General features: G+C 64.4%; 55 protein-coding genes and 1 pseudogene (1 of these 56 only partly in view). 20 read left to right on the top strand and 36 right to left on the bottom strand.

The window, feature by feature from the left end:
• The first annotated feature begins 143 nt into the window (after positions 1-143).
• Positions 144-1,532 carry an aspartate aminotransferase family protein gene (locus tag ACN6KF_RS18150; protein ID WP_434958190.1) on the top strand — a complete coding sequence of 463 codons (1,389 nt, stop codon included), beginning with the start codon at positions 144-146 and terminating at the stop codon, positions 1,530-1,532.
• Positions 1,533-1,549: 17 nt separating this feature from the next.
• On the opposite strand, the gene ACN6KF_RS18155 is transcribed toward ACN6KF_RS18150, so the two are convergent.
• From ACN6KF_RS18155 to ACN6KF_RS18175, 5 genes are all read right to left on the bottom strand, one after another.
• On the bottom strand, positions 1,550-2,446 hold the full coding sequence (locus ACN6KF_RS18155) for a carbohydrate kinase family protein (protein ID WP_434958191.1): 897 nt from the start codon (positions 2,444-2,446) through the stop codon (positions 1,550-1,552).
• Positions 2,443-3,459, bottom strand: coding sequence for an SIS domain-containing protein (locus tag ACN6KF_RS18160; RefSeq protein ID WP_434958192.1), 1,017 nt, complete (start codon positions 3,457-3,459; stop codon positions 2,443-2,445). The genes ACN6KF_RS18155 and ACN6KF_RS18160 overlap by 4 nt, the downstream gene beginning before the upstream one ends.
• 4 nt (positions 3,460-3,463) lie before the next feature.
• A complete protein-coding gene (locus ACN6KF_RS18165) occupies positions 3,464-4,315 on the bottom strand; it encodes a carbohydrate ABC transporter permease (protein ID WP_434959699.1) in 852 nt (283 codons plus the stop codon).
• Positions 4,315-5,196, bottom strand: coding sequence for a carbohydrate ABC transporter permease (locus ACN6KF_RS18170; protein WP_434959700.1), 882 nt, complete (start codon positions 5,194-5,196; stop codon positions 4,315-4,317). The genes ACN6KF_RS18165 and ACN6KF_RS18170 overlap by 1 nt, the downstream gene beginning before the upstream one ends.
• Before the next feature lie 350 nt (positions 5,197-5,546).
• Positions 5,547-6,791 (bottom strand): extracellular solute-binding protein, encoded by a 1,245-nt coding sequence (locus ACN6KF_RS18175; RefSeq protein WP_475422025.1) that lies wholly within the window; start codon positions 6,789-6,791, stop codon positions 5,547-5,549.
• Between the two features lie 284 nt (positions 6,792-7,075).
• Between ACN6KF_RS18175 and ACN6KF_RS18180 the strand changes: the two genes are divergently transcribed.
• Positions 7,076-8,290, top strand: coding sequence for an ROK family transcriptional regulator (locus ACN6KF_RS18180; RefSeq protein ID WP_434958194.1), 1,215 nt, complete (start codon positions 7,076-7,078; stop codon positions 8,288-8,290).
• Positions 8,291-8,428: 138 nt separating this feature from the next.
• Here ACN6KF_RS18180 and recF read toward each other — a convergent pair whose 3' ends face one another.
• From recF to trpS, 6 genes are all read right to left on the bottom strand, one after another.
• Complete coding sequence (gene recF / locus ACN6KF_RS18185) at positions 8,429-9,553, bottom strand: DNA replication/repair protein RecF (protein WP_434958195.1); 1,125 nt, start codon at positions 9,551-9,553, stop codon at positions 8,429-8,431.
• Between the two features lie 224 nt (positions 9,554-9,777).
• Complete coding sequence (gene dnaN / locus ACN6KF_RS18190) at positions 9,778-10,896, bottom strand: DNA polymerase III subunit beta (RefSeq protein ID WP_434958196.1); 1,119 nt, start codon at positions 10,894-10,896, stop codon at positions 9,778-9,780.
• An 82-nt stretch (positions 10,897-10,978) separates the two neighbouring features.
• The gene (locus ACN6KF_RS18195; RefSeq protein ID WP_434958197.1) at positions 10,979-11,110 is read right to left on the bottom strand and encodes a hypothetical protein; all 132 of its coding nucleotides are present in this window, start codon (positions 11,108-11,110) and stop codon (positions 10,979-10,981) included.
• An 11-nt stretch (positions 11,111-11,121) separates the two neighbouring features.
• Positions 11,122-11,319, bottom strand: coding sequence for a hypothetical protein (locus ACN6KF_RS18200; protein ID WP_434958198.1), 198 nt, complete (start codon positions 11,317-11,319; stop codon positions 11,122-11,124).
• Positions 11,320-11,395: 76 nt separating this feature from the next.
• The gene (locus ACN6KF_RS18205; protein ID WP_434958199.1) at positions 11,396-12,016 is read right to left on the bottom strand and encodes a glutathione S-transferase family protein; all 621 of its coding nucleotides are present in this window, start codon (positions 12,014-12,016) and stop codon (positions 11,396-11,398) included.
• 134 nt (positions 12,017-12,150) lie between these two features.
• The gene (gene trpS, locus ACN6KF_RS18210) at positions 12,151-13,191 is read right to left on the bottom strand and encodes a tryptophan--tRNA ligase (RefSeq protein ID WP_434958200.1); all 1,041 of its coding nucleotides are present in this window, start codon (positions 13,189-13,191) and stop codon (positions 12,151-12,153) included.
• A gap of 267 nt (positions 13,192-13,458) precedes the next feature.
• On the opposite strand from trpS, the gene ACN6KF_RS18215 reads away from it, so the two are divergent.
• Entirely contained in the window at positions 13,459-15,159 is a 1,701-nt protein-coding gene (locus ACN6KF_RS18215; RefSeq protein ID WP_434958201.1) for a saccharopine dehydrogenase family protein, read from the top strand.
• A 31-nt stretch (positions 15,160-15,190) separates the two neighbouring features.
• On the opposite strand, the gene ACN6KF_RS18220 is transcribed toward ACN6KF_RS18215, so the two are convergent.
• The gene (locus tag ACN6KF_RS18220; RefSeq protein ID WP_434958202.1) at positions 15,191-15,469 is read right to left on the bottom strand and encodes a hypothetical protein; all 279 of its coding nucleotides are present in this window, start codon (positions 15,467-15,469) and stop codon (positions 15,191-15,193) included.
• 90 nt (positions 15,470-15,559) lie between these two features.
• Entirely contained in the window at positions 15,560-16,291 is a 732-nt protein-coding gene (locus tag ACN6KF_RS18225; protein WP_434958203.1) for a DUF1223 domain-containing protein, read from the bottom strand.
• Positions 16,292-16,649: 358 nt separating this feature from the next.
• Between ACN6KF_RS18225 and efp the strand changes: the two genes are divergently transcribed.
• Positions 16,650-17,219 carry an elongation factor P gene (gene efp / locus ACN6KF_RS18230; RefSeq protein ID WP_434959701.1) on the top strand — a complete coding sequence of 190 codons (570 nt, stop codon included), beginning with the start codon at positions 16,650-16,652 and terminating at the stop codon, positions 17,217-17,219.
• 164 nt (positions 17,220-17,383) lie between these two features.
• On the opposite strand, the gene pyrF is transcribed toward efp, so the two are convergent.
• The 4 genes from pyrF to ACN6KF_RS18250 all read right to left on the bottom strand — a co-directional run bounded on the left by pyrF (position 17,384) and on the right by ACN6KF_RS18250 (position 21,008).
• Positions 17,384-18,076: an orotidine-5'-phosphate decarboxylase gene (gene pyrF, locus ACN6KF_RS18235; RefSeq protein ID WP_434958204.1), complete on the bottom strand. Its 693-nt coding sequence runs from the start codon at positions 18,074-18,076 to the stop codon at positions 17,384-17,386.
• 1 nt (position 18,077) lies between these two features.
• The gene (locus tag ACN6KF_RS18240) at positions 18,078-18,695 is read right to left on the bottom strand and encodes a class I SAM-dependent methyltransferase (protein WP_434958205.1); all 618 of its coding nucleotides are present in this window, start codon (positions 18,693-18,695) and stop codon (positions 18,078-18,080) included.
• A 186-nt stretch (positions 18,696-18,881) separates the two neighbouring features.
• Positions 18,882-20,051 (bottom strand): tRNA epoxyqueuosine(34) reductase QueG, encoded by a 1,170-nt coding sequence (gene queG, locus ACN6KF_RS18245; protein WP_434958206.1) that lies wholly within the window; start codon positions 20,049-20,051, stop codon positions 18,882-18,884.
• Between the two features lie 264 nt (positions 20,052-20,315).
• Positions 20,316-21,008 (bottom strand): glutathione S-transferase family protein, encoded by a 693-nt coding sequence (locus ACN6KF_RS18250; protein WP_434958207.1) that lies wholly within the window; start codon positions 21,006-21,008, stop codon positions 20,316-20,318.
• Between the two features lie 476 nt (positions 21,009-21,484).
• Here ACN6KF_RS18250 and ACN6KF_RS18255 point away from each other — a divergent pair, with 476 nt between their 5' ends.
• Together ACN6KF_RS18255 and ACN6KF_RS18260 are read left to right on the top strand one after the other, a co-directional pair.
• Positions 21,485-22,960 carry an MFS transporter gene (locus tag ACN6KF_RS18255; protein WP_434958208.1) on the top strand — a complete coding sequence of 492 codons (1,476 nt, stop codon included), beginning with the start codon at positions 21,485-21,487 and terminating at the stop codon, positions 22,958-22,960.
• Between the two features lie 227 nt (positions 22,961-23,187).
• Positions 23,188-24,633 carry an amidase gene (locus ACN6KF_RS18260; protein WP_434958209.1) on the top strand — a complete coding sequence of 482 codons (1,446 nt, stop codon included), beginning with the start codon at positions 23,188-23,190 and terminating at the stop codon, positions 24,631-24,633.
• Between the two features lie 170 nt (positions 24,634-24,803).
• On the opposite strand, the gene pheS is transcribed toward ACN6KF_RS18260, so the two are convergent.
• Positions 24,804-25,886, bottom strand: coding sequence for a phenylalanine--tRNA ligase subunit alpha (gene pheS / locus ACN6KF_RS18265; RefSeq protein ID WP_434958210.1), 1,083 nt, complete (start codon positions 25,884-25,886; stop codon positions 24,804-24,806).
• A 344-nt stretch (positions 25,887-26,230) separates the two neighbouring features.
• Here pheS and ACN6KF_RS18270 point away from each other — a divergent pair, with 344 nt between their 5' ends.
• Entirely contained in the window at positions 26,231-26,572 is a 342-nt protein-coding gene (locus ACN6KF_RS18270) for an ArsR/SmtB family transcription factor (RefSeq protein WP_434958211.1), read from the top strand.
• 281 nt (positions 26,573-26,853) lie between these two features.
• Positions 26,854-27,681: an LOG family protein gene (locus ACN6KF_RS18275; RefSeq protein ID WP_434958212.1), complete on the top strand. Its 828-nt coding sequence runs from the start codon at positions 26,854-26,856 to the stop codon at positions 27,679-27,681.
• A gap of 6 nt (positions 27,682-27,687) precedes the next feature.
• Here ACN6KF_RS18275 and ACN6KF_RS18280 read toward each other — a convergent pair whose 3' ends face one another.
• From ACN6KF_RS18280 to ACN6KF_RS18305, 6 genes and pseudogenes are all read right to left on the bottom strand, one after another.
• Positions 27,688-28,326: a hypothetical protein gene (locus ACN6KF_RS18280; protein WP_434958213.1), complete on the bottom strand. Its 639-nt coding sequence runs from the start codon at positions 28,324-28,326 to the stop codon at positions 27,688-27,690.
• A 117-nt stretch (positions 28,327-28,443) separates the two neighbouring features.
• Positions 28,444-29,886 (bottom strand): annotated as a pseudogene (locus tag ACN6KF_RS18285) (DUF6880 family protein).
• A 127-nt stretch (positions 29,887-30,013) separates the two neighbouring features.
• Positions 30,014-30,367 (bottom strand): 50S ribosomal protein L20, encoded by a 354-nt coding sequence (gene rplT / locus ACN6KF_RS18290; protein ID WP_068297422.1) that lies wholly within the window; start codon positions 30,365-30,367, stop codon positions 30,014-30,016.
• A gap of 37 nt (positions 30,368-30,404) precedes the next feature.
• On the bottom strand, positions 30,405-30,605 hold the full coding sequence (gene rpmI / locus ACN6KF_RS18295) for a 50S ribosomal protein L35 (protein WP_434958214.1): 201 nt from the start codon (positions 30,603-30,605) through the stop codon (positions 30,405-30,407).
• 253 nt (positions 30,606-30,858) lie between these two features.
• Positions 30,859-31,272, bottom strand: a complete 414-nt coding sequence (locus tag ACN6KF_RS18300) for a hypothetical protein (protein ID WP_434958215.1) — start codon at positions 31,270-31,272, stop codon at positions 30,859-30,861.
• Positions 31,273-31,432: 160 nt separating this feature from the next.
• The gene (locus ACN6KF_RS18305; protein ID WP_434958216.1) at positions 31,433-32,380 is read right to left on the bottom strand and encodes a GlxA family transcriptional regulator; all 948 of its coding nucleotides are present in this window, start codon (positions 32,378-32,380) and stop codon (positions 31,433-31,435) included.
• A gap of 100 nt (positions 32,381-32,480) precedes the next feature.
• Here ACN6KF_RS18305 and ACN6KF_RS18310 point away from each other — a divergent pair, with 100 nt between their 5' ends.
• The gene (locus ACN6KF_RS18310; protein ID WP_434958217.1) at positions 32,481-33,311 is read left to right on the top strand and encodes an SDR family NAD(P)-dependent oxidoreductase; all 831 of its coding nucleotides are present in this window, start codon (positions 32,481-32,483) and stop codon (positions 33,309-33,311) included.
• Between the two features lie 73 nt (positions 33,312-33,384).
• Here ACN6KF_RS18310 and pnp read toward each other — a convergent pair whose 3' ends face one another.
• Both pnp and rpsO read right to left on the bottom strand, forming a co-directional pair.
• Positions 33,385-35,532: a polyribonucleotide nucleotidyltransferase gene (gene pnp, locus ACN6KF_RS18315; protein ID WP_434958218.1), complete on the bottom strand. Its 2,148-nt coding sequence runs from the start codon at positions 35,530-35,532 to the stop codon at positions 33,385-33,387.
• Positions 35,533-35,785: 253 nt separating this feature from the next.
• A complete protein-coding gene (gene rpsO, locus ACN6KF_RS18320; RefSeq protein WP_434958219.1) occupies positions 35,786-36,055 on the bottom strand; it encodes a 30S ribosomal protein S15 in 270 nt (89 codons plus the stop codon).
• A gap of 388 nt (positions 36,056-36,443) precedes the next feature.
• Between rpsO and ACN6KF_RS18325 the strand changes: the two genes are divergently transcribed.
• The 5 genes from ACN6KF_RS18325 (at position 36,444) to dapB (ending at position 41,172) form a co-directional block, all read left to right on the top strand.
• The gene (locus ACN6KF_RS18325; RefSeq protein ID WP_434958220.1) at positions 36,444-37,889 is read left to right on the top strand and encodes a sensor histidine kinase; all 1,446 of its coding nucleotides are present in this window, start codon (positions 36,444-36,446) and stop codon (positions 37,887-37,889) included.
• Positions 37,890-38,038: 149 nt separating this feature from the next.
• Positions 38,039-38,692 carry a methyltransferase family protein gene (locus ACN6KF_RS18330; protein WP_434958221.1) on the top strand — a complete coding sequence of 218 codons (654 nt, stop codon included), beginning with the start codon at positions 38,039-38,041 and terminating at the stop codon, positions 38,690-38,692.
• 253 nt (positions 38,693-38,945) lie between these two features.
• Positions 38,946-39,623 (top strand): tRNA (adenosine(37)-N6)-threonylcarbamoyltransferase complex dimerization subunit type 1 TsaB, encoded by a 678-nt coding sequence (tsaB, locus tag ACN6KF_RS18335; protein WP_434958222.1) that lies wholly within the window; start codon positions 38,946-38,948, stop codon positions 39,621-39,623.
• Positions 39,624-39,648: 25 nt separating this feature from the next.
• A complete protein-coding gene (gene rimI, locus ACN6KF_RS18340) occupies positions 39,649-40,128 on the top strand; it encodes a ribosomal protein S18-alanine N-acetyltransferase (protein ID WP_434958223.1) in 480 nt (159 codons plus the stop codon).
• A gap of 228 nt (positions 40,129-40,356) precedes the next feature.
• The gene (gene dapB, locus ACN6KF_RS18345) at positions 40,357-41,172 is read left to right on the top strand and encodes a 4-hydroxy-tetrahydrodipicolinate reductase (protein ID WP_434959702.1); all 816 of its coding nucleotides are present in this window, start codon (positions 40,357-40,359) and stop codon (positions 41,170-41,172) included.
• 126 nt (positions 41,173-41,298) lie between these two features.
• Here dapB and ptsN read toward each other — a convergent pair whose 3' ends face one another.
• The 7 genes from ptsN to ACN6KF_RS18380 all read right to left on the bottom strand — a co-directional run bounded on the left by ptsN (position 41,299) and on the right by ACN6KF_RS18380 (position 46,655).
• Positions 41,299-41,763: a PTS IIA-like nitrogen regulatory protein PtsN gene (gene ptsN / locus ACN6KF_RS18350; RefSeq protein WP_149253567.1), complete on the bottom strand. Its 465-nt coding sequence runs from the start codon at positions 41,761-41,763 to the stop codon at positions 41,299-41,301.
• Between the two features lie 116 nt (positions 41,764-41,879).
• Positions 41,880-42,461, bottom strand: a complete 582-nt coding sequence (gene hpf / locus ACN6KF_RS18355) for a ribosome hibernation-promoting factor, HPF/YfiA family (RefSeq protein WP_434958224.1) — start codon at positions 42,459-42,461, stop codon at positions 41,880-41,882.
• Positions 42,462-42,746: 285 nt separating this feature from the next.
• On the bottom strand, positions 42,747-43,688 hold the full coding sequence (locus ACN6KF_RS18360) for a 2-hydroxyacid dehydrogenase (RefSeq protein ID WP_434958225.1): 942 nt from the start codon (positions 43,686-43,688) through the stop codon (positions 42,747-42,749).
• 330 nt (positions 43,689-44,018) lie between these two features.
• Positions 44,019-44,642, bottom strand: a complete 624-nt coding sequence (locus ACN6KF_RS18365) for a methylated-DNA--[protein]-cysteine S-methyltransferase (protein WP_434958226.1) — start codon at positions 44,640-44,642, stop codon at positions 44,019-44,021.
• Positions 44,643-44,716: 74 nt separating this feature from the next.
• On the bottom strand, positions 44,717-45,094 hold the full coding sequence (locus ACN6KF_RS18370) for a VOC family protein (protein WP_434958227.1): 378 nt from the start codon (positions 45,092-45,094) through the stop codon (positions 44,717-44,719).
• A 103-nt stretch (positions 45,095-45,197) separates the two neighbouring features.
• Positions 45,198-45,734 carry a GNAT family N-acetyltransferase gene (locus ACN6KF_RS18375; RefSeq protein WP_434958228.1) on the bottom strand — a complete coding sequence of 179 codons (537 nt, stop codon included), beginning with the start codon at positions 45,732-45,734 and terminating at the stop codon, positions 45,198-45,200.
• Positions 45,735-46,655, bottom strand: coding sequence for a LysR substrate-binding domain-containing protein (locus ACN6KF_RS18380; protein ID WP_434958229.1), 921 nt, complete (start codon positions 46,653-46,655; stop codon positions 45,735-45,737).
• 341 nt (positions 46,656-46,996) lie between these two features.
• On the opposite strand from ACN6KF_RS18380, the gene ilvD reads away from it, so the two are divergent.
• From ilvD to ACN6KF_RS18395, 3 genes are all read left to right on the top strand, one after another.
• A complete protein-coding gene (gene ilvD, locus ACN6KF_RS18385) occupies positions 46,997-48,670 on the top strand; it encodes a dihydroxy-acid dehydratase (protein ID WP_434958230.1) in 1,674 nt (557 codons plus the stop codon).
• Between the two features lie 165 nt (positions 48,671-48,835).
• Positions 48,836-49,450, top strand: a complete 615-nt coding sequence (locus ACN6KF_RS18390; RefSeq protein ID WP_434958231.1) for a TetR/AcrR family transcriptional regulator — start codon at positions 48,836-48,838, stop codon at positions 49,448-49,450.
• A 12-nt stretch (positions 49,451-49,462) separates the two neighbouring features.
• A complete protein-coding gene (locus tag ACN6KF_RS18395) occupies positions 49,463-50,380 on the top strand; it encodes an NAD(P)-dependent oxidoreductase (protein WP_434959703.1) in 918 nt (305 codons plus the stop codon).
• An 11-nt stretch (positions 50,381-50,391) separates the two neighbouring features.
• Here the strand turns inward: ACN6KF_RS18395 and ACN6KF_RS18400 are convergent, their stop codons facing one another.
• Positions 50,392-51,162 carry a mechanosensitive ion channel family protein gene (locus ACN6KF_RS18400; RefSeq protein ID WP_434958232.1) on the bottom strand — a complete coding sequence of 257 codons (771 nt, stop codon included), beginning with the start codon at positions 51,160-51,162 and terminating at the stop codon, positions 50,392-50,394.
• Positions 51,163-51,691: 529 nt separating this feature from the next.
• On the opposite strand from ACN6KF_RS18400, the gene ACN6KF_RS18405 reads away from it, so the two are divergent.
• Complete coding sequence (locus ACN6KF_RS18405; protein WP_434958233.1) at positions 51,692-52,027, top strand: hypothetical protein; 336 nt, start codon at positions 51,692-51,694, stop codon at positions 52,025-52,027.
• A gap of 48 nt (positions 52,028-52,075) precedes the next feature.
• On the opposite strand, the gene ACN6KF_RS18410 is transcribed toward ACN6KF_RS18405, so the two are convergent.
• Positions 52,076-52,963 carry a LysR family transcriptional regulator gene (locus ACN6KF_RS18410; protein WP_434958234.1) on the bottom strand — a complete coding sequence of 296 codons (888 nt, stop codon included), beginning with the start codon at positions 52,961-52,963 and terminating at the stop codon, positions 52,076-52,078.
• A gap of 92 nt (positions 52,964-53,055) precedes the next feature.
• Between ACN6KF_RS18410 and tmpA the strand changes: the two genes are divergently transcribed.
• Both tmpA and tmpB read left to right on the top strand, forming a co-directional pair.
• Positions 53,056-54,213 (top strand): 2-trimethylaminoethylphosphonate dioxygenase, encoded by a 1,158-nt coding sequence (gene tmpA, locus ACN6KF_RS18415; RefSeq protein ID WP_434958235.1) that lies wholly within the window; start codon positions 53,056-53,058, stop codon positions 54,211-54,213.
• Positions 54,210-54,794, top strand: coding sequence for a (R)-1-hydroxy-2-trimethylaminoethylphosphonate oxygenase (gene tmpB / locus ACN6KF_RS18420; protein ID WP_434958236.1), 585 nt, complete (start codon positions 54,210-54,212; stop codon positions 54,792-54,794). The genes tmpA and tmpB overlap by 4 nt, the downstream gene beginning before the upstream one ends.
• A 447-nt stretch (positions 54,795-55,241) precedes the next feature.
• Here tmpB and ACN6KF_RS18425 read toward each other — a convergent pair whose 3' ends face one another.
• Positions 55,242-55,558 carry the 3' end of an autotransporter outer membrane beta-barrel domain-containing protein gene (locus ACN6KF_RS18425; protein WP_434958237.1) on the bottom strand. 3,085 nt of this gene lie beyond the right edge of the window, so the window shows 317 of its 3,402 coding nt (coding positions 3,086-3,402); its start codon lies off the right edge, out of view — the gene reads right to left on this strand; the stop codon is at positions 55,242-55,244.

Here is a 55,558-nt window from a genome sequence, read left to right on the forward strand (position 1 = left end):
GGGACGATTGAGGGCATTGTCCCACGCTCTCTCGAGTGTCGTAGGACGTCCGCTCTTGCAAACACCGCGACAACGCATCCCCCTTGACTTCCGCAATTTGTGATCACAAAATTGGGATCACATTTTTCGGGAAAGCGCGCATCATGTCCTTGCACCAGACCAACCTCACCACAGCGGAACTGCGTGCGATCGATGCCGCGCATCATTTGCACCCCTTCACCGACACCAAGGGCCTGAACGCCGAGGGCGCGCGCATCATCGTCAAGGCCAAGGGCGTGCATCTGTGGGATTCCGAAGGCAACCAGATCATCGACGGCATGTCGGGCCTGTGGAACGTCAATGTCGGCTATGGCCGCGAGGAAATCGTCGAGGTTGTGGCGCAGCAGATGCGCGAACTGCCCTTCTACAACACCTTCTTCAAGACCACCCATCTGCCGGCGATCGAGCTGTCGCGCCTGCTTGCGGAAGTGACGCCGCCGCAGTTCAGCCGCGTGTTCTTCACCGGCTCGGGCTCGGAATCCAACGACACCATCATCCGCATGGTGCGTCATTACTGGGCGGCCCAGGACAAGCCCGGCAAATCGACCATCATCGCCCGTAAGAACGGCTATCACGGCTCGACCATCGGCGGCGCCTCGCTCGGCGGCATGACGCCGATGCATGCCCAGGGCGGCCTGCCGATCCCCGGCATCGTCCACATCGCCCAGCCCTATTGGTATGCCGAGGGCGGTGACCGCAGCCCGGAGGAATTCGGCCTGTGGGCGGCGCGCGAGCTCGAGCGCACCATCGACGAGCTCGGCGCCGACACGATCGCCGCCTTCATCGCAGAGCCGATCCAGGGTGCCGGCGCCGTGGTCATCCCGCCCGCCACCTATTGGCCCGAAATCCAGCGCATCTGCCGCGAGCGCGACATCCTCCTGATCTCGGACGAGGTGATCTGCGGGTTCGGGCGCACCGGCGAATGGTTCGGCAGCCAGTATTTCGGCTTCGAGCCCGACATCATGGCGATGGCCAAGGGCATTTCCTCCGGCTACCTGCCGATCGGCGGCGTGATGGTGACCGAGAAGGTGGCCGAGGTGATCGCCAATGCCGGCGACTTCAACCATGGCTACACCTATTCGGGCCATCCGGCCTGCGCAGCGGCCGCGATCGCCAACATCAAGATCCTGCGTGACGAGAAGATCGTCGAGCGCGTGAAGGACGATATCGGCCCCTATATGCAAAAGCAGTGGCTGGCGCTGGGCGATCATCCCATGGTCGGCGAAGCGCGCATGGTCGGCCTGATCGGCGCGCTGGAGCTGACGCCGAACAAGAAGACTCGCGCCTCCTGGCCTGTGGAAACCGGCACGGTCGGCCTGATCGCCCGTGACTTCTCCTTCCAGCACGGCCTGGTCATGCGCGCCACCCGCGACACGCTGATCATCGCCCCGCCGCTGGTGATCAGCCATGAAGAAGTCGACGCCCTGATCGCCGCCGCCAAGAAGACGCTCGACGACAGCTGGGCCGAGGTGAAGCGCCGCGGGTATGTGTGAAGGGGGCGGCGCCTCCCTCACCGATAGCGGCGTGGCCGCGTCGAGACCGCCAGCGAGGCGACCGCCACGCCATTCGTCACCGCCCTCTCAAGATCCTCGCTCTCGACCAGGCTGGCGAAATAGCCGGCCGAAAAGGTGTCGCCGGCCCCGATGGTGTCGACGACGTCGACCTGCGGCGCCGGCACGGCCACATGCTCGTCCCCACGCCAGGCCAAGGCCCCCTTCGGCCCGCATTTGATCACCAGGCTGGCGCCGGCGGGCAGCAGCGGCCGGATCATCTCCGCCGCGTCCGCGACCGTCTCGGCGCCGGTCAGCCCCTTGGCCTCGATGTCGTTGATGAGGACATGCTCGCAATGGCCGATCCAGGCATTGACCCGCGCCCGCACCCCAGACGTCCAGCCGCCATCCGGCCAGCCCGTATCGAGGGCGACCCGATAACCCCGGCGCCGCAGGATGACGATCAACTCGTCATAATCGGCGAGCAGGGCCGGAATCACGAAGGGACCCACCAGCAGGGCCACGCACCCCTCCCCCTTCTCGTCGAGTTGCGACAGCACGTGCGCCAGCCTGAATGAATGCAGATGGCCCGTGGTGGTAAAGAAGGTGCGGTCCCCATCGGGATGGCCGATGCCGACCGAAACCGTGGTCGCCCCCTCGGCCACGGTCCAGCCCAGCGCCCGTGCCCCGAAGGGTTCGGCGAGCCAGCGGCCCAGCATGTCGTTACCGCGACTGGTGATCAGCCGGTAATCGACGCCGAGCGCATCGAGGGCCAGCGCCGTATTGCCAGCGGCGCCGCCGACGCGGAATTCGCTCTCGGGCACGATCACTTCCGTGCCCGGTTGCGGCCAGGGCGCCTGCGGGCCCATCACGAGATCGACATTGACGTTGCCGATCAGAAACAGCGGTTCCCTCATAGCTCCGTCGTCACCTTGGTCGAGCGCAGGGGCTCGCCGACTTGGGTAACCCGGCCGGCCGCAAAGGTCACCAGGAAGGACTGCAGTGCCGGCAATACGGCGAAGATGGCCGCCATGCCCTCCTCCCTCGGCAGGCGAATGGTGACAGCATCGGCGATGTCGGCCTCACCGGAGAGGTCGAACACCACCACCGGCGATCCGGCCGCGCGGCAGGCCGCCACCAGCCCCGGCGCGAGGCCGGCCGAGGGGCCGGCGGCGCGCAGCAGCACGATGCCGCTGGCCGGTGACAGCATCTCCATCGGGCCATGCCGCAATTGGCCGCCCTCCAGGGCCAGGGCCGGCAGGCGGGCGAGTTCCATCACGCAGAGCGCCCCGGATTCGGCCACGCCCTGCAGTTCGGCCCGGCCGCTGAGGATCAGGGACGTGCTGGCGGCGAGAGCGGACAGGGCCGCCCCCAGATCGGGCCGGACGGGGGCATCGAGCACGGCGAGCGCGGGTTCCGCCGGCAGGCCCAATGCGGCGAGCACCGCAAGATGCAGCGCATGGCTGACCAGGAGGCTGCGCGTGGCGGCGAAGGCTTTTTCCGACCCGCCGACACCGACAAGGGCGGGCACGCCGCGGCCGAGCGCGCTATCGGCATCAAGCGTGAGGCCGAAGCGCTCCTGCCGGCCGGCCGGACGCTCGAGATAGGCGACGATCTCGCCGGAATTGCCCGACTGGGACACCAGCAGCACGGTACGCTCGCGGTCGGGCTGCGGCGTGATGAGAAGCTCGGACACCACCTCGGTCTCGACCTCGATGCCGAGCTGGCGATAGAGCACGGCGGCTGCGCGGTTGACCCAGTGCGAGCCGCCCATGGCGGCCAGGGTCAGCCGGCCGGTACGGCGGATGCTGTCGGCCAGCCGCGCGGCCATCGGCCCGGCGCCGTGGAAAGAGGCCAGTGCATCGGCATGCTGCCTGGCCATTTCGGCCTCGATCATCGCCAGGCCCGAGCCCGGCACGATTTTACTCATGATATCAACCCTTGACGCTGCCGGCAGTCAGGCCGGCAACCAGTGATTTTTGCAGGATGAAGGCGATCAGAACCGGTGGCAGCGCCGTCAGCAGGCCCGCGGCCGAGACCAGGCCGAAATCCGTGGCGCGGCCGGCGGCGAAGTCGGCGATGGTGACGGTGAGGGTCTTGGCATTCTGGTTGGAGGTGAAGAGCAGGGCGTAGAAGAATTCGTCCCAGGCCAGCAGGATGGCGAACAGGGCAGCGGTGGCGACGCCGGCCCGGGCATAGGGCAGCGTGACCCACCACAGGGTCTGCAGCGTCGAGGCGCCGTCGATCGCCGCAGCGCTTTCGAGTTCGCCGGGCACCGCATCGAAGGACGATTTGATGAACCAGGCGGTGAAGGGCGTCAGGATCGAGCAATAAACCAGGATGAGGCCGAACACATTGTTGAGCAGCCCCAGCATCGACAGCAGGAAATAGAGCGGCAGGATCAGCGCCACGGCCGGGGTCATATAGGTGGCGAGGATGCTGTAGAGCACCACCGACACGCCGCGATTGCGGTAGCGCGAAAAGGCCCAGCCCGCCGGCACCGCCACCAGCAGCGACAGCGCCGTCGCGCCCAGCGAGCTCAACAGGCTGTTGCGCAACGCCATCAGGAAGGCCTCGCCCGGGCTGTTGGTCTCGAAGGTGAGCAGGCGGGCATAACGGCTGAAGTCGACATGATGCGGGATGAGCGACAGCGGCTTGGCGGTGAGATCGGCCGGTAGCGAGATGCTCATCACGCCGAGCCAGAGCACCGGCGCGAGCGTCACCACCAGGAACAGGGCGACGCCGCAATAGAGGAAGAAAGTTGCGATGGGGCTGCGCTGCATGATCAGGCCTCCTGTCTGCGCATCAGCCGGACGTAGAAGCCGACGAAGACCATGCAGATCAGCACCACGATGAGGGCGTAGGAAGCACCCGACCCCACTCGCATGAAGCGGAAGGATTCCTCATAGACGAAGAAGCTCATGGTCTTGGTCGAACTCGCCGGACCGCCCCGTGTCATCACATAGAAGATGTCGAAGACTTTCAGTGCCTCGATCGAACGCAGCACCAGCGCCACCAGCAGCGGCGGCGCGATCACCGGCCAGGTAACGGCCTTGAAGCGCTGCCAGGCATTGGCGCCGTCGAGCGTGGCGGCGCCGTAGAGTTCCAAGGGTGCCGATTGCAGCGCGGCCAGCACGATCAGCGCCACCAGCGGATAGTTCTTCCAGACATCGGCCACGATCACCGCATTCATGGCACTGCCTTCGGTGCCGAGCCAGCTGCGATAGCTCTCCATCAGCCCGCTCTGGGTCAGCACTGCATTGAGCACGCCGAAATCGGGCTGGTAGATCAGCCGCCACATCAAAGCGTTGACGATGGTGGGCACCGCCCAGGGCAGTACCAGGAGCGCACGGCAGAAGGTGCGGCCGCGGAATTTCTCGTTGAGCAGCAAGGCCACGCCGATGCCGAGCAGGGCCTCGGCGCTGATCGAGACGACGGTGAAATAGATCGTCCGACCTGCCGCGGCGAGGAAATCGGAATCGGTAAAGGCAAAGGCGAAGTTTTCCAGCCCGATGAAATGCGCTGCCCCCGGCCCCGCCATCAGGCGGGTATCGGTGAAGGCCAGCCACAGAGTCATCAGGATGGGATAGCCGACCGCCGCGAACACGATGACCAGCATCGGACCGAGCAGAAGCCATGGTGAGGGCATGCCGACACGGCCGCTCATCATCAGGGAAATCCTTTAGGTCTGGGCAGCTTTTCGCACCCGACAGAAAGAGGTGTGGCCAGCCTCCCCCACGAAGCTGGGGGAGGCCGCCACATCTTCGTTTCGAAGATGTGGCTGTTCATTTCGCAGAAATGACGGATGGGATGTGGCGGGCAATAGGCTGAACGCAACAAGATTGCATCACCGTTCGGCCAGCCTTTCAAAGGTATCGCACTGCCCGCCACACCCCATCCGCCCCGACGACGTCGGGGCACCTTCCCCAGCTTCGTGGGGAAGGCTGGTCGCGCCCATTCTGCCGGACCTTCACCGGTGTACCAAATACCGACCGACATCAGCCCTGGGTAAAGGTCTCACCGAATGCGCGCGGCATCCTTGGCCGCTGCCGCCAGGGCATCGGCGGGCGAGGCCTTGCCGGCCAGCGCGTTCTGGATCTGCGCCTGCAGGATGGTGGAGAGTTCCTGGTAGGAAGCGACCGTCGGACGCAGGGTCATCAGGCCGATGGAAACATCGGCGGCCTTGACCAAGCCCTCCTGCCCCTTGGTGACGGCCGGATCGGTGTAGGACGCCTTCCAGATCGGCAGGCTGAGCTTGGCATACTGGTTCTGCACCGGCTTGGAGGTCAGATAGACGATGTATTTCCAGGCGAGATCCGGCTTGGAGGAACCGGCCGTGATGCCCAGCCCCATCGAGCCGTTCACGCCCGAGGCTTTGCTCTTGCCCTCGACGCCGGGAGCCGGCACCACCCCGACCTTGCCGACCACCTTGCTTTCGGCCGGGTCATTGGCCTTGGCATACATGTAGGTCCAGTTGAGCGCGAAGGCCGCATCACCAGCCGAGAACACCTTGCGGACGTCCTCTTCCAGATATTCCTTGGAATTGGGGTTGGAGAGGCCGTTCTTGAGGCTGTCGGCCATGTAGGTGACGGCATCGAGCGAGCCGCCCTTGTCGAAGACCGGCTTGTCTCCCTCGAAGAACTTGCCGCCATAGGCCGCCGTCAGGGTCACATAATCGCAGATGACCGCCTCGGCCTGCGACCAACTCCAGACGATGGGATATTGCACCAGGCCCTTGTCCTTGATGATCTTGGCATCCTTGGCCAGCTCATCCCAGGTTTTCGGCGGCTCGGCGATGCCGGCCTTCTGCAAGATCTCGGTGTTGTAGAACAGATATTTGGTGTCGAGGATCCACGGCATGCCATAGGTCTTGCCGTCATAATTCACGGTGGCCCAGGCCCCGTCGAATACCTTGGAGCGGTCGAGATCCTTCAGCCGGTCCGTGACGTCGACCAGGACACCGTTCTGCGCGAAGGCGGCCGGCCAGATCACGTCGTAGAGCACGACGTCATAGCCGGCGCCGCCAGCGGCCTTGGAGGCGACGATCTTGTCGTAAAGGGCCTCGTAGGGCACGAATTCGACATTGACGGTAACGCCGGGATTTTCTTTCTCGAAGGCGGCGGTCATCGCCTTGACGTCGGCGTCGCTATAGGCGGCCTGCGCCATGAACAGGGCATTGAGCGTTTCCGCAGCTGCCGGCGACAATCCCGCCAGGGCCGTCATTGCCAGCCCAGCCAGGACCGATTTGTGAATTCCAGACATTGCAATCATCTCCCGCTTGCAATTCGAACGGCGACCGGTGGCCGCCCTGCATGGTTCAGGGGCGCGGAGAGTTCTCGATGGCTCCCGGTCATTTTCTGCGACCCGGAAAAATTATTAACTCAATTTGTTTGAATGTAAACATGCTGCCATAGTTGCCGACGAAATCGGGAAAGCGTTTTGCGATTTGACGGAATCATCTAGAATCGCAAAGACGCGTCGAAACAAAGAGTTAGAGCAAATAAGCGTTCTCATCTGAGCGCGTTTTGCTCTAGGGGGTGGCTGAGATGGCAAGGCGCGAGGCGGACAAGGCGCCCCAACCGGGCCGAAGTGTTGCGGGGACCAATCTCGAATTCACCCGCTCCCATAACAGGCGCGTCGTGCTCGACACGGTGCGCAGGCTGGGGCCGGTGTCGCGGGCAGAGATCGCCCGGGAGACCGCCCTGACCAACCAGACGATCTCCAACATCGTCGAGGAACTGGAGCAGGCCGGCTTCCTCCTGCCCGGCGCACCCAAGCGCGAGGGACGGGGCCAGCCCTCCATCCCCTACACCATCAACCCTCAGGGCGCCTGGTCGCTCGGCTTCCATGTCGACCACAGCGCCATCATCGCGGCCCTGGTCGACCTCACCGGCAAGCCTGTCGCCATCCGCGAGATTCCCGCCCAGCGCCCCTCTCCCCGCAGCGCAGCGCCGGCCTTGCGGCAGCTTGCCGATGCGTTGATCGAGGAGGCCGGCGTTCCCGCCTCGCGCCTGCTCGGTGCGGGGGTCGCCCTGCCCGTGCGCTTCGGGGTCGGCGCCATCACCACGGCGGGCCCGACCACTTTGCCCGGATGGGACGATCCTGATGCCAGGCGGCATATCGCGGAGGCTCTCGAACAGCCGGTGCAGATCGAGAACGATGCCATGGCGGCAGCGATCGGCGAGCGGTTGCACGGCGTCGCCCGGGCAATCGACAGTTTCGTCTTCCTGTTCCTGGACGAAGGGCTCGGCGCCGGCGTCTTTCTCGGCGGCCAGCCCTGGCGCGGCGCCTCGCTCAATGCCGGCGAAATCGGCCATATGATCGTGATGCCGAACGGCAAGCCCTGTCCCTGCGGCAATCGCGGCTGCCTGGAGCGCTATCTCTCTCTGAGCGCCGCCCAGGAATTTCTGGCCGACCAGCCTGGCTCCCCTGTCCTCCCCGAGCTGGATGGCGCGATATCCGCTCCCGTGGAGCGCTGGGTTGAGGAGGCCGCGCCCTTTCTTGCCAGTGCCGTCAACATCCTGGAATCGACCCTGGATCCGGAAACCATCCTGCTCGGTGGGCTGGCACCGGCCAGCGTGCTGGCCAGCCTGATCGAGAAGGCCATGCCGCTGCCGATGTCGGTGGGCTCGCGCAGCGGCCGCAGCCTCCCCCGCCTGATGGCGGGCTCCGTAGGCCATCACACCGTGGTGCTGGGCGCAGCCTCGTTGCCGATCTTCGACGAGATCAATCCCCGCTTCGACGTGCTGCTGAAGCATTGACCGTCATTGCGTCGCCACGTTCGCAAAGGCGCTGACGTCAGGAACCACTCGGTGACAATCGCATCGAGAGGATTGTCATCCCCGGCACGGCCTAAGGCCGTGCCGGGGATGACAGAGCCCTTGTTTGCAGAAACTTCCTCACCCCTCGACCCGCCCCGGCGTGACCCGATAGACGGCAGCCCTGCCGGCAATTGCCTCGAAGGCGGAGGGATCGGCCCCGGTCAGCCAGACCTGGGCGCCGAAGCTCTCGAGCCGGTCATAGAGCGCCCCGCGCCTCATCGGGTCGAGATGGGCGGCGACTTCGTCGAGCAGGACGATCGGCGTCATGCCGGCGAGACGGGCAACCAGCCTGGCATGGGCCAGCACCAGGCCGAGCAGCAAGGCCTTCTGCTCCCCGGTGGAGGCACGCTCGGCGGCGATGCCCTTTGGGCCATGCACGACGAGGAGATCGGTCAGATGCGGCCCGTCGAGCGTACGCCCGGCCGCCCGGTCCCGGGAACGGCCTTCGCGCAGGATCTGGCGATAGCGCTCCTCAACGGCCAGGGCCGGTTCGTCCAGCACGGCATTCTCGATGGCACCGTCGAGGGCGATGCGGGCATGGGGGAAGGGAGAGGCGGGATCGATCTCCTCATCGATCAGGCCGGCGAGGCGTCGCACCGTGTCGGCCCGTGATGCCGCCACCGCGATGGCGAGATCGGCGACTTCATGCTCGGCGGCATCCAGCCAGCGCTGATCGGCACGAGGATCCTCTAGCAGGCGGTTGCGCGAGCGCAAGGCGCGTTCGAGCGCATTGACCCGGCTGCCATGGCCGGCATCGACAGCCAGCACCAGCCGGTCGAGGAAGCGCCGCCGCTCCCCGGCGGAACCGGAAAACAGGCCATCCATCGAGGGCGTCAGCCAGACCAGGCGCAGATGATCGGCAAAGCTCGTGGCCGAGGACACAGGCTGGCGGTCGACGCGATATTTGCGCGGGCCACTGTCGGGGCCTTCCAGTCCGGTGCCAAGATGGGTCGGCCCGAGCGCGCCCTCGACCTCGGTGGCGACGGCGAAGCTGCCGGGCCCGTCCTCGCTGGCCATGTCCTCGAGATCCGCCCGGCGCAAGCCCTTGCCCTGGGTGAACAGCGAGATGGCTTCGAGCACGTTGGTCTTGCCAGCGCCGTTCTGCCCCGTAAGGACCACCATGCCGGCATCCACGGCAAGATCGAGCCGCGGATAGGACCGGAAGGAGGTGAGGATCAGGCGGGTGATGCGGGGCGAGATCATTTTTGGGATCGCAGGCATCCTGCTCCCGGCGCTAATTTTGCAGGGACAAGCATGAAACAGGTGTGCCGATCTCCAGATCGGCATTGTTGGAACCGCTGTGCTCGCCAACATGTCAGATGCCGATCTGGAGATCGGCACACCGCATTTCGAGCGCTATCGCCTGCAAGGCCGACGTCACGAGTATCCGCCACCTTCCCCGCTGCGCGGAGAAGGCAAATCGCGGATTACACCCGCATCGGCATCAGAACGTAGAGGGCGGCGGCGCCTTCGCGGTCCTGCACCAGGGTCGGCGAACCCGGATCGGCGAATTTCAACAGGGCGGTATCGCCGTCGAGCTGCGCCGCGATATCGAGCAAATAGCGCGAGTTGAAGCCGATATCGAGCGGGGTGGCGTCGTAATCGACCTCGATCTCCTCGGTCGCCGTGCCGGAATCGGGGTTGGTGACGGTGAGGACGAGGCGCCTGTCGGCCAGCGACAGCTTCACGGCGCGGCCACGCTCGGAGGAGATGGTCGAGACGCGGTCGACGGCCGCGGTGAAGTCGGCGCGCTCGACGATCAGGGACTTGTCGTTGCCGACAGGAATGACGCGGGCATAATCGGGGAAGGTGCCGTCGATCAACTTGGAGGTCAGCACCACCGGGCCGATGGTGAAGCGGACCTTGGCCTGGGAAAGCTCGACAGAGACGATGGCCTCGGCGTCTTCCATCAGCTTCTGGATCTCGCCCACCGCCTTGCGCGGCAGGATCACGCCGGGCATGCCGTTGGAGCCTTCGGGCGCCGGCAGTTCGACGCGGGCGAGGCGATGGCCGTCCGTCGCCACGGCGCGGATGCGGGTCTCGCCCTCGACTTCGAGCGTGTGCAGATAGATGCCGTTGAGATAATAGCGCGTCTCCTCGGTGGAAATCGCGAACTGGGTCTTCTCGATCAGCTTGCGCAGATCGGCGGCCTTGAGCTGGAAATTATGCGGAAACTCGCCCGCCGCCAGGTCCGGGAAATCCGAAGGCGGCAGCGTCTGCAGGGTGAAGCGCGAGCGGCCGGAGCGCACGATCAGCTGGGTCGCCTCGCCGCCGCCTTCCAGCGAGACCTGGGCCCCGTCGGGGAGCTTGCGGACGATATCGTAGAGGGTATGCGCCGGTACCGTGGTCGCACCATCCATGGTGACATCGGCAGGAGAGGACTCCACCACCTCCAGATCGAGGTCGGTCGCTTTCAAGAGCAGGCTGGCGCCCTGGGCCTCGATCAGCACGTTGGACAGGATCGGAATGGTGTTGCGCCGCTCGACGACGCGGTGGACGTGGCCCAGCGATTTGAGAAGGGCAGTCCGTTCGAGCGTAACCTTCATGGAGTGCGTCCTGGCATAGCGACCCGCAAGCGGACCGAGCTGCCGCAAACGGTGGAAAAAGGGCGAAGACCATGCAATTTGCTCAGGCGAAAGGCAAGCCATCCCGCAGCTTTTTCAGGGTTTTCCCGAACATGTCGGCTGCGCCCCCGATCGGGATGCCCCACGCCGGGCAACCCATGTTCGACAAGTATCCGTCCCGCACGTTCTCGAGCATGAGGCTGCTCGTCACAGGCTCGGTACCGGCTCCAGCAGCACCACGATGCGTTGGACGATGGCGAGGACCGCGATGACGATGATGAGGATGCGCGCGATCTGCTTGAAGCGCCCTTCCATGGGCAGGCGGTCGACTAGGTACAGCAATAGCCAGCAGACGAGGCCGATGACGAAGACGCCGATCAGCAGCGAGATCACTTGAGACAACATGGACACATTCCCCGAGCGACCATGACAATCATGGTCGGCTCGGTAACGCGAATGTCGGCCGGGGAGTTCCCGTTCGTCAGGTCATCGGGATCATCACCGCCTTGCGATAGGCCGGGCGTTCGGTCAGGCGCTCATACCAGGCGGCAAGATGGGGCAGATCAGGCCGCTCGATCGCCATGTTGAACCAGCCATAGGCGCTGCAGCCGAGCGGGATGTCGCCGATGCCGAACTTCTCGCCGGACAGAAAAGGCTGGCTGGCCAAGGCCTTGTCGGCGATGGCCAGAAGGCGGCTGCAGCTGTCGAGGCCCCGGGAGAGCTCGGTCTCGACCCGGTCCTGGGCGGTACGACGCACGACGTTCCAGAACACGTCGCGGAAGGGAGCGGCGATGGTGGAGGTCGTCCAGTCCATCCAGCGCTCTGCGGAAGCCTTCGCCTGGCGCGTTGCCGGCACCAGCCGGCGCTCGGCATCGCCCTCGGCCAGATAACGCACGATGGCATTGGATTCCCACAGCACGAAGCCGTCATCCTCGATGCAGGGCACCAGCCCGTTGGGATTGAGCGCGCGATAGGCGGGATCGTTGACCACGCCGAAAGCGCCGCCCGCATCGATGCGCTCATAAGCGAGCCCGAGTTCCTCGGCGCACCAGAGCACCTTCTTCACATTGGAGGAATTGGCGCGGCCCCAGATCTTCAGCATATCGGTCCCTTCCCACAACCCGTCGGAGTTCGTCCGCAATAAACGGATCGAATTGACTTGGCCTTTGTCATTGCCAGGCATGACGAAGGCGGCGTTTCAGCTACTTTCCGGACAATGCCTGACTTCACTCGGCCTCACTTCGCCCGGATGAAGCCGACGATGTCCTTCACCGAGGCCATGATCGGGGCGGCGATCGCGCGCGCCCGCTCCGAGCCTTCGGCCAGCACCGCGTCGATATGGCCGGGATCGGCCATCAGGCGCTTCATCTCGGCGGTGATCGGCGAGATTTTCGCGACGGTGAGATCGGCGAGCGCCGTCTTGAAGGTCGAGAACTGGCCACCGCCGAACTCGGAGAGAACCTCCGCGACCGTGCGTCCCGACAGGGCAGCGAAGATCGAGACGAGATTGTCGGCCTCGGGACGTCCCTTCAGCCCCTCCTCCTCACCAGGCAGCGGCTCGGGATCGGTGCGCGCCTTGCGGATCTTGGCGGCGATGGTCTCGGCATCGTCGGTCATGTTGATGCGCGACAAATCGGAGGGATCCGATTTCGACATCTTCTTGGAACCGTCGCGCAGGCTCATCACGCGGGTTGCAGCGCCCTGGATCAGGGGCTCGGGCAGCGGGAAGAAGCCATCATTGAAGCCATTGGCCGCGATGGAGTCGCCGAAATCATTGTTGAATTTCGCGGCGATGTCGCGGGCGAGCTCCAGATGCTGCTTCTGGTCCTCGCCGACGGGCACGTGGGTGGCGCGGTAGACCAGGATGTCGGCGGCCATCAGAGTGGGATAGGCGAACAGGCCCACCGAGGCCGCCTCCTTGTCCTTGCCGGCCTTTTCCTTGAACTGGGTCATGCGGTTGAGCCAGCCCATGCGGGCCACGCAGTTGAACACCCAGGCGAGTTCGGCGTGCTCGGCCACCTGGCTCTGGTTGAAGACGATGTGGGCCTTCGGGTCGATGCCCGCGGCCAGGAAGGCGGCGGTGACCTCGCGGATAGCGCTGCTCAGGGTCTTGGGATCCTGCCAGAGCGTGATGGCGTGCTGATCCACCACGCAATAGATGCATTGATGACTCTTCTGCATCTCGACGAAGCGCTGGATCGCGCCGAGATAATTGCCCAGATGCAGATTGCCGGTCGGTTGAACGCCCGAAAAAACGCGCTCCACGAACTTCGTCATGGCGAGAGGATTCCATTATTGTCCAAGCAGCTTGTTCTTGATCGAGCCACGGGCGCGATCAAGAACAAGCTGCAAGATATCGAACACATGCACGATTTTCCGGAGAAGCCCGCCCGCGGGTCTCGCCGGAAAATCGTGCTTAGGCTAGCGCTTATGGCGGGCGCGGGCGCAAGACGCAAGTCTAGCCACCAGGTCCGGCACCGGTGCAAGGCTTCACCTTGCCGGTTCCGGCTGCTCCCTGTACGCATGCGAGGCTGGAGCCGCACCGTGAATGCATCCCCACCCTCCCTGCGCGTCCTGATCGTCGGCGGCTACGGCATCTTCGGTGGACGGCTGGCGGAATTGCTGGCGGACGAGCCCCGCCTCACCCTCATCATTGCCGGGCGTTCGCTCGCCAAGGCGGAATTCTTCTGCGCCAGCCGCCCGGTACGGGCTCGCCTCTCACCGGCGCAGTTCGATCGCGAGCAGCCCCTCGAGCCGCAATTGCAGGCCCTGAAGCCCGACATCGTCGTCGATGCCAGCGGCCCCTTCCAGGGTTACGGCAAGGAGCCCTATCGCCTGATCGAAGCCACCATCGCCTGCGGGGCCGATTATTTCGACTTCTCGGACGGGGCCGCCTTCGTGCGCGGCGTCACCAGCCTCGATGCAGCGGCCCGGCAGCGCGGCGTCACAATCCTCTCGGGCGTAAGCAGCTTTCCCGTGCTCACCGCCGCGGTCGTCAGGCATCTCGCCGGCGCCTTCTCGCGCATCGAGACCATCCGCGCCGGCATCGCCCCCTCGCCTCATGCCATCGTCGGCGAAAATGTGCTCAAGGCGATCGCGAGCTATGCCGGCCAGGCCGTGCCGGCGCGGCGGCGCGGGCAGACCCTGCTCGTGCATCCTCTCACCGAAACCTGCCGTTTCACCATCGCTCCGCCGGGACGGATGCCCCTCTCCAATACGCTGTTCTCGCTGGTGGAGGTGCCCGATCTCCTGCTGCTCGCCGACCTGTGGCCGAGTGTGCGTTCGGTCTGGGTGGGGGCCGGGCCGCGCCCCGAGATCCTGCATCGTTGCCTGATCGGACTGAGCCTGCTGGTGCGGGGGAAAATACTGCCGTCGCTCAGGCCGCTGGCCGGGCTTTTCCTCTGGGCAAACCACATTCTGCGCTGGGGTCCCCATCGCGGCGGCATGTTCGTCGAGGTCGTGGGATCAGGCCACCGTGGCGAGCCTTTGACGCGAAGCTGGCACCTGACGGCCGAAGGCGATGACGGGCCCTATATTCCGGCGATGGCGATCGAGGCCCTCATCCGCCGGCGCCTCGATGGCATCAGGCCGGAGCCGGGGGCCCGCCCGGCAACCGGAGCACTCGCCTTGGCCGATTATGATCGGATCTTTGCCGGCCGGGCCTTCGCGCATGGCACGCGCGACGTCACGGCCGAGGCCAGCCTGCCGCTCTATCCGCGCGTCCTGGGCTCTGCCTATCGCGACCTGCCGCCGGCCATCCAGGCCCTGCATCGGCACCAAGCGAGCCACAGCGTCAGCGGTCGCGCCAGCGTGGAGCGCGGCAAGGGGCTGCTGTCACGGCTGGTCGGCGCCCTCGTCGGCTTTCCCGAAGCCGGCGCGGACGTGCCGGTGCGCGTGTCCTTCGAGATCGGGCGCAACCAGGAAATCTGGCGGCGCGAATTTGCCGGACGCCGCTTCCGCTCCGTGCAAACCGCCGGCCGTGGCCGCAGTGCCGGCCTCATCGACGAGCGTTTCGGGCCTTTCAGCTTCGGCCTGGCTCTCCTCGCCGAGGACGGCACGCTCAAGCTCGCGGTGCGCAACTGGCGTTTCCTCGGCTTGCCGCTGCCACGTTTCCTCGCTCCCTATGGCAACAGCTTCGAGAGCGCCGAGGATGGGCGCTTCAACTTTCATGTCGAGATCGCCCACCCCCTGCTCGGACTGATCGTGCGCTACAAGGGCTGGCTGGTGGAGGATGCCCCGCGCTGAGCACGGGCCCGGAACTTCGTTCGCGTGTCGGTCACATCGCCTTCATGGCCTTGCCATGCTTCTTCATCTTCTTGGCCATGTGCTTCTTGGCCATGTGCTTCTTGGTCATCTTCTTCATCGGCTTCTTCATGGTGTCGGCCTTCATGGCATCGCCTTGCATCGGTTTCATCGTCTGCGATTCCATCGGGGCAGGCTTCTGCATGGTGTCGGTATTCGGCGTGGCGTCCTGGGCCTGCGACAGCGAGGAAACAGCGAAAGCAAGCCCCAGTCCCAGCAGGCCCGTCGAGACGATCTTGGCGATACGATCCATTGTTCATTTCCTTTCAGTGGTTGCGCATCTGCGCGGGGAAAGCCGGACCAGCCGTCCAGCAGGCGGGAGTTGGAGAGGGAGTACGCGCCCTCAATCAGTCGTTGCCGCGGCGATGGCACCGCCTTGGGGCGCCTGCAGCAGGATGGCTGTCCGCATGCCGGGCGGCGGCGCTGGGATCGGCAGGCTGAGAGCCTCGCCTTTCCAATGTCCGAGGCGGATCAGATCGTGCACGACATTCTTATGGGGCAGGGTGCGGCCGGAATTCTCGCCCGCGTGCACCGGCACCTGGACCTGGCTGGGATCGTAGCGCACCAGCCAGACGTCGAGGCCGGCAGCCGGAGAAGCATGGCTGCCGATGGCGGCGCGGCCGGCAGAAAGAGCAAGGCTCGGTCCGGCATCCGGCCGGGCCGCCGCGGCGGCCGTGATCACCGCCTCGACCTCGGCGAGGTCGTTGCCGACCAGGGACGTCCTGCCATTCACCACCATCTGCGGCGTGAAGGGGCCGCTCTGCCCAAGGGGCTTCTCATAGGCGACCTGGCGCTGCGTGTAGTCCGGACGCGCGAAAATATCCTTCCAACCCAGCCGGTCCCAATAGGTGACGCCGAAACTCAGGGCCAGCACGCCGGACCGCCGGCTGATCGTGGCCAGATTGGCGTTGGCCGGCGGGCATGAGGAACAACCCTGACTGGTGAAGAGCTCCACCACGGTAAGCTGCCCCGCCCAGGCCGACGCCGTGCCGCCGACCAGCGGCATGGTCAGGCCCAATCCCAATAGAGCGAGCCGCGTCAGGCTGGAACACGGCCTCTTCGTCGATCGCCGCATGAATGGCCTCGTCAGTATTCGGCCCGAACAAAGGCCCCGTCCCTGTGCTATTCGTCGGCAGACCGTCGCTTGTTACACACTCACGGCCTCGTGATGACAGGGCAGCGTCATCGCGAAAGTCGTGGGAAAACGCGTCGTGAGGCGGGAATTCGGCCTTCTTTCGCCGATTTACGGCGCTTCGCGCTTTCGTTCGGCGGCAGGGCGGTGTAAGAGGCGCCCACATCTGTTCCTAGAGCAAAGCGCGTTTTGGTGAAAACGCGCTTTGCTCTAGCTCTTTGGTTCGACGCGTCTTTGCGATTGGGAGCGTTTCCCTCACATCACAAAACGCTTTAGTTCACTTGAAAAGTTTCAGGACATTATCGTGAAGGTCATCGCCAGCCAGATCCGCAAGGGCAACGTCGTCGAGATCGACAACCAGCTATTCGTCGTGCTCAAGGCTGAGAGCTTCTTCCCGGGCAAGGGCACGCCCACCACGCAGATCGACATGCGCCGCCTGTCGGACGGTGTGAAGACCGTGCAGCGCTACCGCACCACCGAGCAGGTGGAGCGCGCCTTCATCGAGACCAAGTCGCACACCTATCTTTATGAAGACGCGCATGGCTATGCCTTCATGAACATGGACAGCTACGAGCAGGTCGCCGTGCCTAACGATGTCATCGGCGACCAGTCCGTCTATCTGGCCGAGAACATGGAATGCCAGATCAGCCTCTACAACGGCGTGGCGGTGGCGATCGAACTGCCGGCCCGCGTCGTGCTGGAAGTGACGGAGACCGAGCCGGTGACCAAGGGCCAGACGGCTTCCTCCTCCTACAAGCCCGCCACCCTCTCCAACGGTGTGCGCACCACCGTGCCGCCCCACATCAGCGCCGGCACCCGCGTGGTGATCATGACGGAAGACGGCTCCTACGTCGAACGCGCCAAGGATTGATCCGGGAGCGCGGACTTCTCAGCGACATGCCGCGAGGTCCGCTCCTGCAGCACAGACCACAAAAAGGGCGCGGGCTTGTCGGCCGCGCCCTTTTTCAATGTGGCTTGTTTCCAAAGAGCGGACATCGCGACATGTCTCCATGTCCCTGGGAAGTCCGTGCTCCGCTATAGCGCTGCCGCGATCTCCGCCTGGATCGCCTCGGCTGCCGCCTTCGGATCGGGAGCCGCCACGATGGGGCGGGCCACCACCAAATGGTCGGCCCCGGCGCGGATGGCGTCGCCGGGCGTCATCACCCGCTTCTGATCGCCGCTGTCGCTGCCGGCGGGCCGCACGCCCGGGGTCACCAGCAGCATGCCATCTCCCACCCGGTTGCGGGTCGAAGCGACCTCTTCCGGCGACATCACCAGGCCGGGCACACCGAGCGCCATGGCCTGGGCGACACGCTGGGCCACGAGTTCCCCCACGCCCTTGCCATAACCGGCTTCGGCCAAATCGGCATCGTCATAGGAGGTCAATACGGTGACCGCGAGGATCTTCAGATCCGAACCGCGGGCGCCTTCGACCGCCGCTCGCATCGTCTGGGGAAAGGCGTGCGCGGTGAGGAAGGTCATGCCCATGCCGGCAATGGCCTCGACCCCCTTGGTCACGGTGTTGCCGATGTCGTGCAGCTTCATGTCGAGGAAGATCTTCTTGCCCGAGCGGGCCAGATCCTGGGCGAAGGGCAGACCGCCATTGAAGATGAGCTGATAGCCAATCTTGTAGAAGGTCACGCTGTCGCCGAGCTGGGTTACCAGGGCCTCGGCCTTGGCAACGCTATCGACATCCAGGCCACAGATCAGGCGGTCTCTCGTATCCAAATCAGTTCCTCAGAAGTTGGCGGTAGGTCCAGACGCGGGCGGGCGGCACGTTGCGCCAGATCCGGGGCGACGCATGCCAGGTGAAGAAGGCGTTCTTGGTCGGCATCGGCGAAGTCAGCGAATAGGTGAACTGGATGAAGGCGGCGTCGGGCTGCATCAGGGTGAAGGCCTGGGCCAGGAGGTCGAGCCGCTGCCGCTCGGGCTTGGTCAGCAGCGGCAGACCGCAGACCACGGCGGCGGCCTTGCCGGAAAGCTTGCCGTCCAGCGTATTGGCCAGGGCATAGGCATCGCCCTGCACCACCGTCGCCTTCGGAAAACGCTGCGACAGGAGATCGCAAAATTGCGGGCTGTATTCGACCAGCACCAGGCGATCCTCGGCGATGCCTCGCTCGACCAGGGCCTGGGTAATCGGACCGGTGCCGGGCCCGATTTCCACCACCGGCCCTTCGGAGGCAAGATCGACGCAGTTCGCCATCGCTTTGGACAGAAAAGGGCTGGAAGGGGTGATCGACCCCATCTGCAGGGGCTTTTCGGTCCAGCTGCGGAAGAACTGCGCGGCTTCACCGAAACGTCTGGATGGCTTGCAATTGTCACGTCGCGCGCCGCCCTTATGGACCATCGGCCTGCTCCTTGCTTGCCCCGTTCGCATCGCTATTGGCGAACGCCGCCGCCGTCAAGCGGTCCCTGCGTCCGATCCTCAATATGACCATCACGATAAGGCCTCTTGCTGCACCGGCGCCGCCTAGAGCAAAGGCGTTTAGACGGAAACGCTATTTTGCTCTAACTCATTGGTTCCAAGCCAATCCTACGGATTGGCTGGAGCGTCTTTGCGATTCTTGGCGATTCCGCCAAATCGCAAAACGCTCTGGCCGGCGGCCTGCCATTCCGCCCTCACATCAGCATCGGTTTCGTATTCCCGCCGCCAGGACTGGGCTGCCAGGCGGGCCGACGAGAGCCGGGCGAGCGCCCAGACCGCCATGGCGCGCACCAGCGACGATTCATCACCCAGGAGCCCCTCGGCCGTATCCACAAGGCCGGCATCGCCGGAATTGCCGATGGCGATCAGCACATTGCGGATGAAACGATCACGCCCGATGCGCTTGACCGGGTTCTTGGCAAAGAGTGCCCGGAATGAGGGATCGTCCAGGCGGGCGAGTTCGGCCAATCTGGGCGTTCGCAGGTCCTCGCGCGCCTTGAGCTTGTGCTCGCGCGCCGCCACCGCGAACTTGTTCCAGGGGCAAGCGGCCAGGCAATCGTCGCAGCCATAGATGCGGTTGCCGATCGCCACACGGAACTCGGCGGGGATCGGTCCCTTGTTCTCGATGGTGAGATAGGAGATGCAGCGCCGGGCATCGAGCCGATAAGGCGCGGGAAAAGCGGCGGTGGGACAGGCATCGAGGCAGGCGCGGCAGGAGCCGCAATGATCCCGCTCCGGTGCATCGGCCTCGATCTCGGTGGCGCTGAAGATCGAGCCGAGAAAGAGCCAGGAGCCGAAATCCCGGCTGACCAGATTGGTGTGCTTGCCCTGCCAGCCCAGGCCCGCCGCCGCGGCCAGGGGCTTTTCCATCACCGGCGCGGTGTCGACGAAGACCTTGAGCGGCGCCCCGGTTGTCTCGCCCCACCAGCGCCCAAGGCTTTTCAGCCGTTTCTTGATGACGTCGTGATAGTCGTCGCCCTGGGCATAGACCGAAATCAGCCCGCCAGAGCGATCCGCCAACCCCGCCATCGGGTCCCCGTCCGGGCCATAATTGACCCCCAGCATGATGATGCTGCGCACGTCCGGCCAGAGCGTGGAAGGCGCGCCGCGCTGATCGGCGCGCTCGTGCATCCAGCCCATCTCGCCATGGAACCCCTCCTCCAGGAAGCGGCGCAGGCGTGCGGGCGCCTGGGGAATGGCGTCGGGCGTGGTGACGCGGACGACATCGAAGCCTTCCGCTTCGGCGCGCTGGAGGAGTTCTGCCTTGAGGGCGGTCATGATGACCTCCTCGCGCGAGGCCGCCGGCGCCCGGGTTGTTGCCCCTCCGCAAAGTTCGAAAGCACCGATACTGTCATCCCCGGCACGGCCGCAGGCCGTGGGAAGGGGATCCAGGAGCTACGGGCAGCGCATTTACACCTGGATCCCCTTCCCCTCCCAGTCACAAGCAAAGCTTGTGACATGCTCGGCCGGGGATGACAGTGCACACCATGCCAAGCAGACACCCGGCAGAAAGCGAGCGGTCCCAGGTCAAAAAACACCAAGCTAGAAATCGAGATCCGCATAGGTTGCCGAGGGCGGCGTTCCCCGCAGCGTCTCGGCCAGCAGCGGCCGGAAGGACGGACGCGACTTGAGGCGCGCATACCACTCCTTGGCGGCCTGGTCCTCGTCCCAGGGCACGTCGCCGAGATAGTCGACGATCGACAGATGGGCGGCCGCCACGAAATCGGCGTAGGAAAGCCTGTCCCCCGCCAGCCAGTTCCGACGCCGCACCAGATACCCGACATAGCGCAGATGATAGCGCACATTCGATTTGGCCGCACGGATCGCCGCCGTATCCGGCGAGGAGCCGCCCTCGCCGATCGGCAGGAAGCGCTTGAGGATCTTCTCCGTGATCAGATATTCGGTGACCTCGGCATAGAATTTGATGCTGAACCACTCGATCAGACGGCGGGTTTCCACCCGCGCCCTGGTATCGCGCGGCAGCAGGCGCTGCTCGCCGAGGGCATCGCCATAGGCCTCGTCGAGATATTCGCAGATCGGCGTCGCCCCCGGCACGATCAGGCCGGTGGCGTCGATCATCACCGGCAGCACGCCGGCCGGATTCATGTGCAGGAAGGCTTCTCGTCTCTCCCAGGGCTTTTCCTCGACCAGATCGGTCGCCACGTCCATTTCGCTGAGCACGAGACGAATAAAGCGCGATTGCGGGTCGACAGGATGATGAAAAAGCTTGGCCATTGAACCGTGAATCTGGAAACCGCGAATGAGGGCCCGAGTGGGGCGAGGCGGATAACCGGTATACCCCCCCGTACAACCGCCCGGCAACCGCCTTGCATGAATAGAACACAGGCTCTGTGGTTGGCGGCGCAAAATGGGCGGTAGGGGTTAACCAGACATTGACGCCACCAAGCCTCGGCGCCTCACACTCGGCAGCAGGTTGCACGGCCGCCTCCTAGGCCAGATTTCATCCACTGCGCCCGTCATTATGCCGCATGGTGAAATAAATGAAAGATCAGCCATACGGCATCAGCAAGGATCGATAGATCCCATTGTCCAGGACGACCCAGACCACAATCCCCAATCTGCTCATCTGCTACGCCATTCCCCAGAGGTATTATCGGAAGCATTGACATGAGGTGATTCAAGCGCGAATTGTTACAAAAGGTTAACAAACAATATTGTGGGACGAAATTCACGCTGCAAGGAGTACGATCATGCCGGTAGAATTGACCGATGGCAAAGCCATCCGCAGCCTCGTTCCGGCACGCATGGACCGACTGCCCTGGGCTCGCTTCCACTGGATGGTCGTGGTGGGCCTTGGCATCAGTTGGATCCTCGATGGTATCGAAATCCAGCTCGTTTCGGCCTCCGGTTTCCAGAAAAGCCTGGGCATGACCAGCGCCGAAGTCGGCTTCGCCGGCACGATCTACCTGATCGGCCAGGTGGTCGGCGCCCTGTTTTTCGGGCGGCTAACCGACCGCTGGGGCCGCAAGAAGCTGTTCATCATCACCCTGGCGATCTATCTCGTCGGCTCCGGCGTGGCGGGCTTCGCCTGGACGCCCTGGTTCCTCTATCTCTGGCGCTTCGTCGCAGGCCTGGGCATCGGCGGGGAATACACCGCGATCAATTCAGCCATCGACGAACTCATTCCGGCCAAATATCGCGGCCGGGTCGACATCGCCGTCAACGGTACCTACTGGGCCGGCGCCATGCTGGGCGCCGTCGGCAGCTTCTTTCTGCTCGACCACACTTTGTTTGCCGAGAATGTCGGCTGGCGCATCGCCTTCTTCATCGGGCCGGTGCTCGGTCTCGTCATCATCTTCCTGCGCCGGCACATCCCCGAAAGCCCGCGTTGGATGGTCACCCACGGCCAGGACAAGGAGGCCGAGACCATCGTCGAGAGCATCGAGGCCGGCGTGCGCGCCCAGGGCGTTACGCTCGCGCCCGTCGACGACAGCAAGGCGATGTACGTCAAACCGGAAGAATCGGTTCCCTTCTCCAAACTGGTGGATGTTTTCTTCCGGCAGTACCCATCGCGCACCTTCCTCGGCATCACCATGATGGTGACGCAGTCCTTCCTCTACAACGCGATCTTCTTCACCTACGCTCTGGTGCTGAAGAATTTCTATCATCTCAACGAGTCGCAGACGGCGCTGTATTTCTTCCCCTTCGCCATCGGCAATCTGATCGGGCCGCTGCTGCTCGGGCCGCTGTTCGACACCATCGGCCGGCGCAAGATGATCTTCGGCACCTATGTGCTGGCGGGGGCGGTGCTGCTGGTCTCTGCCTATCTGTTCAAGCAGGGTAGCCTGACGGCCAATACCCATACGCTGTTCTGGTGCATCTCCTTCTTCTTCGCCTCGGCGGGGGCTTCGTCGGCCTATCTGACCGTCAGCGAGATCTTCCCGCTGGAAGTTCGCGGCCAGGCAATCTCCTATTTCTTCGCCGTTGCCCAGGTCGTCGGCTCGATGGGGCCGCTGATCTTCGGCTATCTGGTCGGGGAAGGTACCGAGCGCGACCCGCTGTTCTGGGGCTATGTCGTTGGTTCGGCGGTGATGATCTTCGGCGGCGTGGTGGCGCTGTTCTACGGCGTCGACGCAGAAGGCAAGGGCCTGGAGGACATCGCCGAACCGCTCTCCGCGGTCCGAGTTACGGCGGAAGGAGCCATAGGGCCGCAGGCGCTGCGCTGAGGAAGCAAGGCCGGCATTCGCCGGCCACGCGCCGTTGTCGCGGGGGCCGAGAGAAAGTCTCCGACCTACGGACGGGCAATCCCTCTGCGTCGACCAAATGCAGCGCGGCGACGCAAGTCCCTCCAACGGACAAAGCAAGAGATCGTGGAAGCAGAGGCATCCAATTCCGCCGCATTTACCTCCAGACTGGCGGCCATCGCAGGCCGATAGAATTATGGGGTAAGGAAATGGTTGCCGTCACGGACGATCTCGTAAAGCTCTATGCCGGGTCCGACGCTTTGGCGCTCGGAGAGCTGGTGCGGGCCAATCAGGTCAAGGCTTCAGAGCTGGTCGAGACCGCGATCGAGCTCGTCGGCCGCCTCGATCCCAAGCTGAACACCGTGGTCATCCCGACCTTCGACGTCGCGCGGCAGGTCGCCGAAGCACCGGGTTCGGGCCCGTTCGCCGGCGTGCCATTCCTGCTCAAGAACCTCGGCACCCAGTGGAAGGGCACGCCGCTGACCTCGGGGCTCGCCTATCTCCAGAATTATGTCTGCCCGGCGGATTCGGAAATCGGCCGCCGCATGCGGGAATCCGGCCTCGCCCCGATCGGACGCAGCAACACGCCTGAATATGGCTGGTGCATTTCCACCGAACCGCGCCTCTACGGGCCCACCGTCAACCCCTGGAATCCGGCAATTACCGCCGGCGGATCGAGCGGCGGGTCGGCAGCGGCGGTCGCCGCGCGCATTGTGCCGATCGCCGACGCCTCCGACGGCGGCGGTTCGATCCGCGTACCGGCCTCCTGCTGCGGCGTGGTCGGCCTGAAACCATCGCGCGGCCGGGTCAGCTACGGCCCCTTCGATGCGGATCTGTGGTTCGGCTGTATCTATTTCCTGTGCAACAGCCGCAGCGTGCGTGACACCGCCGCCTTTCTCGACGTCGTCGCCGGCAATCTGCCGGGCGATCCCTATACGGCGCCGCGCCCTGCGGAGAGTTGGCTATCCCTGCTCGCCAAGCGTCCCAAGAGGTTGAAGATCGGCTATACGCTCACCGCCCCCTTCGGCGAGCCCTATGCCCCCGAGGTGAAAGCGGCCGTGGAGGACGCCGTCAGGCTGCTCGAAAGCCTCGGCCACACGGTCGAGGAATATCGCTTCGAGGTCGATCTCGAAGAGGCCTGGTGGCGCTACAACGACATCATCGCCGTGGAGACCTCGACCGAATTCACCCAGCACGCCAAATTCGCCGGGCGCCCGCCCGAAGAGGCCGATCTCCAGCCCTTCAACTGGTCAATGCTGGAATATGCCAAGACCCTGTCGGCGACGCAGTATTCGGCCAGTCTCGGCGCCGTACGCAAGGCTGCCCAGCGCATCGCAACGGAAATCGCTCCCTTCGACGTCTTCGTCACGCCCACGCTGACGCAGCCGCCACGCCCCGTCGGCTACTGGTCGATGGAGGACGGCGATCGCGAGCGCTATCTGGCACGCTGGTCGGATGCCGCCTTCATGTTCGCCTTCAACATCTCAGGCCTGCCGGCAATGTCGGTACCAACAGGCATGGCCGACGGCAACAAGCCCGTTGGCATCCAGTTCGTCGGGCGCCATGGCGACGAGGCGACGATCCTCCAGCTTGCCGCGCAGGCGGAGGAAGCCGCCCCCTGGATCGGACGCAAGCCGCAGGTGTGTGCGATCTGACAATCGCGATCTAGGCGAGATGCAGGTATGTAAGGACAAAGCGCGACGCCTGCGTCCCCTCGCCCGTTCTTACGGGGAGAGGTACGGTGAGGGGCAGCACAATGGCCAGTAAATAGCCCTCTCTGGCACTTGGGGAGGGCTTTTCACGTCTGGTTCGACGTCGCGCGAACTCAGCTCGTCAGGCCGCCGGCCAGGCTCGGCAGGTCGAAGGGGCGGAAGCCGAAATGGGAGAGCCAGCGCACGTCGGCGTCGAAGAACGGGCGCAGGTCCGGCATGCCATATTTCAGCATGGCGATGCGGTCGATGCCCATGCCCCAGGCAAAGCCCTGATATTCATCGGGGTCGAGGCCGCAATTGCGCAGCACGTTGGGATGCACCATGCCGCAGCCCAGGATCTCGAGCCAATCCTCGCCCTCGCCGAAGCGGATCTCACCGCCCTTGCGCGAGCACTGGATGTCGACTTCCATCGACGGCTCGGTGAAGGGGAAGAAGGAGGGGCGGAAGCGCATCTTCACCGACGGCACTTCGAAGAAGGCGCGGCAGAACTCCTCCAGCACCCACTTCATGTGGCCGACATGGCTCACCTTGTCGATGACCAGCCCCTCGACCTGATGGAACATCGGCGTATGGGTCTGGTCGCTGTCATGGCGATAGGTGCGGCCGGGCACGACGATACGGATCGGCGGCTTCTGGCTCAGCATGGTGCGGATCTGCACCGGGCTGGTATGGGTGCGCAGCACCTTGCGCTCGCCCTTTTCGTCGGGCGCCAGGAAGAAGGTGTCGTGCATCTCTCGGGCCGGATGGCCGGGCGGGAAGTTGAGCAAGGTGAAGTTGTATTCGTCCGTCTCGATATCCGGGCCCTCGGCGATGGCGAAGCCCATATCGGCGAAGATGGCGGTGATCTCGTCGATCACCTGGCTGATCGGGTGAATGCGGCCGAGCTCGGTTCCGCTCTCGCGCACCGGCAGCGTCACGTCGACGGCCTCCGCCACCAGGCGCGCTTCCAGCGCAGCCGCCTTCAGCACGATCCTGCGCTCGGCCAGTGCCGCGGTGACGCGCTCCTTGACGACATTGATGGCGGCGCCGGCCTCTCTGCGCTCGTCCGGCGCCATCTTGCCGAGGGTCGCCAGGCGCTCGGAGATCGAGCCTTTCTTGCCGAGCGCCGAGACGCGCACCGCCTCCAGGCCCGCCTCGTCGGCGGCGGCTGCGATATCGGACAACAGGGTCGTTTCCAGGCTGGCTAGGTCGCTCATCGTCACTTCCTCAAATCGAGGTGCCTTCTAGCCTATTTCTGGCGGAAAAGGGAACCGCATTCGACAGATCAGGCAACGCAGATTTAGCTCGCCAAATAACGGTTTTGCACCCATCTCGACGAAAAAAGTGGGAACCAGAGGGCTCGGCGAGCCATGCGAAATGGCGCGTTGGAGCCCGATGATCGGCTTGAGGCGCGCTTCCGATGCATGTTTTCAAACCCTCTTTTCGCTTTCCTGAAATATTAACTTATTCGCTAATTATCTAATTAATTAATCTTGAAAACATTTAAAATTACGTGTTATCAAAGGCTTGTGGGCATCTTGGCAAAAACGGCAAACGGAATATGACAGTCGACAAGGTCTTCGAAGCGCTTTCCTCGCCACCCCGGCGGCGTATTCTGGCCGATCTTTCGAAGGCAGACATGACCGCTGGACAGGTGGTCGAAAAGCTCGCCGATGCGATGTCGGCGCCCGCGGTTTCCAAGCATCTTTCCATCCTGGAGAATGCCGGGCTGGTCCGGCGTGAACGGCGCGGCCAGAACGTGCATTACGGCCTGAGACGCGACACGCTTGCCAACACGCTGCTGGAGTTCCTGTCGGCCTTCGAGCCGGCTGCCAAACCGGACGGCGCCGACTCCGCGCTCGAACGCATCCGCCGCAACATGCTGTCGGGGCGCGGGCTCTAGGAACTCGCCTTTTTTCAATTAAGATCAGAAGTCCGGATGGGACGGTGCCCCCTCACCCGGCGCTTCGCGCAACCCGGTCCACTCCAAGTGGAGTGGACGACACCCGCAAGGGAGAAGGTGCCGGCAGGCGAATGAGGGGTCATGGTGCCCTATCCCAACCATTTCCAGATTGAGCCAATACGGCACCCACCCGAAAGGCCCCTACAACCGCTGGGGTCTTGCAGTGTCGGGCACAACGGCTCAATAGAGCAGAGTGTTTCACTGGTTCACGCAAGGTCTCCATGCCGTCTTCCGACAATTCCGCGCCCACCAACATGCTGTCCACCGTCGAGGCCCTGACCCCCGAAACGCGCGCGAAGGTCGATGAATTGCAGCGAAGCGAGGCGCCGGCCTATCGCCTGGCGGCCCTCGATCCCGACTTCATGCTGGGTGACTCGACCCGCGGCGTGCGCTTCCAGCTCGAATATGCCAAGGCTCAGGAGGGAATGAAGGCGGCCCATATCCGTTCCACCATCGTGGTCTTCGGCTCGGCCCGGGTCAGCGAGAACGCACCGGGCAATCGCGGCCGCTGGTACAAGGAAGCCCGCACTTTCGGCTATATCGCTTCGCGCCGCGGCGGCGCCCTCAACGAGGATGGCGGCGGGCGCTTCAACGTGATCGCCACCGGTGGCGGCCCCGGCATCATGGAGGCGGCCAACCGCGGCGCCAACGAAGCCGGTGCCCCGACCATCGGCTTCAACATCACTCTGCCGCACGAGCAATATCCCAACCCCTACACCACGCCTTCCCTCACCTTCCGCTTCCACTATTTTGCCATGCGCAAGATGCACCTCGCCATGCATTCGGCGGCGCTGGTGGTATTTCCGGGCGGCTTCGGCACTCTCGACGAATTGTTCGAGATCATCACCTTGCGCCAGACCGGCAAGATGTCCTTCTGCCCGATCGTGCTGATGGACAAGGCCTATTGGACCAAGATCATCAATTTCGAGGCCCTGGCCGAGGAAGGCTTCATCAAGGCCGACGATCTCAGCCTGTTCGACTATGCCGAAACGGCGGAGGAATGCTGGTCGATCCTGGAGCGCAAGGGTTTGACGGCACCGTCCGAATAGGTGCTCTCAAGGCGTTTGAGCCTTGTCGCACCAATTCAGCTCTTCAGGCTTGAATGCCGGCCTTTTGCCCTCGATGTCGCCCATCTCGGCCACATAGGCCTTGGTGACGTCATCGGCGCGCTCGAACAGGGCAACCTTCTGCTGGTCGCAGCCGCGCCCCGGCACCCAGCCGGCCTCGTCGAGCCGATGGCTTTTGCCCGTGTCATCGACGAGCCGGCCGATCACCCTGTCGAGCGCGCCATCCGGCTTGAAGAAAATCCAACCCTCGCGCTGCAGAGGGACCTCAATGTTTGGCCCGTCGGCAATGTTGACGCTGGCCATGACGGAGCGGGTGAGCGCAGGCCGGCCGTCAGCCTGGAAACAATAGATCGTAGAAACCGAGTGGGCGCCGTCGATCAGCGTCTCCGTCCGCAAAACCGCCGGCTGCCCGGCAACGGCCGTTTCCCTGCTCCAATAGGCGAAATTGTCGCCATAGCCGTTGAAAAAGTCGCGCCGCCAGCCGATCCAGTCATTGGGCTGGCTCGTCATGCGGTCCTGACAGGCTTGCCAAGCCCGGGCGAACGGCTCGGGGAGCGTCTCCTCCGCCTGCACCTGGCCGGTGGCGATGGCGACGAGCAATCCGATCATGAGTGATTTGCCGACCATGCAGCCCTCCCCAACGGTTCAGCACTGGGCCAATCTATCGGCCGGCACAAACGACCGCCATTCTTCAGGGAACAGGATCCCAGCGGACTCACCATAACAGGAGCGGGTTTGCGCAGACTATTTGGCGACAGCCGCCCAGAAACTGGCCTTGCGAGCATGCTTTTTGCCTAGAAAGGCCCGCCAATCGGCATGGCTGAGCCGCCCCAGCGTCGCCAGTGCTCCCGGATCAAGCCGCGTGGCGAGATCGTCCAGCCTGTCGAGATAGGCGGCGCCATGCCCATAGGCGGCCGATTTGCCCTTCGACAGGATCTCCTCGACCAGGGCACGATAAAGCAGGCTCGCGGCAAGGGGCTGCTCCTCATGCAGCCTGTCCGCCACCGATTGCAGCACCTGGTAGTGCCTGCCGTCCCAGACCAGCCCGAAATCGAGCACCAGCCTGGCGGCATAGTCAAGGCGCGGCCATTCGGTCAGGAAATAGAGGGCGCGGTAGCGCGTCTTGGCGGCCAGGGCATGGGCGAAAGCTCTGTCGAGGACCTCGAACTCGGCGAAATCATCGAGCTTGGCCAGATAGGCGCGCAAGATGTCGGCGTCGAGCGTCGCCTCGAAGGTTGCCCAGCGCAGGGCCTGGGCCTCCTGCCCGCGGCCCAGGGCTTTCAGAATGCGCGCCTTGAGGCCGATCCGAGCCGGCAGGCGGAAATCCCGCCTGACCACGCCGTCCGCGACGTCCAGCGCATCGGCATAGGCGAGCGGCGAGGGCTCTTCGACACCCAGCCAGGATAGTGCTTCCTCCGCCCGACCGGCTGCAAGCAGCTTCTCCGCAACGGCAAGCCGGTCGCGGAGTTGGACGGGCTTGTCGTTCTCCAGGGCGATCCAGCCATCGAGATCGTCGCGCCGAATGGCGATGGCCTGGCGCAACTCCCGCTAGGGATGAGCCATGTAGGCCGACTGCAGCGCCGCCACCTTGCTTGCCAGCAGGCGATCCCATTCATCCAGATCCGTCGCCGAGGCTTGCTCCAGGAACGAAGCGATCATAGCAGGAGCGATATCGCCCGCCTGGTCGGCAAGGGCCATCACCCTCTCGGGCAGGCCGGCGAGGTCGCCTGGCTCCAGCCGAACGGTCAATGGCCCCAGGGCCGCGATCGCCTCGCCATAGAGGTCTTCCAGGCGGCTGGAGGACAGGACCCGCGCGAAAACACCCCCCGCGGTTGCGATGAAACGCAGCAGAAGATCGACGGCGAGCGGGGCCGAACCGGTGCCGATCTCGCCGGTAATGCTCGCCAGCGTCGCCGACAGATCCTTCTCGAATTCCTTGAGCTTGGGCCAATCGATGAACGAGCGCGCCTTCTCCAGGGCAGAAAGGCGTCGTTCCACCAGCTTGGCGACGGCTTCAGGCCCCTGCGTACCGGCCAGCGCCGCAATCACCCGCTTGCGGAAAGCCGGATTGGCCTGCGCCTCCTCGAAAATCAGGTCCGCAAGCTTGGCCGGGCCGAGTTCAGCGAGGGTCGCTGCCGTAAACTTCGATTTCGCAGCCATGCTGGCACTCCCTGGAGCAAGGCGCATCCAAGCGTAAACGCGTCTTTGCGACTCTCTCAGTTTGCAAGATTCGGTTGGCTCCGAAAGCCCAAAAGAAAAACCCGCCGCGTTGCCGCGACGGGTTTTTCAGGAACCATATTCGGTAAAGCGCTGCTTAGGCGGCAGCCTTGACCTTCTCGACCAGGGCCTTGAAGGCTTCCGGCTCGCGGATGGCGAGATCCGACAGCACCTTGCGGTCGATCTCGATGCCGGCCTTGGCCAAGCCCGCGATGAACTTCGAATAGGTCAGGCCGAGCTCACGGACAGCAGCGTTGACGCGCTGGATCCACAGAGCGCGCATGTTGCGCTTCTTGAGCTTGCGGCCGATATAGGCGTATTGCATCGAACGATCGACCGCCTGCTTGGCGATGCGGATCGTATTCTTGCGGCGGCCGTAAAAGCCCTTCGCCGCGTCGAGTGTCTTCTTGTGCTTAGCATGGGACGTAACGCCCCGTTTCACGCGTGCCATTCGCTGATCTCCTTAAGGTTTCGCGTTGCCGTGGCGATCAGCCGTTCGGCAGGAAATACTTCTTCACGTTATCGCCGTCCGTCTTGAAGAGGACGCGCGTGCCGCGAAGCTTACGGATCTGCTTGTTGGTACGCTTGATCATGCCGTGGCGCTTGCCCTGCTGAGCGTGCACCACCTTGCCGGTTCCCGTGATCTTGAAGCGCTTTTTAGCGCCCGACTTGGTCTTCATCTTGGGCATTTTGCTCGTCTCCGAATAAAAAAGGCGCCGAAACCTTTTGGGTTCCGCCACCGGTAAGCCGTGTGCTTTTTGAAAAGCGCCCGAGCCAACAACATCGCCACGGCAGCCCTTATCAGCCGGTCGATGCGGGGAAGCGGCGTCTATAGCGACAAGCACGGAGAAAAGCAACAGGCCGGGTGGCCTCGACCCTCGATTTCAGCGCATTTCGCTGAGGCGAAACAGGCTTGAGCATAAACGCTTCACCACGCCGAGCCTATCCGCATTTGCGATAGGTATGCACCACCGGCGTCTTCTCGCCGTCCACGCTCGCATGGGAAATCGTCACCAATTCCTTGCCAATCTTCACCAGGATGACGGCGTAGTCGAAGGTCTCGCCCTCGCTGTCTTCCGAAACCTGCAGCCGCCAGGTGGGAGGATCCTTCGCGATCTGCGTGACGGCGCTGGCCTGCCCGATACCGCCCTCCTCCGTCCAGTCCTTGCCCTCGACCGCAATCCGGATCGGCGCCTCGCCCCGCAGGTCCTTCTTGCTGGTGCAGCTTTCGACATCGCGGGTCCACACACCCTGCGCCTCGGCGGGATAGGGCACACCGGGCTTGCCCTGCGCGGCCAAGGCCGAAGGGGCAAGGCAGCAAACGGCCAGGGGCAAAAGGCGCAGACGACGTGACATGAACTCTCTCCGGAGGACCGGCCGGCGCTTCCGCCGCCCGCGGATCGTCTCTAGCACGACCATGCCCGCTCTCCCGATACGCCCGGAACACCGAAGCGAACGGCTCTCAAATCGACAGCGATCGCGTGTACCGCCGGACGAAGCTCCTCGGAAAGGAATGTCACATCAGGCCGGCAGGTCCCTTGGCCAGCCTCCTGATCGCCTGCGGCGGCTGGCCGAAGGCCCGCAGGAACGCGCGCCGCATGCGTTCGCGGTCGGCGAACCCCGTTTCCGCAGCCACGACGTCGATGGGATGGAGGGTCTGCTCCATCATCAGCCGCGCCGCTTCGACACGCAGATTCTCCACGGCCTTGGCCGGCGACTGGCCCGTCTCGTTGCGAAAGGCCCGGCTGAACTGGCGCGGGCTGAGATGGGCGACCGCGGCGAGCTGTTCCACCGTCAGCGGCGCATGCAGGTTGCGCTTGGCATAGGTGAGCGCCGTCTGGATCCGATCCGACTTGGCGTCGAGGTCGAGCAGGTTGGAATGCTGCGATTGCCCCCCGCCGCGCCGATGATAGAGCACCAGCTGCCGGGCCACGATGCGGGCGAGCTCGGCGCCGTGATCCTCCTCCACCATGCCGAGGGCGAGGTCGACGCCCGCGCTCATGCCGGCCGAGGTCCAGATCTGGCCGTCGGCGATGAAGATGCGGTCTTCATCCACCTTGAGCCGTGGGAAACGGGCCTGCAGATCGCGCGTCCAGAGCCAATGGGTGGTCACGCGCCGGCCGTCGAGCAGTCCCGCCTCGGCGAGCACGAACGCGCCGGTGCAGATCGAAGCGACGCGCCGCGAGCGCGCCGGCGCCTGGCGCACATAATCGATGACACCCGGTGTCGGCGGATCGACATCGGGCGTGCCGCAAACCACGAGCGTATCGAAGTCAGGCTCGCCGAAGCAAAGACTGTCGAGCTTGGGGCCGACCGAACTTCGCACGGGGCCGCCGCTCTCCGAGACGATGGCGATGTCATAGAGCGCCCTGTCGGCGGCATAGTTGGCGAATTCGAAGGCCGAGAGAGCGGCAAAGCTCATCATCTGGAAATTCGGCGAAATCAGAAAGCCGACGCGCTGCATGAGCGCCTCCTCTTTGTGTCCTGAAAGGTGGCATATATGACATTTGAGACAAAAGCCAGCGAGTCTAGTCTCCGCTCAGTGCAACCCATGGAGATTTCCCATGTCTTCCTCCAAAGTGTCCACCACCCCGAAGGGCACCGTGCTGATCACGGGTGCCTCCTCCGGTATCGGCGCCGTCTATGCCGACCGCCTAGCCCGCCGCGGCTACGACCTGATCCTGGTCGCCCGCAGCGAGGACAAGCTCAAGGCCCTCGCCGGCCGCATCGAGAAGGCAACCGGCCGCCAGGTACGCATCCTCGCCGCCGATCTGAACGCCAAGGACGGTCTTGCCGCCGTCGAGACCGTGCTGAAGAGCGACAAGAGCATCACGGGGCTGGTCAACAATGCCGGTTTCGGCAGCGCGACACCCCTGCTCCAGGCTTCGGTCGAGAAGATGGAAGAAATGATCGGCCTCAACGTCACCGCTCTCACGCGGCTGACCTATGCCGCAGTCCCCGGCCTCGTCGAGCGCGGCGGCGGCACCATCGTCAACATCGCCTCCATCGTGGCTGTAGCGCCGGAGCTGCTCAACGGCGTCTATGGCGGCAGCAAGGCCTATGTGCTCGCCTTCAGCCAGAGCCTGCATCACGAGCTGGCCGAGAAGAACATCCGTGTCCAGGCCGTATTGCCCGGCGCCACCGCCACCGATTTCTGGAACGTCCTCGGCGTGCCTGTCGAGCAATTGCCGGAGAGCATCGGCGTTATGTCGGCCGAAAACATGGTGGACGCCGCCCTCGCCGGCCTCGACCAGGGCGAACTGGCCACCATCCCGGCGCTGCCCGACATCGCCGACTGGGACAGCTTCGAGGCCGCCCGCCAGGCGTTGTCGCCGAACCTCTCCCACGCCAAGCCGGCCCCACGCTATCGGGTGTCCCAGGCCAGCGCGGCCTGACAGCAAGCCGGACAACTAAAAAGGGCGGCCCGCCGGGGCCGCCCTTTCTGATTCATGGCGCTGGAAGGCTGCCTTACTCGGCGGCGGCTTCGCCGTCTGCCTTGGCCTTCTTTTCCAGGTCTTCACCGGTGGCCTGATCGACGGCCTTCATCGACAGGCGGACCTTGCCGCGCTCGTCGAAGCCAAGCAGCTTGACCTTGACCTTGTCGCCTTCCTTGATCACGTCGGTGACCTTGTTCACGCGGTTCGCAGCGAGCTGCGAGATGTGAACCAGGCCGTCCTTGGCACCGAAGAAGTTGACGAAGGCGCCGAAATCGGTGGTCTTGACCACGGTGCCTTCATAAATGGCGTTGAGCTCGGGCTCGGACGCGATCGACTTGATCCAGTTGATCGCGGCCTTGATCGCCGTACCCGAAGCCGAGGCGACCTTGATGGTGCCGTCGTCCTGGATGTCGACCTTGGCGCCGGTCTTTTCCACGATCTCGCGGATGACCTTGCCGCCCGAACCGATCACTTCGCGGATCTTGTCGACCGGAATGGTGATCACCTCGATGCGCGGGGCATGCTCGCCGAGCTCGGCGCGGGCGCCGGACAGGGCCTTGGACATTTCGCCGAGGATGTGGAGGCGACCGCCCTTGGCCTGCTCCAGTGCGACCTTCATGATCTCTTCGGTGATACCGGCGATCTTGATGTCCATCTGCAGCGAGGTGATGCCGCCTTCGGTGCCGGCAACCTTGAAGTCCATGTCGCCGAGATGGTCCTCGTCACCCAGGATGTCGGAGAGCACGGCAAAGCGCTCGCCTTCCAGGATCAGGCCCATGGCGATGCCGGCAACCGGTGCGCGCAGCGGCACGCCGGCGTCCATCAGAGCCAGCGAGGTGCCGCAGACCGTCGCCATCGAGGACGAGCCGTTGGACTCGGTGATCTCGGAGACGACGCGGATGGTGTAGGGGAACTCGTGCTGCGGGGGCAGCATCGGATGAAGGGCGCGCCAGGCGAGCTTGCCATGGCCGATTTCGCGGCGGCCGGGCGAACCCATGCGGCCGGTCTCACCCACCGAATAGGGCGGGAAGTTGTAATGCAGCATGAAGCGCTGCTTGTAGGTGCCTTCCAGGCTGTCGACATACTGCTCGTCGTCGCCGGTGCCCAGTGTGGCAACGGCAAGGGCCTGGGTCTCGCCACGGGTAAACAGGGCCGAACCATGGGTACGCGGCAGGATGCCGGCTTCGGCGACGATGGTGCGGACCGTCTTCACGTCGCGGCCGTCGATGCGCACGCCCTTGTCGAGAATGTTCCAGCGCACGACCTTGGCCTGCAGGTCATGGAAGACCTCGGCGACGACCTGCTTGGAATAAGCCGGGTTCTCGGCGCCCTCAGGCAGGAAGTGGGCGAACACCTTGGCCTTGGCGGCATCCACGGCAGCATAACGCTGCTGCTTGGCGGTGATGGAATAGGCAGCGCGCAGCTCGGTCTCGATCACGGCGAGCATCGCCTTCTCGAGTTCCGAATTGTCGGCGGGCTGGAAGTCGCGCGGTTCCTTGGCGGCCTTCTCGGCCAAGCGGATGATCGCCTCGATCACCGGCTGGAAGCCCTTGTGGCCGAGCATGACGGCCTCGAGCATGGTCTGCTCGGAGAGTTCCTTGGCTTCCGATTCCACCATCAGCACGGCGTCGGCGGTACCGGCGACCACGAGCTCGAGGGAGGATTCCTTCATCTCGTCGAGGGTGGGGTTGAGCTTGAGCTCGCCATTGACGAAACCGACGCTGGCGGCGCCCACCGGACCCATGAAGGGCACGCCCGACAGGGTCAGCGCAGCGGAGGCGGCGACCATCGCGAGGACGTCGGTGTCGTTGATCAGGTCATGCGACAGCACGGTGACGACGACCTGGGTGTCATGGCGATAGCCATCGACGAAAAGCGGGCGGATCGGACGGTCGATCAGGCGGGAGATCAGGGTCTCGCGCTCGGACGGGCGGCCTTCACGCTTGAAGTAGCCACCAGGGATGCGACCGGCCGCAAAGGCCTTTTCCTGGTAGTTGACGGTGAGCGGGAAGAAATCGATGCCGGCTTTCGGCTCCTTGGCCGAAACCACCGTGGCCAGCACGGTCGAGTCGCCATAGGAAGCGAGCACGGCGCCGTCGGCTTGGCGGGCGATCTTGCCGGTTTCGAGGGTCAGCTTACGGCCTGCCCATTCCAGCTCTTCGCGATAAATTGTGAACATTAAGGATCAATCCTGTTGTGTGGATCGACCGGACGAGGCAGGGCGTCTACCAACGGCGCCTGAAACAAAAGCAGCCATCGCAAGATGGCGGGAAGCATCCTCACATTCAACGTTCGAGGCTTGCTTCCTGCGATCCTGCCATGGCCTGCTGCCTATCCGGTCTGTGGGCTTTCGCGCCGGCCCCATGCCGCCGCGTCCCGGTCTTGAAATGGAACAGCCCGAAAGGCATGGAGCCTTCCGGGCTTGATCAGTCTTAGCGGCGGATGCCGAGACGCGCGATGATCGACTTGTAGCGCTCTTCGTCGCGCGACCTGATGTAGTCGAGCAGCGAGCGGCGCAGAGCCACCATCTTGAGAAGGCCACGACGGGAGTGGTTGTCCTTCACATGCGACTTGAAATGGCCGGTCAGATTGGTGATGCGCTCGGTGAGGATCGCGATCTGCACTTCCGAAGAACCGGTATCGCCGGCCTTGGCGCCATATTCCTTGATGAGCGCGGTCTTGCGCTCTTGCGAGATCGACATCGATAGTCCTTTCATAGGCCTTCGCGGCGCGAGGCGCGCGATTGCCGGTACCGTCTTGCGACGAAGGAGGCCTGTCTGGCCAGGATCGCCGTCCACCAAGGCCCGGCCGGGATGTCGTCCAGCGGGGTCGGCGGAGGCGGGTAAAATCCGGCACATCCGCGCCGGGATGCGGCCCTATAGTCGAAGCGCAGCCAAAAAGCCAGAAAAAAGCAATGGGACGTTGCCCGAACCGTGGACTTCTCAGCGAGACGCTTGCATGTCGCGATGTCCGCTCTTGGAAACACGGCGCTTGGTGAGTTGGCAAGAGGCGGACTGGAAGTCCGCGCTCCAAAGCCGCCCTCGCAAGCAGCCTCTGGCGAGCCTTGCCAAATTCCTTTAAGGCAATGGCGTGTCCAGTTCCTCTTCCATCAGCCCCCAGCCCGGCAACAGGCCCGGCCGTTTCGGACTGTCGGCCCGCCTGCTCGTCCTCACCATCCTCTTCGGCCTGCTGGCCGAAGTGCTGGTCTACCTGCCGGTGGTGGCCAATTATCGCCGAAACTGGCTCTCCAATCGCATCGCCTCCGCCATCACTGCGGCGCTGGTGCTGGAAGCAGCGCCCGACGGCATGGTTTCCGATGATCTCGCCCGGCAGATCCTCGCCTCGGTGGGCGCCAAGATGGTGGCGTTGAAGACCGACGACAGCAAGCGATTGCTCGCCTCCTCCGACATGCCGCCCACCGTCGCCATCGCCACGGACCTGCGCAGCCTTACGGCGATGGAGGCGATCAGCGACGCGCTCGATACGCTGCTGGCGCCCAGGGGACGCTTCATCCGCGTGATCGGCGATGCCCCCATGCATGGGCAATATGTCGAGATCGTCGTCGACGAGACGCCGCTCCAGCAGGGCATGTACGATTTCGCCCGGCGCTGGCTCGCCATCACGCTCGCCATTTCAACCATCACCGCCGGCCTGATCTATCTCACCCTCAGCCTGTTCATCGTGCGCCCGATGCGCCGGCTCACCGGCGCCATGATGCGCTTTGCCGCCGATCCCGAGGATGAAGCGGGCGTGATCCGCACCTCCGGCCGCAACGACGAAATCGGTGTGGCGGAGCGCGAATTCGCCACCATGCAGCGCCAACTCCATGGCATGCTGCAGCAAAAGAGCCGGCTGGCGGCGCTCGGCCTCGCCGTTTCCAAGATCAATCACGACCTGCGCAACATGCTGGCCGCCGCGCAGCTGTTTTCCGACCGCCTGACCGAGACCGACGATCCCATCGTGCAGCGGCTGGCGCCCAAACTGATCCAGACCATCGGCCGAGCCATCGCCTTCTGCCAGTCCTCGCTTTCCTATGGGCTCGCCTCCGAGCCCACCCCCGCACGCCGTCGGATGGCACTCGCGCCCGTCGTCTCCGATACCCGCGAACTCCTCGGCCTCGGCGAGGCGAACGACAAGCTGATCTGGACGGAGAAGCTCGAGCCCGGCCTGCAGATCGACGCTGACCCCGACCAGCTTTCGCGCATCCTGCTCAATCTTTGCCGCAACGCAGCGCAGGCCCTCGACGGCTATGCCGCGCCCGACGGCTCACCCAGCACAATCGGCATCAGCGGATGGCGGGCCGGCACCGTCGTAACCATCGATGTCGCCGACAATGGTCCGGGCGTCTCGAAAAAGGCCGGCCTGAAGCTGTTCGAGGCTTTTTCCGGCTCGACGCGCCCCGGCGGTTCCGGCCTCGGCCTTGCGATTGCCGCCGAACTCGCCCGGGCGCATGGCGGCACGCTTACCTTGCTCGACAAGGAGGCGGATCAAGGCGGCGCCACGTTCCGGATCACCATCCCCGACCGCCCGGCCTGAAGAGCATTGTGGCTTTTGCACGGCGTAGGACGTGGACGCAGGCGCTTGCGCGAAGTAGTGTCATGACATTCTCATGTCGAGAATCTTGCATTTGGCGTGATGCCGGGGCGCAGGTCCCACGCGGGCCGGCACCTCAATCGAGTGGCTACATGAACAATACAAAGGGCAGCGGCAATATCGGCAATGCCATCGACATCAATGCCGTGCAGACCATACGCCGGATCGTCCTCGGCTTGCTGGGCGTGCTCGGTTTCGCGGTGCTGCTGTTCACCGACTCCCTGTGGCAGGACGAACTCGGCCACGGCTTCCACGAAACTATCGAAAGCGTCGGGCTGGTCCTGATCGTGATCGCCATCGTCGGACGGACCTGGTGCTCCCTCTATATCGGCGGGCGCAAGAAGCAGCTCATCGTCGAGGACGGCCCCTATTCGATCTGCCGCAATCCGCTTTACGTTTTCTCCTTCATCGGCGCCGCTGGCGCCGGGGCCCAGTTCGGCACCATCACCACGGCAGCGTTGGTCTTCACCATCACCGTGGTGATCTTCAGCATCGTGACGCATAAGGAGGAGCAGTTCCTCCACGCCAAGTTCGGCGCCGTCTACGACGCCTATTGCGCCCGCGTGCCTCGTTTCCTGCCGAATTTCTCGCTCTGGCGCTCGGTGCCGACCCTGGAGATCCAGACCTCGCTGGTGACACGCACCTTCCTGGACGCCTGCCTGTTCCTGGCCGCCTTCCCGGTGGCTGAACTGGTCGAATTGCTGCAGGACAAGGGCTATCTGCCGATCTATCTGCTGGTCCCCTAAGCAGATTCTGCTTGATCGAGCCACGGCCACGATCAAGAAGAATCTGCAAGATATCAAACGTTTGCAGCGTTTCCCGGCGAGGCCCATCGGTGCGCGTCGCCGGGAAACGCTGCTTGGAACAAGGCGCTTTAGGTCTGGCACAAAGAGCCATTCGACCTCTTTATCGGATTGGGCGTTGCACAGGGGCCAAGTCCTGCGATATCGCTGGGATTTGGCGGCAGCCGGACGGTCCGGCCTCCCATAGGTGTTTTCCATGCGTATCCTGGCCATCGACACAGCCCTCGAAGCCTGCTCGGCCAGCGTGTTCGATTCCGATGATGGCGCCATCGCCTCGCAGACCTTGCCGATGGCGCGCGGCCAGGCCGAGGCGTTGATCCCGCTGGTGCGCGACGTCGTCGAGCGTTCCGGCGGCTTCTCCCTGATCGACCGTATCGCCACCACTGTCGGACCGGGTTCCTTCACCGGGCTGCGCGTCGCCATCTCGGCCGCACGGGCCTTTGCCCTGTCGCTGCGGGTGCCCTGTGTCGGCATCTCCACGCTGGCGGCGATCGCCGCGCCTCATATCGACGAGAATGATGGCCAGCACGTCGCCGTCGCCATCGATGCCCGCCATGGCAACGTCTATTTCGAACTGTTCTCCAATCGCGGCCGCAGCATCGTCGAGGCCAGTTGCATCCCGCTGCGCGAGGCCGCGCGCGTCCTCGGGCCGACGACGGTGAAGATGGCGGGGCCGGCCGCGCCACTGCTGTTCGAGGAAGCCAAGGCCGCCGGCACGGCAGGTCATATCGTCGATGCGAGCCCCGCCCCGGACATCGACTGGGTGGCAAGGCTCGGCCTGCTCGCCGATCCCGCCGACTCGCCCCCCAAGCCGACCTATCTCAAGCCCGCCGACGCGACGCCGCAGCAGAACGGCCAGATCGCGCGGCAATGAGGGCGTCGGCAATGAGGGCGTGGGCATGAGCTGGTTCGGCCGCAAACAGCCTCCCGTAATCGCCGATGCAAAGGCCGGCGACGCGGTGGGCCTTGCCGCCATCCATGCTTCCGGTTTCGAACGGGGCTGGGATGTGCATGAATTCGAACGCATGCTGGCCGACCGCCTGACGATCGCCCATCTCGCCCGCCCGGGCGGCAAGGGAGCGCCGACGGGATTTGCCCTGTCGCGGGTGGTGGTCGATGAAGCCGAGATCCTCACCGTCGCCGTGGCGCCCGCGTCCCGCCGCGCCGGACTGGCGACCTTGTTGCTGCAGCACCATCTCGGCCGTCTCGCCGCGGCAGGCGCCCACAAGGTCTTCCTGGAGGTCGCCGAGGACAATGTCGCGGCTATCAGCCTCTATCGGCGCCACGGTTTCAACGAGATCGCAAGACGCCAAGCCTATTATGCCCGGGCCAAGGGGGCGCCGGCGACGGCAATCATCATGGAGCGAGCGTTGCGGTAATACGAGGGGCGGCAGTCACGTCTGAGGCAGGGCCCATCCATGAACGGATGGGACGCCCAAAGGCACGAGGACAACGGTCGAGCGAGATGGTAGACGCAACGAAGGAGCGCGACGATAGGGCCCCTCGCCCTGCGAAGCGGGGGGAAGGGCTAGCTGTTGTTTCGCCATTCACACGATCCCAGTGCCTATGCCCGGACATTCGAGCGCCCGGCAGACAAGGAGTTCACCATGGCCGACATGCGGCTCGTCGTAGCAGGCGCCTCCGGGCGCATGGGGCAGACCCTGATCCGCATGATCGCGGAGACGCCGGGCGTCGTGCTCGCCGGTGCCGTCGAGCGGACCGGATCGTCAACCATTGGCCAGGACGCCGGCCGCCTTGCCGGCCTGGATGCCAATGGTGTCATCGTCACCGACGATCCTCTCAGCCTGCTGACCTCGGCTGAAGGCATCATCGACTTCACAGCGCCAGCCGCCACCGTCGAGCTGGCTGCTCTGGCCGCGCAGATGCGCATCGTGCATGTGATCGGCACCACCGGCCTGTCGAAGGAGGATTTCGCCCGCCTCCGGGCGGCGGCGCGCCATGCGGTGATCGTGCAGTCCGGCAATATGAGCCTGGGCGTCAACCTGCTGGCGGCCGTGGTCAAGCGCGTCGCCAAGAGCCTGGATGCGGATTTCGACATCGAGGTCCTGGAAATGCATCACAACCGCAAGGTCGACGCGCCCTCCGGCACCGCCCTGATGCTGGGCCAGGCCGCCGCTGCGGGCCGCGGCATCGATCTCGACGCCAATGCCGACCGGGTGCGCGACGGCCACCCCGGCGCTCGCGAGAAGGGCCATATCGGCTTTGCGACCTTGCGGGGCGGCACCGTGGTTGGGGAGCACAGCGTAATCTTCGCCGGGGAGAACGAGCGCCTGGAATTCTCGCACAAGGCCGAAAGCCGCACGATGTTCGCCAGGGGCGCCCTCAAGGCCGTGCTCTGGGGCTTCGGCCGCAAGCCGGGCTATTATTCCATGGCTGATGTATTGGGGCTTGGGGACTTCTGAACCGGAGGCTGGCTACGCGGTGTGTCGGTCTTCAGACCGGCCATCGCCTCCCGACATAGGCCGAGGTCCCCTGCCGGTCCCGCTCCATCTCTCGATGGAGCTGAGAAGGCCGGCACACCGAGACCCTCAGGCGGCGTGTGACGCCGGCTCCTCGCACAGGATCGAATAGAGACCCGCCGCGTCACTGGTCGCCCTCAGCTTCTGCACGATGCTGGGATCGCGCAGCATGCGGGCAATGCGCGACAAGGCTCGCAAATGGTCGGCGCCGGCACTTTCGGGCGCCAGCAGCAGGAAGATGACGTCGACTGGTTGGCCATCCAGGGCCTCGAAGTCGATCGGCCGCTCCAGGCGGGCAAACAAACCGAAGATCCGGTTGAACTTGGCAAGCTTGCCATGGGGGATGGCAATGCCGTTGCCGACGCCGGTCGATCCCAGGCGTTCTCTCTGAAGCAGCGTATCGAAGATTTCTCGCTCGCCCAGGCCGGTCAGTGCAGCGGCACGTTCGGCAATTTCCTGCAGAGCCTGCTTTTTCGAGTTTACTCTCAGCGCCGGAAGCACAGCATCCTGCGGCAGCAGATCACTCAAAGGCATCGCATTCCTCGTGGGGGTTCGAGCCGGGAGCCCATGCGAAAGGGCCGGCTCAATAGCTTGGCGCCCGCCCCTTCAGAAATGTTCTTGGGAGGCGGGCGCTCGATCTGGTGGGCCTGTCAGGTCGACTCTGCCGTTGTCTGCGGCAGGTCGATCCAGCCAATATGGCCGTCGGGGCGGCGGTAAACCACGTTCACGCGGCCATGTCCAGCGTGGCGAAAAACGAGGGCGGCCGCACCGGTCAAATCGAGGTCGACAACGGCCTCGCTCACCGAAAGGCGCTTCATCTTGGTGGTGTTCTCGGCCACGATCACCGGCGTGAACTCCTCGGGAGATCCCTCCTCCTCGTTCGGCGCCGTGATGACGTAGTCGGTCGACTCGGCCGCGGTCGCGGTGTCCGGGCCGGCGTGATAGTCCTTGATGCGATGCTTGTAGCGCTTGAGACGCTTGGTCAGGCGTTCCGTCGCCAGATCGACGCTGGCGTGCGGGTCATGCGCCATCGATTCGGTCTGCAGGGTAAGCCCGGTGGGAAGGTGGATACGGCAATCGGTTCGGAAACCGGTGCCTTCCTTCTTCACGGTGACTTGGCCGGTGTAGGATTGGTCAAAATATTTCGACAGGCTCTCGGCAACCCTCGCCTGAACGTGGGTCCGCAACGCATCGCCAATGTCGAGATTTTGTCCTGAGACACGCAGCGTCATGCTTCGCTCCGCTTCTTGAGACACGCAGGCCGAAGGGCCGGCATCCGGGTGGTACCCCCTTGGGCGTGTCGTCAGTTATGGCTTCCGTCAAACCCGAAGCCATAACTGACGACACACCCTGAGGTCACCCCCAATTAGGTAAGACCGTATGGCGGCGGCGTCAACGTTACATTATTTTCACGACGTCGCCCGCGAGCAGAAATGCCCTTCCGCAAATAAAGTTCTAATCTCCGAATTTTCCTAGCGATATGAGTGCGTTATGAAGAATCTGAGGCGGTTTGCGGATCAATAATGCCGGGCGGCGTCCACAGGTGCCTCGAAGGGCAGCCCTCGCTCGTGACGCTCGATCTGGCGCAGCACGAAACGTCCCACCGCGTCTTCGTCCGATATCGCCGAGTTGTGGGGCGTAATCGTCACGCGCGGATGCTCCCAGAGCGGGTTATCCACCGGAAGAGGCTCGGTCTCGAAGACATCGAGCGTCGCGGCCCGCAACACACCCTCGTCGAGCGCCGAGATGATGTCGGCCTCCACCTGCAGGCCGCCGCGGCCGGCATTCATCAGGATGGGCGCGCCGAGCACGCCATCATGGGCGAGCTTCTCGAACAGGGCCCGCTTGAGAATACCCTTGGTGGCCGGTGTCAGCGGCAGCAGGCTGACCAGCAGGTCGGTGCGGCCCAGGAAGGCATCGAGTTCGTCGCCGGCATAGGTCTTCACGCCTTCGATATGCTTGGGCGTCCGGCTCCAGCCGGCGACGTCGAAGCCCATCGTCTTGAGCTTGCCGAGGGCATCGACACCGAGCACGCCCAGGCCCATCACGCCCACCCGCAATTCATGGGCGGCCGGCGAGGGCATCACCTCGCGCCACAGTTTCTGGCGCTGCAGCAGATAGTAATCGCTCTGGTTGCGCAGATGGATGAGGGCATGCATCACCACCCATTCACTCATCCGGCCGGTGAGATTGTCGTCCACCACGCGGCCGAGCGGCACATTGGGAAGGGTCGGATCGGACAGGACGTGATCGACTCCCGCGCCGAGCGAAACGATGCCCTTCAGATTGGGCAGACCAGCCAGCAGGCCCGGAGGCTGCTTCCACACGGCCGCATAGGTGATGTCGGCGGGATTGCCGACATCGGGCCAAGCCCTGATGTCGCGGTCCGGCGCCAGGCGGCGCAGCCGCTCGAGCCAGGGCTCGACCTCCCACTGGGTGATGCACAGAAGTAGGGCCATGGGAGCGAGTCTCCTGGAGCAAAGCGCGTGTTTGCGATTCTTGCCGTTTCCGGCAAATCCCAAAAACGCCTTGGAAGAAAGGGTCCGCCCCTCATTACAGAGCAAGCGAGGCCCTGCAAAGCCAAAGACTCGATGCCTGTTTGGAGTGTCTCATGGAATAGCGCGACCTTTGTCATTGCCGGGCTTGACCCGGCAATCCAGCCTTCCCTTTCAACAGGGTCGCGATGAAGAGTTGGATGCCCGGGTCAAGCCCGGGCATGACAAGGGTTGGTGCCTTTATCGATCAGGCGCGCGGTCACGCCGTCAATCATGAGGTGCTGCTCCAGGCGATCAGTTCCAACGCCGCTCGTGCTCGATCAGCCAGCGCTTGCGCCAGATGCCGCCGCCATAGCCGGTGAGCGCGCCGTCGGAGCCGACCAGGCGGTGGCAGGGCACGACGATGGCGAACGGATTGGCGCCATTGGCCCGCGCCACGGCCCGGAAGGCGGAGGGTCGCTCCAATCGCCCGGCGAGGGCGGCATAGGAAAGGCAGATCCCGGCCGGAATCTGCCTCAGCCCCTGCCAGACCTGCCTGGTGAAGTCCAAACCATGCAAGGCGAGCGGCGTGGCGAAAACCGGCGAGCAGCCGGCAAAATAGTCGGCGAGCTCGACCTCGATTTTGTCGATCGCCGCCGACCGCCCGAAGGCGATGGCCGAGCGGGCCGCCTTGCGCAGGCGCGCGAGCTCACCCGGCAGGGCCTTGCGGTCGAAGAACTCAATGAGATGCAGGGCATGGCGATCGCCGACCGCCAGCATGGCGCCGATGGGTGTGTCGATCCAGTCCGCCTTGAGCAGGTCGCGCCCCTTGAGTTGGGGAGGGGTCTCCTCCACTGCGCGAATCAAGGCTTCGCGCACCTCCTGTTGGCGCTTCGAGCCCGCCTCGGCCCAGTCACCGTCCTCGCTCCACGCATGCATGCCAAACAGTCCTGCCTCGAAAGATGCGAGAATGGGTTGCCGGCCTGGTGCCGGCAACCCGATTCCTGCGGCGGTTACAGGGGCTGCCCGACATCGATGCGGTTGCCGTCCCGATCCTCGAAGACGAAGGCCCGCAGGCCGTAATCCTTGTCCTGCAGGCGCCTAACGATCCGCCGGCCGTCGGCCTCGCATAGGGCATGGAGGGCATCGGCATCATCGACCATCAGATGCGCCACGTTGAAGGGTGCCGCCTTGTGGCCCGGCTGCAGCGTCAGATGCAGTTCGGCGCCTTCCCGCTTGAGGATCATGAAGCCGACCGGATTGCCGTTTTCGAAGGTCTTGGCGAACCCGAGGACGCCGACATAGAAATCATGAGCGCGCTGGATGTCCTTGACAGGCAAGGTGGCGGCGATCCGCCCGAAGCGAATGCCGTGTGGGGCGATGTCATTCATCGCTCAACCTCGATCTTTGGAGCGTGCGGAACCTTTCGCGGGCGGTGCCGGAACGGCCCCACGCTCCGATGTTGAAATCGGTGAGGCGGTGCCCACGCGCCCATCATAACGACGGCGTTCCCGACGTTGTAGAGCCTTCCTCGTCGCCACCGAGAAAACGTATCATCAGCGCCTCGTCGACATAGCCGTTCCCGGTCTTGAGCGCGCGTGGCTCGACGCCATAGATCTCGAAGCCGAGCCGGCGGTAGAGCGCCAGAGCATCGTCATTGCCTTGCACGACAGCCAGGAGCAATTGTTCCACCTCGCCACGCGCGGCCCCGATCAACGCCTGCATCAGCGCACCGGCAATGCCCTGCCCCCGCCACTGCGGCTCGACATAGACGCCCCAGACACTGCCCTTGTGCTTGTCCTTGAGGCCGTCATGGCGCCGATAGCCGGCCATGCCGACGATTTGACCATCCCTATGGGCTCCGAACACTGTGGCCTGGGACAGCCGTTCGGCGAAGGCCGCTGCCGGCCTGACGACCTCGGCCGCATAGGTGCTGCCGAAGGCATCCGGCGCCGTGGCAAGCGCGGCGAGGCGAATGGTGCGATAGTCGTCGCCATCGGCGGGGCCGAGACGTCGGATGATGACGGACATTCAGAGTGCTTCCTTCCAGATTGCTTCCTTCTCCGCCACTTCCAGGAAACGCCGCAAGGCCGGTGCGCGATCTTCGAGACGCCAGGCGAGCCCGGTCTCGATCACCGGCGCGGCATCCCGCAGGGCCAGATAGCGCACGCCCTGGCGCTGCAGGCGTTGCAGCGATCGCGGCACCAGCGCCAGCCCCATGCCGGCGGCGACGAGGCTGATGATCGTCTGCATCTGGATCGCCTCCTGCTTGACCGGCAGGGTCGCGCCATGCGCGGCATAATAACCGGAGACGATGTCATGGAAAGAAGGGGCGCTGCGTCGCGGAAACAGGATCAGGGGTGCCGCCACCAGGGCGTCGATCGGCAGCCCCTGCCCCGTAAAACCGGCTCGTCCCTGCTCGATCCAGGCCTCGGGCACGGCCGCGACCAGCGGTTCGCGCAGCAGCGGCCGGTAATCGAGCGCCCCGGGCAGGCTGGTGCGCGAGGAGGCGATCACCATGCCGACATCGACCTTGTCTTCCAGCAGCGCCTCTATCTGGAGGTCGCTGGTCATTTCCGTGAGTGCCAGTTCCACGGCCGGGTACCGTTCCCGGAACGCGCTGACCAGGCCCGGCAGCAGGCTATAATCGGCGGTGCTGACGAAAGCGAGCCGCAACAGTCCCGCTTCCCCGCGCGACAGGCGGCGGGCCATGTCGGGCAGGCCATTGGCGTCCTCCAGCACCCGCCGGGCATGAACCTGCCATGCACGCCCGACCGGTGTGAGCGCGACATGGCGCTTGGTGCGGGCGAACAGCTTGACTCCGAGCTCCGCCTCCAGCGCCTGGATGGCCTGACTGAGCGGCGGCTGCGTCATTGCCAGCCGCTCGGCGGCACGGCCGAAATGCAGCTCTTCCGCCACGGTCAGGAAATAGCGCAGCTGCCGCAGATCCATGCGGGCTCCTTCTATCGGTTTGGTCCCTTGCCCCCTTGCGGGATCTGGCACTTCCCAGGGAAGTGCCTTAGGTGGCGGCAGCCGGAGGAGGGGTTTTCACCACGCCTATCCGAGCGAAGCGCCGACTCCCCTCATCCGCCCCTTCGAGGTACCCAGTCCACTCCAAGTGGAGTGGACGATACCCGCGAGGGGAGAAAGGTATCCGCGCCATTCTCGTCGCTGCTTTTTCATATCTTTTACGACCTAATATAGCCAGAAACATATATTTTACCAACGATTGGAACGGCTCTAGCATGGGCGGGATTTTGAATGCGGGCCTTGCCCCGCCAATGGAGGATCCCATGCCGATCAACGAGCGCTCCCGGCACATCACGGAAGGCGTCGCCCGCTCCCCCAACCGGGCCATGTATTATGCTCTCGGCTACGAAAAGGCCGATTTCGACAAGCCGATGATCGGCATCGCCAACGGCCATTCCACCATAACGCCGTGCAATGCCGGCCTGCAGCCACTGGCCGATGCCGCTGTGGCCGCCATCAAGGCTGCCGGCGGCAATCCGCAGCTCTTTGGCACCCCAACCATCTCGGACGGCATGTCGATGGGCACCGAAGGCATGAAATATTCGCTGGTCTCGCGCGAGGTCATCGCCGATTGCGTCGAAACCTCGGTGCAGGGCCAGTGGATGGACGGCGTGCTGGTGCTCGGGGGCTGCGACAAGAACATGCCAGGCGGCATGATCGGCATCCTGCGTGCCAATGCCCCGGCGATCTATGTCTATGGCGGCACCATCAAGCCGGGCCGCTGGAAGGGTCAGGACCTTTCGATCGTCTCCGCCTTCGAGGCGGTGGGCTCCTTCATGGCGGGCACGATGAGCCAGGAGGATTTCGACGGCATCGAGCGCAATGCCTGCCCGTCCACGGGCTCCTGCGGCGGCATGTATACCGCCAACACCATGAGCTCGTCCTTCGAGGCGCTCGGCATGTCGCTGCTCAATTCGGCCAATATGGCCAACCCTGATCGGGAAAAGCTCGACAGCGCCGCCGAATCCGGCCGCGTGCTGGTCGAGGCGGTGAGAAAGGGCATCAAGCCGCGCGACATCGTCACGCGCAAGGCCATCGAGAACGCCGTGGCGCTGATCATGGCGACCGGCGGCTCGACCAATGCCGTGCTGCATTTTCTCGCCATCGCCCATGCCGCAGAAGTGGAATGGACGCTCGACGATTTCGAGCGCATGCGCCGCAAGGTGCCGGTGATCTGCGACCTCAAGCCCTCGGGCAAATATATGGCCGTCGATCTGCACAAGGCCGGCGGCGTGCCGCAGGTGCTCAAGCTCCTGCTCAATGCCGGTCTCATCCATGGCGACTGCCTCACCATCACCGGCCGTACCCTGGCCGAGGAATTGGCGCAGGTGCCGGACGCGCCGCGCGCCGACCAGGACGTCATCCGCCCGATCGACAAGGCGATCTATCGCGAAGGCCACCTCGCCATCCTCAAGGGCAATCTCGCCGAGGGCGGCGCCGTCGCCAAGATCACCGGCCTGAAGAGCCCCTATATCAGCGGGCCGGCGCGCGTGTTCGACGACGAGAAGTCGGCCATGGACGCGATTCTATCGGACGCGATCAAACCCGGCGATGTCGTGGTGCTGCGCTATCTCGGCCCCAAGGGCGGGCCCGGCATGCCGGAAATGCTGGCGCCGACCTCGGCCATCATCGGCCGTGGCCTCGGCGACAGCGTCGGCCTGATCACCGATGGCCGTTTTTCGGGCGGCACCTGGGGCATGGTGGTCGGTCATGTCACACCGGAGGCCTATGAGGGCGGCACCATCGCCCTCGTCCAGGAAGGCGACACCATCACCATCGACGCCCGTCGCCAGAGCCTGGAGCTGGAGGTCGATGACGCCGAACTCGCCAGGCGCCGCGCCGCCTGGCGCCAGCCCGCCCCCCGCTATACGCGCGGCGTGCTCGCCAAGTTCGCGGCACTCGCCCGGCCGGCCAGCGAAGGGGCGGTCACGGGCTGAAGCGGGAAGAGGCGGACAGGAAGTCCGCGGTCCCAGCCGCGGCGCTTCCCGCGCAACGTCTGCAAGCTTCGCTCTGGAAATGCCGCGACTGGGACCGCGGACATCCTGTCCGCTCTTTTCATGAAATGACTTGATTAGGAAACGATCATTTCCTAATCTCGCCGCATGTCCATTCCCCTTCCCGCTCCCCAGCGCCAGGCCGGCCGGCCCCGAGAGTTCGATCTCGAGGCCGCGCTCGACAAGGCCATTGTCGCCTTTCGCGAGCGTGGCTATCACGCCGCCTCGATCGCCGATCTCGGCAAGGCGATGGATCTGACCGCGGGCAGCCTCTACAAGGCCTTCAAGGACAAGCGCGCCCTCTTCGTGGCGGCGCTCGAACGCTATACCTCACTGCGCAATATCGGCCTGCGCGCCAGCATCGCGGGGCTGGCCACCGGGCGCAAAAGGCTGCGCGCCGTGCTCGATTTCTATGTCGATTCCGCCCACGACCTCGAAGGGCGCCGCGGCTGCCTGGTCGTCGGCAGCGCCGTCGAACTGGTGACCCTCGACGAGGATCTCGCCGACCTGGTCTCGCTGGCCCTGCGCCGCAACGAGGCGCTACTGATCGAGTTGATCCGGCAGGGGCAGGCGGATGGCTCCGTCAATCCGTATCTCGGCGCCCATCAGGCGGCTCGCACCATCCTGTGCATCCTGCTCGGCATGCGCGTGGTCGGCAAGACCGGCCGCCGGCATGGCGACATGGCCGATATCGTGGATCTCGCGCTGAAAGTGCTCGACTGATTTTTTTGGCCAATTCGGAAACGATCATTTCCAATTAAGGAGTTCTCGATCATGCAAGTCGGTTTTCTCGGTCTGGGTACCATGGGCTTCCCCATGGCCGCCAATCTGGTCAAGGCGGGCAACCGCGTGCGGGCATGGAATCGTTCGCAGGAGCCGGTTGCCCGCCTCGCGGCGCTGGGGGCCGAACGGGCCGCCTCGCCGGCCGATGCGGCTGATGGCGCCGAGGTGCTGATCGCCATGCTGGCCGATGACGAGGCGAGCCGGGACGTCCTGCTCGGCCAAGGCGCGCTGGACGCCCTCGGCAAGGGCGCCGTCGTCGTGAACATGGCGACCGTCTCCGTCGCCTTTACCCAAGACATCGCCGTCGAGCACGCAGCCCGCGGCCTCTCTTACATCGCCGCTCCGGTGCTCGGGCGCGTGAACGTGGCGGAGGCCGGCCAGCTCAACATCCTCGCGGCCGGCGATACCGACCAGCTCGACCGGGTCCAGCCCTTGTTCGACGTGCTGGGCCAGAAGACCTGGCGTTTCGGCGACCGGCCGGAACAGGCGGCCGCGGTAAAGCTGGCCGCCAATTTCATGATCGCCAGCGCCATCGAGACCATGGCCGAGGCGGCCACGCTGGCAACGGGGCACGGCGTCGCCAAGGCTGCCTTCCTGGAGATGCTGACCTCCACCATCTTCGCCGCGCCGCCCTATAAGGGCTATGGCGCCGCCATCGCGGAGGAGCGCTTCGAGCCCGCCGGCTTCAAGCTGTCGCTCGGCCTGAAGGATGTGCGTCTTGCCCTGGCGGCGGCGGATGCCGTCAACGTGCCGCTGCCCTTCGCCGGCGTGCTGCGCGACAACCATCTCGATGCCCTCGCCCATGGCGAAGGCCATCTCGACTGGGCCGCGCTCTCACGCGTCGCCGAACGGCGTGCCGCGCAACGCTGACCCGCCTGCGATCAGGCCGCGGCGGCGGAAGTCAGCGCCGCCGCGGCCCGCTGCACGATCTCGGCCTTGAGTCCATCGGCGTCCGCCGCCTTGGCCCAGGCCTGCACCGCCACGTCGACGCCCTTGTCTGTGAAGCCGGACAGCACGATCGAGGCCGCGGGCAGCGGCAGCACGCGGCTGTCGCGGCTGAGGAAATCGCGGATCGCGCCCGAAACCGCCTCGGCATTGCCGCCATAGGGCACGGGCACCTTCACATTGACGCTGCGGGTGGGATAGGCCGAGACATTGGTGATCGGCGAGCCCCAGACCTGCCCGTTCGGAATGAGAACCTGCACATTGTCGCCGCTGGCGAGCTCGGTCATGAACAGATTGAGGTTCTTGACCGTGCCGGCCTTGCCGGCCACCTCGATGCTGTCGCCGAGCTGGAAGGGACGGAACAACAGCAGCATCACGCCGGCCGCCATGTTGGAGAGCGTGCCCTGCAGGGCCAGGCCGATGGCCAGCGAAGCAGCGCCCAGCACGGCCACCAGGCTGGTGGCCTGGATGCCGATAACCTGCAGGATCAGGATGAAGACCAGCAGCAGCACGCCATAGCGCACCAGGCTCGACAGGAAGGCCGTGACGATCGGATCCATGCGCGAGGTCGCCGTCAGGGTCCTGGCGGTCAGGCGCTCCAGCATGCCGGCGGCCCACCAGCCGATCAGCGTGATCACCAGCGCCCCCAGGCAGTTGATGCCATAGAGGATGAACAGGTTTCCTAATCCATTGAGATCGATCGGCAAGGATAGCCTCCTGGGGTGGGCAGCGGGGGCACCCCGATAGCACAACGGTGCGACAGGCCTAAAGCGTTTTGCGATTTACCGGCATCGGCCGTACTTACCAAGACCCGCCGAAACAAGGCTCGGAGCATGTATTCGGGCTCTCTTTGCGCCAGGCCGATGGTCATGGAATCATTGCAGTCACCGTCTCGACCGACATGCGGGCGAGGTCTGGAAACAAGGCCGTGATTCGGGTAGCAGGCCTCGCCGGGTCGTTTGGATACAACCACAGGTCGCAGACATCCTGACAACCTAATACCGTTGACTATCATGGCAATGCAAATCTCGGCGCCTGGATAACTAACAAGTATTAAGTCGCGGCTTTCATTCGCTAATCCGTCTGGTCAACTTCCAGAGGTAGGAAATTACGGAGTATGCTGCCGGACAGATAAGTTCGAATCATCTCTCAAGCTTACGGGGGAATACTATGCGTTTCCTGTTCCTTCCCCGAGTCACGAGAACACATTATCCGTTCCTCGAAGAATTATTGTCCTTGCATATACCTTATGCGGAGTGGCTGCGCCTGGTGGCTGACTGGCGGGAGGCAGGCAAGGCGCAGAGCTTTACCGTCCGCTACATGACGGTTAATCCCTATGAATTGCGCCGCTGGCTGCCGGCTGGCCCGGCACCCGCCACCCTCGCTCAATTGCTGCAATTCACCGACTGGGTCGGCAATGGCCGGCTGGGCGACCCCTTCGCCTCCGCAACGGTGCCCGGCAATCTGGACACGCGGCATCCCGGCGGCACGCCTCGATCGGGCGGCCCGTCCGGCCCTTCGTGGGAAGCTCGTGAGGAAAACCGGATCCCGCTGCGGGTCGCCACTCCCTGACGCACTGCGCTGCTGCATGCAAGCCGTCAGGCCTTGAGCCAAGCTGGCTCAGGCCCGGGGCTTTGCTTCGTCCAGAATCCAGTCCAGCACGGCCTGCTCATGCGGTGCAAGCGCCCGGCCGGCCGGGCTGGTAATGAAATGGCCGCGCTCGCCGGCGAGTTCGAGGTCCGACAGCGGCTGGAGCCGGCCTTCCGCAAGCGCCGTATCCGCCAGCGGCCGCGAGGCCAGCACCACGCCGGCACCGGCCTTGGCCGCCTCCAGCGCCACCACGAAACTGTCGAAGACCAGGGCGGGCCGACCGGGCGCCACGATGCCGGCTCGCGCGAACCAGTCCGACCACATTTCGCGGCCACCGGCGACCGAGAGCAGAGGCAGCTGTGGCCACTGCCCCGGGTCGGCCAGCCCGGCCAGCACAGCAGGTGCCGCCGCCGGCACCAGGCGTTCCCAAATCAGGCGATGGCTGTCGCGCCCTTCGAACGCGCCGATGCCGAAGCGGATGTCGAAGCCTTCGCGGTCATCCGCATAGTCGGCGGGGACATGCACCGTCGATAGGGCCAGGCGGATCTGCGGAAAAGCAGCGGCAAAGGCCGGAATGCGCGGCGCCAGCCAAAGCAGGGCAAAGGAGATCGGGCAGCGCAGGCCGACACTCTGCCCGGCTCGCCGCCCGAACAATTCGGTGGTGCTGCGGGCCAGCGAGCGAAAGACACCCTGGATATGGGGCAGGTAGGCACCGGCCTCCGCCGTCAGTTCCACGCCCCGCCGCTGGCGGATGAACAGCGCGGCGCCGAGTTCGGCCTCCAGATTGCGGATATGCTGGCTGACGGCGGCCTGGGTCAGGCCGAGCTCCTCGCCGGCCGCCGTGAAATTGAGATGGCGGGCGCAAGCCTCGAAGGTGCGCAGCCAGACAAGCGGCGGAAGACGAGACGATTCTGCCATAATTGAAACGATGTCAACTGCACAGTTTTCATTGTTTGTACGATGACAGAGGCTTTCGCACAATAGCCGCCATCGAGACGGGAGACCATGCGATGAAGGCGGAAACACTTGAGATCCTGGACGCGGGCCGTGCCCTGTGCGTCAATTGGGGCAATGGCGAAAGCCACCGCTTCCACGCGATCTGGCTGCGCGACAATGCCCTCGATCCGCGCACCCGCAGCAGTACCAATGGCCAGCGCCTGATCACGGTACTCGACATTCCGGCTGATACCGTGATCGCTTCCGCCGTGCTTGCCGCACAGGGCGATGTCAGCATCACCTTCGCGCCTGAGCAGCACGAGGCCGTCTTTCCGGGCAGTTGGCTTCACGAACGCCGCTACGACAAGCCGGCGCCCGGCGCACCGGGCTGGCTCGGCCCGCGAATCGAGCCCTGGGACGCCGCCCTGCAAGGCCAGGTTCCGACCGCCTCCTATGACCGCCTGCGCCAGGACCGGGCTGCGCTCGGCACTTGGCTCGGCGCGGTCGAGCGCCATGGCTTTGCCGTGGTCACGGGCATGCCCATCGATTCGGGCAGGCTGTGCGAGGTCGCCGAACTGTTCGGCTATGTGCGCGAGACCAATTACGGCCGCTTGTTCGAGGTGCGCGCCGAGGTCAACCCCACCAATCTCGCCTATACCAATCTCGGTCTGCAGGCCCATACCGACAATCCCTATCGCGATCCCGTGCCGACGCTGCAATTGCTGGCCTGCCTGGAGAACTCAGTCGAGGGTGGCGATTCCATCGTGGTCGACGGCTTTGCCGCTGCCAGGCGCCTGCAGGCCGAAGATCCGAAAGCCTTCGATCTCCTCAGCCGCCATGCCGTGCGCTTCGAATATGTCGGTTCGTCCGGGGTGTGCCTGCGCTCCAAGCGCCCCTTCATCGAACTGGGGCCGGATGGCGAGATGATCGCCATCCGGTTCAACAACCGCTCGGCAGCCGCCTTCACCGACGTGCCCTATGCGGAGATGGCCGCCTTCTATGCTGCCTATCGACGTTTTGCCGAAATCCTGGAGGATCCCGCCATGGAAGTGAGCTTCAAGCTCAAGCCTGGCGAGCTCTTCATCGTCGACAACACCCGGGTCCTGCATGCGCGCAAAGCCTTTTCGGGCAGCGGCAAGCGCTGGCTCCAGGGCTGCTATGCCGACAAGGACGGCCTGCTTTCCACCCTTGCGGCCATTCGGGCCGAAACCCGCCTGGAGGCCGCCGAATGACGACGCCAGTTCTCGACACTACCACCATCGTGCCCTTCCTCGCCGGCATCTTCGAACGGCGCGGTGCCGAGGAATATCTCGGCGAGCCCGTGACCATGGCCGAGCATATGCTGCAAGGCGCCTGGTTCGCCGAACAGGATGGCGCCAGTGACGAGTTGGTCGCCGCCGCTTTGCTGCACGATGTCGGCCATTTCACCAGCGAGTTCGGCGCCTACTCCCCCGACGACACCGAGGACAAGCATCACGACGATGCTGGCGCCGAGGTGCTGGCACCATTCTTCCCGCCGGTGATCACCGAATGCGTGCGGCTGCATGTGGCGGCCAAGCGCTATCTGTGCGCAACCGATCCGAGCTACGACGCCAAGCTCTCTCCCGCCTCGCGCCATACGCTGTCGCTGCAGGGCGGCCCGATGAACGAGGCGGAGATTGCGCAATTCCGTTCCAGCCCCTTCTACAAGGAGGCCGTGCGGGTCCGGCTCTGGGACGAGGCCGGCAAGGTCGCCGGCCTCAAGACCCGCAGCTTCGGCGACTATGCCCCGCTATTGCAGCGCGTGGTCGACCGCTTCCTGGCCGCATCCTAAGCTGCTCGGTTCTTCCAGATACGCTCGAATTGAGCGACGATGGAGAGGCGAGGCCGTGCATTTTGGGGCATGTCAGGTTCGATCGGGAGAAACTGCATAACGAGCTATCTCAAGCTCCTTCCGATCAGAGAAATCAGAAAGAACGACAAGATACAGTAGAGCAAAAAATAAGATGTCAAGGTCATTCCTTACTCTCACTGGTTGTTATTCCTGATTGCCACGGCAATGCTGCCACGACAAAGCTTTGAGCCTATCAACCCGCATTCATTACCAAGACTTGAGACCAATCAAGGCCTCCTGCGAGCTGACCGAAGCACCCGGAATTACAAAGACATGTCGAAACGAAGAGTGAGGGCAATGGAGCGCTCAACTGTGAACGCTCATTGCTTCGAAGCACGCTTGTCTTTTACTCCGGGCGACACGGCATAAAGCCGCTCCGGGCGGCGCTTACCAGCGGTAACGCAAACCCGCGGTACCCTTGAGGGTGTAGTTGTCGCCCCCCTTGCCGGACAGGGCCATGGCATAGGAGGCCTCGCCATAGGCGCTCCAGTTCTTGCTCCAGGCATAGGTTGCGCCGGCGCCGACCTCGCCCCACAGGCGGCGATTGCTCTGCACCAGCGAGGCTCCGGACACCTTCACGCTCCTGCCCTTCAGGAACTCGTAGGTGAGGTTGGCGATGCCGTAGAACTGCAGGCGCGCCGTCTGGCCATTGGCATCCTGCCAGCTCGACAAATGTTCCAGCCGGATGCCGGCGCGGCCCTGGA

Source organism: Labrys methylaminiphilus subsp. lupini (assembly GCF_051161885.1).
GTDB lineage: Bacteria > Pseudomonadota > Alphaproteobacteria > Rhizobiales > Labraceae > Labrys.

Bases quoted from the DNA above. Each gene is read 5' to 3' on its own strand.
- ACN6KF_RS18150 (WP_434958190.1), top strand. From the start codon at position 144: ATGTCCTTGCACCAGACCAACCTCACCACAGCGGAACTGCGTGCGATC.
- ACN6KF_RS18155 (WP_434958191.1), bottom strand. From the start codon at position 2,446: ATGAGGGAACCGCTGTTTCTGATCGGCAACGTCAATGTCGATCTCGTG.
- ACN6KF_RS18160 (WP_434958192.1), bottom strand. From the start codon at position 3,459: ATGAGTAAAATCGTGCCGGGCTCGGGCCTGGCGATGATCGAGGCCGAA.
- ACN6KF_RS18170 (WP_434959700.1), bottom strand. From the start codon at position 5,196: ATGAGCGGCCGTGTCGGCATGCCCTCACCATGGCTTCTGCTCGGTCCG.
- ACN6KF_RS18175 (WP_475422025.1), bottom strand. From the start codon at position 6,791: ATGTCTGGAATTCACAAATCGGTCCTGGCTGGGCTGGCAATGACGGCC.
- ACN6KF_RS18180 (WP_434958194.1), top strand. From the start codon at position 7,076: ATGGCAAGGCGCGAGGCGGACAAGGCGCCCCAACCGGGCCGAAGTGTT.
- recF (WP_434958195.1), bottom strand. From the start codon at position 9,553: ATGATCTCGCCCCGCATCACCCGCCTGATCCTCACCTCCTTCCGGTCC.
- dnaN (WP_434958196.1), bottom strand. From the start codon at position 10,896: ATGAAGGTTACGCTCGAACGGACTGCCCTTCTCAAATCGCTGGGCCAC.
- ACN6KF_RS18195 (WP_434958197.1), bottom strand. From the start codon at position 11,110: ATGCTCGAGAACGTGCGGGACGGATACTTGTCGAACATGGGTTGCCCG.
- ACN6KF_RS18200 (WP_434958198.1), bottom strand. From the start codon at position 11,319: ATGTTGTCTCAAGTGATCTCGCTGCTGATCGGCGTCTTCGTCATCGGC.
- ACN6KF_RS18205 (WP_434958199.1), bottom strand. From the start codon at position 12,016: ATGCTGAAGATCTGGGGCCGCGCCAATTCCTCCAATGTGAAGAAGGTG.
- trpS (WP_434958200.1), bottom strand. From the start codon at position 13,191: ATGACGAAGTTCGTGGAGCGCGTTTTTTCGGGCGTTCAACCGACCGGC.
- ACN6KF_RS18220 (WP_434958202.1), bottom strand. From the start codon at position 15,469: ATGGATCGTATCGCCAAGATCGTCTCGACGGGCCTGCTGGGACTGGGG.
- ACN6KF_RS18225 (WP_434958203.1), bottom strand. From the start codon at position 16,291: ATGCGGCGATCGACGAAGAGGCCGTGTTCCAGCCTGACGCGGCTCGCT.
- ACN6KF_RS18240 (WP_434958205.1), bottom strand. From the start codon at position 18,695: ATGGTCCATAAGGGCGGCGCGCGACGTGACAATTGCAAGCCATCCAGA.
- queG (WP_434958206.1), bottom strand. From the start codon at position 20,051: ATGACCGCCCTCAAGGCAGAACTCCTCCAGCGCGCCGAAGCGGAAGGC.
- ACN6KF_RS18250 (WP_434958207.1), bottom strand. From the start codon at position 21,008: ATGGCCAAGCTTTTTCATCATCCTGTCGACCCGCAATCGCGCTTTATT.
- ACN6KF_RS18255 (WP_434958208.1), top strand. From the start codon at position 21,485: ATGCCGGTAGAATTGACCGATGGCAAAGCCATCCGCAGCCTCGTTCCG.
- ACN6KF_RS18260 (WP_434958209.1), top strand. From the start codon at position 23,188: ATGGTTGCCGTCACGGACGATCTCGTAAAGCTCTATGCCGGGTCCGAC.
- pheS (WP_434958210.1), bottom strand. From the start codon at position 25,886: ATGAGCGACCTAGCCAGCCTGGAAACGACCCTGTTGTCCGATATCGCA.
- ACN6KF_RS18270 (WP_434958211.1), top strand. From the start codon at position 26,231: ATGACAGTCGACAAGGTCTTCGAAGCGCTTTCCTCGCCACCCCGGCGG.
- ACN6KF_RS18275 (WP_434958212.1), top strand. From the start codon at position 26,854: ATGCCGTCTTCCGACAATTCCGCGCCCACCAACATGCTGTCCACCGTC.
- ACN6KF_RS18280 (WP_434958213.1), bottom strand. From the start codon at position 28,326: ATGGTCGGCAAATCACTCATGATCGGATTGCTCGTCGCCATCGCCACC.
- rplT (WP_068297422.1), bottom strand. From the start codon at position 30,367: ATGGCACGCGTGAAACGGGGCGTTACGTCCCATGCTAAGCACAAGAAG.
- rpmI (WP_434958214.1), bottom strand. From the start codon at position 30,605: ATGCCCAAGATGAAGACCAAGTCGGGCGCTAAAAAGCGCTTCAAGATC.
- ACN6KF_RS18300 (WP_434958215.1), bottom strand. From the start codon at position 31,272: ATGTCACGTCGTCTGCGCCTTTTGCCCCTGGCCGTTTGCTGCCTTGCC.
- ACN6KF_RS18305 (WP_434958216.1), bottom strand. From the start codon at position 32,380: ATGCAGCGCGTCGGCTTTCTGATTTCGCCGAATTTCCAGATGATGAGC.
- ACN6KF_RS18310 (WP_434958217.1), top strand. From the start codon at position 32,481: ATGTCTTCCTCCAAAGTGTCCACCACCCCGAAGGGCACCGTGCTGATC.
- pnp (WP_434958218.1), bottom strand. From the start codon at position 35,532: ATGTTCACAATTTATCGCGAAGAGCTGGAATGGGCAGGCCGTAAGCTG.
- rpsO (WP_434958219.1), bottom strand. From the start codon at position 36,055: ATGTCGATCTCGCAAGAGCGCAAGACCGCGCTCATCAAGGAATATGGC.
- ACN6KF_RS18330 (WP_434958221.1), top strand. From the start codon at position 38,039: ATGAACAATACAAAGGGCAGCGGCAATATCGGCAATGCCATCGACATC.
- tsaB (WP_434958222.1), top strand. From the start codon at position 38,946: ATGCGTATCCTGGCCATCGACACAGCCCTCGAAGCCTGCTCGGCCAGC.
- rimI (WP_434958223.1), top strand. From the start codon at position 39,649: ATGAGCTGGTTCGGCCGCAAACAGCCTCCCGTAATCGCCGATGCAAAG.
- dapB (WP_434959702.1), top strand. From the start codon at position 40,357: ATGGCCGACATGCGGCTCGTCGTAGCAGGCGCCTCCGGGCGCATGGGG.
- ptsN (WP_149253567.1), bottom strand. From the start codon at position 41,763: ATGCCTTTGAGTGATCTGCTGCCGCAGGATGCTGTGCTTCCGGCGCTG.
- hpf (WP_434958224.1), bottom strand. From the start codon at position 42,461: ATGACGCTGCGTGTCTCAGGACAAAATCTCGACATTGGCGATGCGTTG.
- ACN6KF_RS18360 (WP_434958225.1), bottom strand. From the start codon at position 43,688: ATGGCCCTACTTCTGTGCATCACCCAGTGGGAGGTCGAGCCCTGGCTC.
- ACN6KF_RS18365 (WP_434958226.1), bottom strand. From the start codon at position 44,642: ATGCATGCGTGGAGCGAGGACGGTGACTGGGCCGAGGCGGGCTCGAAG.
- ACN6KF_RS18370 (WP_434958227.1), bottom strand. From the start codon at position 45,094: ATGAATGACATCGCCCCACACGGCATTCGCTTCGGGCGGATCGCCGCC.
- ACN6KF_RS18375 (WP_434958228.1), bottom strand. From the start codon at position 45,734: ATGTCCGTCATCATCCGACGTCTCGGCCCCGCCGATGGCGACGACTAT.
- ACN6KF_RS18380 (WP_434958229.1), bottom strand. From the start codon at position 46,655: ATGGATCTGCGGCAGCTGCGCTATTTCCTGACCGTGGCGGAAGAGCTG.
- ilvD (WP_434958230.1), top strand. From the start codon at position 46,997: ATGCCGATCAACGAGCGCTCCCGGCACATCACGGAAGGCGTCGCCCGC.
- ACN6KF_RS18390 (WP_434958231.1), top strand. From the start codon at position 48,836: ATGTCCATTCCCCTTCCCGCTCCCCAGCGCCAGGCCGGCCGGCCCCGA.
- ACN6KF_RS18410 (WP_434958234.1), bottom strand. From the start codon at position 52,963: ATGGCAGAATCGTCTCGTCTTCCGCCGCTTGTCTGGCTGCGCACCTTC.
- tmpA (WP_434958235.1), top strand. From the start codon at position 53,056: ATGAAGGCGGAAACACTTGAGATCCTGGACGCGGGCCGTGCCCTGTGC.
- tmpB (WP_434958236.1), top strand. From the start codon at position 54,210: ATGACGACGCCAGTTCTCGACACTACCACCATCGTGCCCTTCCTCGCC.